Annotated in this window: 45 protein-coding genes and 1 tRNA gene (1 of these 46 running past the window's edge); 44 read left to right on the top strand and 2 right to left on the bottom strand. The window is 66.9% G+C overall.

Features of this window, described 5'->3' with window-relative positions; translation table 11 throughout:
- The 23 genes from AC56LU_RS15725 to AC56LU_RS15615 all read left to right on the top strand — a co-directional run.
- A protein-coding gene (locus AC56LU_RS15725) for a patatin-like phospholipase family protein (protein ID WP_497176552.1) crosses the window boundary here: on the top strand, window positions 1–1047 show its 3' portion. 123 nt of this gene lie to the left of the window's left edge; 1047 of the gene's 1170 nt are visible here — the last part of the coding sequence; its start codon lies beyond the left edge, outside the window; it ends in the stop codon at window positions 1045–1047.
- On the top strand, window positions 1044–5324 hold the full coding sequence (locus AC56LU_RS15720) for a hybrid sensor histidine kinase/response regulator (protein WP_497176551.1): 4281 nt from the start codon (window positions 1044–1046) through the stop codon (window positions 5322–5324). Before AC56LU_RS15725 ends, AC56LU_RS15720 begins: the two co-directional genes overlap by 4 nt.
- Window positions 5325–5361: 37 nt before the next feature.
- Window positions 5362–6048, top strand: coding sequence for a response regulator (locus tag AC56LU_RS15715; protein WP_497176550.1), 687 nt, complete (start codon window positions 5362–5364; stop codon window positions 6046–6048).
- Window positions 6049–6128: 80 nt separating this feature from the next.
- On the top strand, window positions 6129–7760 hold the full coding sequence (locus tag AC56LU_RS15710) for an AMP-binding protein (protein WP_497176549.1): 1632 nt from the start codon (window positions 6129–6131) through the stop codon (window positions 7758–7760).
- 7 nt (window positions 7761–7767) lie between these two features.
- Window positions 7768–8274 carry a MarR family winged helix-turn-helix transcriptional regulator gene (locus AC56LU_RS15705; RefSeq protein WP_497176548.1) on the top strand — a complete coding sequence of 169 codons (507 nt, stop codon included), beginning with the start codon at window positions 7768–7770 and terminating at the stop codon, window positions 8272–8274.
- A gap of 94 nt (window positions 8275–8368) precedes the next feature.
- Window positions 8369–8443 (top strand) — tRNA-Arg (locus tag AC56LU_RS15700).
- 78 nt (window positions 8444–8521) lie between these two features.
- On the top strand, window positions 8522–10918 hold the full coding sequence (locus tag AC56LU_RS15695) for a hybrid sensor histidine kinase/response regulator (protein WP_497176547.1): 2397 nt from the start codon (window positions 8522–8524) through the stop codon (window positions 10916–10918).
- 123 nt (window positions 10919–11041) lie between these two features.
- The gene (locus AC56LU_RS15690; protein ID WP_497176546.1) at window positions 11042–12967 is read left to right on the top strand and encodes an ATP-binding cassette domain-containing protein; all 1926 of its coding nucleotides are present in this window, start codon (window positions 11042–11044) and stop codon (window positions 12965–12967) included.
- Window positions 12968–13021: 54 nt separating this feature from the next.
- The gene (locus tag AC56LU_RS15685; protein WP_497176545.1) at window positions 13022–13762 is read left to right on the top strand and encodes a CAAX prenyl protease-related protein; all 741 of its coding nucleotides are present in this window, start codon (window positions 13022–13024) and stop codon (window positions 13760–13762) included.
- A gap of 55 nt (window positions 13763–13817) precedes the next feature.
- Window positions 13818–15053, top strand: a complete 1236-nt coding sequence (gene epsL, locus AC56LU_RS15680; RefSeq protein WP_497176544.1) for an XrtB/PEP-CTERM-associated polysaccharide biosynthesis outer membrane protein EpsL — start codon at window positions 13818–13820, stop codon at window positions 15051–15053.
- Between the two features lie 26 nt (window positions 15054–15079).
- Entirely contained in the window at window positions 15080–16462 is a 1383-nt protein-coding gene (locus tag AC56LU_RS15675) for an undecaprenyl-phosphate glucose phosphotransferase (RefSeq protein ID WP_497176543.1), read from the top strand.
- Between the two features lie 277 nt (window positions 16463–16739).
- Window positions 16740–17855: a GDP-mannose 4,6-dehydratase gene (gene gmd, locus AC56LU_RS15670; protein WP_497176542.1), complete on the top strand. Its 1116-nt coding sequence runs from the start codon at window positions 16740–16742 to the stop codon at window positions 17853–17855.
- Window positions 17856–18893: a GDP-L-fucose synthase gene (gene fcl / locus AC56LU_RS15665; RefSeq protein ID WP_497176541.1), complete on the top strand. Its 1038-nt coding sequence runs from the start codon at window positions 17856–17858 to the stop codon at window positions 18891–18893.
- Between the two features lie 169 nt (window positions 18894–19062).
- Window positions 19063–20148 (top strand): EpsD family peptidyl-prolyl cis-trans isomerase, encoded by a 1086-nt coding sequence (locus AC56LU_RS15660; RefSeq protein ID WP_497176540.1) that lies wholly within the window; start codon window positions 19063–19065, stop codon window positions 20146–20148.
- Window positions 20149–20193: 45 nt separating this feature from the next.
- The gene (gene epsE, locus AC56LU_RS15655; RefSeq protein WP_497176539.1) at window positions 20194–20982 is read left to right on the top strand and encodes a polysaccharide export protein EpsE; all 789 of its coding nucleotides are present in this window, start codon (window positions 20194–20196) and stop codon (window positions 20980–20982) included.
- Window positions 20983–21213: 231 nt separating this feature from the next.
- Window positions 21214–22620 (top strand): chain length determinant protein EpsF, encoded by a 1407-nt coding sequence (gene epsF, locus AC56LU_RS15650; protein ID WP_497176538.1) that lies wholly within the window; start codon window positions 21214–21216, stop codon window positions 22618–22620.
- A 165-nt stretch (window positions 22621–22785) separates the two neighbouring features.
- The gene (gene epsG, locus AC56LU_RS15645) at window positions 22786–23601 is read left to right on the top strand and encodes a chain length determinant protein tyrosine kinase EpsG (RefSeq protein WP_497176537.1); all 816 of its coding nucleotides are present in this window, start codon (window positions 22786–22788) and stop codon (window positions 23599–23601) included.
- Between the two features lie 49 nt (window positions 23602–23650).
- The gene (gene xrtB / locus AC56LU_RS15640) at window positions 23651–24610 is read left to right on the top strand and encodes an exosortase B (protein ID WP_497176536.1); all 960 of its coding nucleotides are present in this window, start codon (window positions 23651–23653) and stop codon (window positions 24608–24610) included.
- Entirely contained in the window at window positions 24607–25371 is a 765-nt protein-coding gene (epsI, locus tag AC56LU_RS15635) for an exosortase-associated protein EpsI, B-type (protein ID WP_497176535.1), read from the top strand. The genes xrtB and epsI overlap by 4 nt, the downstream gene beginning before the upstream one ends.
- 38 nt (window positions 25372–25409) lie before the next feature.
- Entirely contained in the window at window positions 25410–26885 is a 1476-nt protein-coding gene (locus AC56LU_RS15630) for an O-antigen ligase family protein (protein WP_497176534.1), read from the top strand.
- Window positions 26885–28408 (top strand): oligosaccharide flippase family protein, encoded by a 1524-nt coding sequence (locus AC56LU_RS15625; protein ID WP_497176533.1) that lies wholly within the window; start codon window positions 26885–26887, stop codon window positions 28406–28408. Before AC56LU_RS15630 ends, AC56LU_RS15625 begins: the two co-directional genes overlap by 1 nt.
- A 15-nt stretch (window positions 28409–28423) precedes the next feature.
- Window positions 28424–29632: a glycosyltransferase family 4 protein gene (locus tag AC56LU_RS15620; RefSeq protein ID WP_497176532.1), complete on the top strand. Its 1209-nt coding sequence runs from the start codon at window positions 28424–28426 to the stop codon at window positions 29630–29632.
- Window positions 29622–30452 carry a glycosyltransferase family 2 protein gene (locus tag AC56LU_RS15615; RefSeq protein ID WP_497176531.1) on the top strand — a complete coding sequence of 277 codons (831 nt, stop codon included), beginning with the start codon at window positions 29622–29624 and terminating at the stop codon, window positions 30450–30452. Before AC56LU_RS15620 ends, AC56LU_RS15615 begins: the two co-directional genes overlap by 11 nt.
- 106 nt (window positions 30453–30558) lie before the next feature.
- On the opposite strand, the gene AC56LU_RS15610 is transcribed toward AC56LU_RS15615, so the two are convergent.
- A complete protein-coding gene (locus AC56LU_RS15610; RefSeq protein ID WP_497176530.1) occupies window positions 30559–30858 on the bottom strand; it encodes a hypothetical protein in 300 nt (99 codons plus the stop codon).
- Here AC56LU_RS15610 and AC56LU_RS15605 point away from each other — a divergent pair.
- From AC56LU_RS15605 to AC56LU_RS15550, 12 genes are all read left to right on the top strand, one after another.
- Entirely contained in the window at window positions 30857–33091 is a 2235-nt protein-coding gene (locus AC56LU_RS15605; RefSeq protein WP_497176529.1) for a DUF4962 domain-containing protein, read from the top strand. The two genes, AC56LU_RS15610 and AC56LU_RS15605, sit on opposite strands and share 2 nt — an antisense overlap.
- Window positions 33092–33225: 134 nt before the next feature.
- Complete coding sequence (locus AC56LU_RS15600; RefSeq protein WP_497176528.1) at window positions 33226–34083, top strand: beta-1,6-N-acetylglucosaminyltransferase; 858 nt, start codon at window positions 33226–33228, stop codon at window positions 34081–34083.
- Between the two features lie 125 nt (window positions 34084–34208).
- A complete protein-coding gene (locus AC56LU_RS15595; RefSeq protein ID WP_497176527.1) occupies window positions 34209–35432 on the top strand; it encodes a glycosyltransferase in 1224 nt (407 codons plus the stop codon).
- 174 nt (window positions 35433–35606) lie between these two features.
- On the top strand, window positions 35607–36659 hold the full coding sequence (locus AC56LU_RS15590) for a glycosyltransferase (RefSeq protein WP_497176526.1): 1053 nt from the start codon (window positions 35607–35609) through the stop codon (window positions 36657–36659).
- A 75-nt stretch (window positions 36660–36734) separates the two neighbouring features.
- Entirely contained in the window at window positions 36735–38681 is a 1947-nt protein-coding gene (locus AC56LU_RS15585; protein WP_497176525.1) for a heparinase II/III family protein, read from the top strand.
- A gap of 80 nt (window positions 38682–38761) precedes the next feature.
- On the top strand, window positions 38762–39520 hold the full coding sequence (locus tag AC56LU_RS15580) for a WecB/TagA/CpsF family glycosyltransferase (RefSeq protein WP_497176524.1): 759 nt from the start codon (window positions 38762–38764) through the stop codon (window positions 39518–39520).
- A 173-nt stretch (window positions 39521–39693) separates the two neighbouring features.
- Complete coding sequence (gene galE, locus AC56LU_RS15575; RefSeq protein ID WP_497176523.1) at window positions 39694–40692, top strand: UDP-glucose 4-epimerase GalE; 999 nt, start codon at window positions 39694–39696, stop codon at window positions 40690–40692.
- Window positions 40693–40713: 21 nt separating this feature from the next.
- Complete coding sequence (locus AC56LU_RS15570) at window positions 40714–41904, top strand: nucleotidyltransferase family protein (RefSeq protein ID WP_497176522.1); 1191 nt, start codon at window positions 40714–40716, stop codon at window positions 41902–41904.
- A complete protein-coding gene (locus tag AC56LU_RS15565) occupies window positions 41901–43319 on the top strand; it encodes a mannose-1-phosphate guanylyltransferase/mannose-6-phosphate isomerase (protein WP_497176521.1) in 1419 nt (472 codons plus the stop codon). Before AC56LU_RS15570 ends, AC56LU_RS15565 begins: the two co-directional genes overlap by 4 nt.
- A gap of 130 nt (window positions 43320–43449) precedes the next feature.
- Window positions 43450–44181 (top strand): PEP_CTERM-anchored TLD domain-containing protein, encoded by a 732-nt coding sequence (locus AC56LU_RS15560; protein ID WP_497176520.1) that lies wholly within the window; start codon window positions 43450–43452, stop codon window positions 44179–44181.
- 92 nt (window positions 44182–44273) lie between these two features.
- Window positions 44274–45335, top strand: a complete 1062-nt coding sequence (locus tag AC56LU_RS15555; RefSeq protein WP_497176519.1) for a TIGR03790 family protein — start codon at window positions 44274–44276, stop codon at window positions 45333–45335.
- A gap of 217 nt (window positions 45336–45552) precedes the next feature.
- Entirely contained in the window at window positions 45553–48540 is a 2988-nt protein-coding gene (locus tag AC56LU_RS15550; RefSeq protein ID WP_497176518.1) for an ExeM/NucH family extracellular endonuclease, read from the top strand.
- A 114-nt stretch (window positions 48541–48654) separates the two neighbouring features.
- On the opposite strand, the gene AC56LU_RS15545 is transcribed toward AC56LU_RS15550, so the two are convergent.
- Complete coding sequence (locus AC56LU_RS15545; protein ID WP_497176517.1) at window positions 48655–48996, bottom strand: hypothetical protein; 342 nt, start codon at window positions 48994–48996, stop codon at window positions 48655–48657.
- 320 nt (window positions 48997–49316) lie between these two features.
- Between AC56LU_RS15545 and AC56LU_RS15540 the strand changes: the two genes are divergently transcribed.
- The 9 genes from AC56LU_RS15540 to AC56LU_RS15500 all read left to right on the top strand — a co-directional run.
- Complete coding sequence (locus AC56LU_RS15540) at window positions 49317–49754, top strand: hypothetical protein (RefSeq protein WP_497176516.1); 438 nt, start codon at window positions 49317–49319, stop codon at window positions 49752–49754.
- Between the two features lie 190 nt (window positions 49755–49944).
- Window positions 49945–50409, top strand: coding sequence for a type II secretion system major pseudopilin GspG (gene gspG, locus AC56LU_RS15535; RefSeq protein ID WP_497176515.1), 465 nt, complete (start codon window positions 49945–49947; stop codon window positions 50407–50409).
- Between the two features lie 72 nt (window positions 50410–50481).
- Entirely contained in the window at window positions 50482–51678 is a 1197-nt protein-coding gene (locus AC56LU_RS15530; RefSeq protein WP_497176514.1) for a type II secretion system F family protein, read from the top strand.
- Window positions 51675–53369: a GspE/PulE family protein gene (locus AC56LU_RS15525; protein ID WP_497176513.1), complete on the top strand. Its 1695-nt coding sequence runs from the start codon at window positions 51675–51677 to the stop codon at window positions 53367–53369. Before AC56LU_RS15530 ends, AC56LU_RS15525 begins: the two co-directional genes overlap by 4 nt.
- On the top strand, window positions 53362–54192 hold the full coding sequence (locus AC56LU_RS15520) for a hypothetical protein (protein WP_497176512.1): 831 nt from the start codon (window positions 53362–53364) through the stop codon (window positions 54190–54192). The genes AC56LU_RS15525 and AC56LU_RS15520 overlap by 8 nt, the downstream gene beginning before the upstream one ends.
- Window positions 54189–54737: a PilN domain-containing protein gene (locus tag AC56LU_RS15515; protein ID WP_497176511.1), complete on the top strand. Its 549-nt coding sequence runs from the start codon at window positions 54189–54191 to the stop codon at window positions 54735–54737. The genes AC56LU_RS15520 and AC56LU_RS15515 overlap by 4 nt, the downstream gene beginning before the upstream one ends.
- Entirely contained in the window at window positions 54734–55309 is a 576-nt protein-coding gene (locus AC56LU_RS15510; RefSeq protein ID WP_497176510.1) for a hypothetical protein, read from the top strand. The genes AC56LU_RS15515 and AC56LU_RS15510 overlap by 4 nt, the downstream gene beginning before the upstream one ends.
- A complete protein-coding gene (locus tag AC56LU_RS15505) occupies window positions 55306–55851 on the top strand; it encodes a hypothetical protein (protein WP_497176509.1) in 546 nt (181 codons plus the stop codon). The genes AC56LU_RS15510 and AC56LU_RS15505 overlap by 4 nt, the downstream gene beginning before the upstream one ends.
- A partial coding sequence (locus tag AC56LU_RS15500) for a secretin GspD/PilQ domain-containing protein (RefSeq protein WP_497176508.1) occupies window positions 55851–57671 on the top strand: 1821 nt, incomplete at its 3' end. The genes AC56LU_RS15505 and AC56LU_RS15500, both read left to right, overlap by 1 nt.

The raw sequence follows: 57671 nt of genomic DNA, 5'->3' as shown, positions 1-57671 counted from the left end.
TCTCCCTTCGACATTATCTGCGGCACCTCGGCCGGCGCCCTGAACGCCACCGCGCTGGCCTGCCGTGCCGACGACTTCACGAGCGCCGTGCGCGGCCTGCTGGGCGTGTGGGAAGGCGTGGCGGCGCACCAGGTCTACCGCGCCGATTCGCTGGCCGTGCTGCGCTCGGGCGCGCGCTGGCTGTCGCTGCTCTCGTTCGGTTGGCTGCTGCGCAAATGGCACGCGGCGCCGCCCCAGTCCCTGCTCGACAATACCCCGCTGGCCGGCCTGCTGCACCGCGCGCTCGACCTGCCGCGCCTGGACGCGGCGCTGGCCGACGGCGTGCTGCATGCGCTGGCCGTCACCGCTTCTTCCTACAGCAGCGGGCACCACATCACGTTCTACCAGGCGGCGCGCGAAATCGCCCCCTGGCTGCGGCACCAGCGCCTGGCGCTGTCGACCCAGATCAGCGTCGAGCACCTGCTGGCATCGAGCGCGATCCCCTTCATCTTTCCGGCGGTGCCGCTGTACCTGGGCGGACGGCGCGAGTACTGCGGCGACGGCTCGATGCGCCAGCTGGCGCCGATCGCGCCGGCGATCCACCTGGGCGCCACGCGCGTGCTGGTGGTGGGGGCGGGGCGCATGTCCGAGCCGGCGGTCGACCCCACTCCACATAGCGGCTACCCGAGCCTGGCGCAGGTCGCCGGCCACGCAATGTCCTCGATCTTCCTCGACAGCCTGGCCGCCGACATCGAACGCCTGCAACGGGTCAACCAGACCCTCGAGCGCGTGCCGCCCGCGGCGCGCGCGGCGCTGCCGCTGCGGCGCGTCGAACTGCTGGTGATCGCGCCGTCCGAACGGCTCGACGAGATCGCGCAGCGCCACGTCCACACCCTGCCGGCGCCGGTGCGCACGCTGCTGGGGGGGATCGGCGCGCTCGAGACCCGCGGCGCGGCGCTGGCGTCCTACCTGCTGTTCGAAGGCGGCTACACGCGCGAGCTGATCCGGCTCGGCGAACACGACACCCTGGCCCGGCGCGAGGACGTGCTGGGCTTTTTCCCCGAATGAGCGCGTTGCGTCAGGTGTTGCGGCTGTTGGCGGGCGCGCTGCTGTGGGCCCTGTGCGCGATGGCGCAGGCCGGCGCGCCGCTGCCGACCCTGCGTTTCGAGCACCTGTCGGTGGCCGAAGGCCTGGCCCAGGAGACCGTGCTGGCGGTGGCGCAGGATCGCGACGGCTTCATGTGGTTCGGCACCCAGAGCGGCCTATCGCGCTTCGACGGCTACCGCGTCATCAACTACCGCAGCGTGCCGGGCAAGCCGAACACGCTGTCGAACAACTGGGTGCGCGTGCTGCACCTCGACCGCCATGGCAGGCTGTGGCTGGGCACCGACGGGGGCCTCAACCTGTACGATCCGGTCACCCGGTCGTTCACCCTGTTCGTGCCGGACGAAACCGCCCGGCGCGGCAACGGCAACCGCCACATCAACGCGATCGTCGGCGACGGCCGCGACGGATTGTGGATCGGCACCAACGACGGCCTGCAGCACTTCGACACCACCCTGCGCCGCTTCACCACCTGGCACCACGAACGCGGCAACGACGCGAGCCTGAGCGACGACAACGTCAACGCGCTGGCGCTGGACGCCGGCGGGCGCCTGTGGATCGGCACCGGCGGGGGGCTCGACAGCCTGGCGTCGCAGCCCGGCCCCGGTTCGCGCGCGCGGCGCGAACGCATCGAACGCCATCCGTCCGGCCTCGGGCCGCGCGCCAATCCGGTGCATGCGCTGATGGTGGACGGCGACCAGCGCCTGTGGGTCGGGCGCATGGGCGGGCTGGAACGGCGCGTGCTCACCGGGCCGGACGCGGGAAGTGTGCGCCGCTTCGGCCCGGCGGACGGCGTCGGTCCCTGGTGGATCACGGCCCTGTACCGCGACGCCGGCAACGAGATCTGGATCGGCACCCACGACGACGGCCTGCTGCGCTGGCGCGGGCGCGAGGACAAGTTCGAGAACCACCGCCATGCCGTCACCGACCGCCACAGCCTGGGCGACAACCAGGTGGCCTCGCTGTACCGCGATCGTCTCGGCACCTTCTGGGTCGGCACCTGGTATGCAGGCGTCTCGCGCGTGGACCTGGGCAGCGGCGGCTTCTCCCGCATCGTGCGCCGTGGCGACGTGCCGGATACGCTGGCCGACAACAAGGCGCGCGCCCTGCTGGCGGAGCCGGCGGGCGCTGGCGAGCGGCTGTGGGTCGGCACCGCCACCGCGCTCAACCACATCGACCCGGCCTCGGGCGCGACCAGCGTCTATCGTCCCGATCCACACAACCCGAACAGCCTGGCCGATCTGCCGGCATCGGCACTGGCGCGCGACAAGGCGGGCAGGCTGTGGATCGGCAGCCGCACCGGCCTCACCTCGTTCGACCCGGCGACGCGCCGCTTCGCGCGCCTGGCGCTGCCGGGCGACGCCGACGCCAACAACGTGCGCGCCCTGTACGCCACGCCGGATGGCGGCATCTGGGTCGCCACCCGTGGCGGCCTGCACCGGCTCGACCCGGGCACCCGGGGAGTCGAAAGCTGGCGCCACGACCCGTTCAAGTCGACCAGCCTGGCGGACGATATCGTGCGCCCGATGCTGCAGGACCGGCGCGGGCGCATGTGGATCGGCACTTTCGACGGCCTCGACCTGATGGACCGCGCCAGCGGGCGCTTCCGCCACTTCCGCCACGATCCCTACGACGCCGCCAGCCTGAGCCACGACGAAGTACACGCGCTGTTCGAGGACAGCCGCGGCGACGTCTGGGTCGGCACTGCGGTCGGCCTGAACCGCATGGTCACGGCCGGCGACGGTTCGGTGAGCTTCGTGCGCTACACCACCCGCGAAGGGCTGCTGGACGACGCCGTGGCGGCGATCCTGGAAGACGACGACGGCCGCCTGTGGGTCAGCACCACCAGCGGCATCTCGCGTTTCGACCCGGCGACCAGCCGCTGGCGCAACTACACCGCCGCCGACGGGCTCACCGAGGGCGCCTTCTTTGATTCGTCGGCGGTGCGCGGACGCGACGGCATCCTGTACTTCGGCGGCTTCAACGGCATCACCGCCTTCGATCCGCGTGCGATCCGCGACAACCGGGTGCCGCCGCGCCCGGTCATCACCGGCTTGAGCATTTTCAACAAGCCGGTCGACGAGGCGCTCCCTGGCCTGCTCAAGGGCCCGGTCGAGCATGCCGAGGCGGTGACGCTGCCGGCCGGCGCCTCGGTGTTCTCGCTCGAGTTCTCGGCGCTGCACTTCGCGGCGCCGGAACGCAACCGCTTCGCCTACCGCCTCGACGGCTTCGACCGCGACTGGGTGCAGGGCGACGCCGGCAAGCGCTTCGCCACCTACACCAACCTCGACCCCGGCACCTACGTGTTCCGGCTGCGCGCCGCCAACAAGGACGGCGTCTGGAGCGAGCAGGTGGCGGCGCTGGCAATCACGATCGAGCCGCCACCCTGGGGCACGCCATGGTTCCGCGCCATTGCGGTGCTGGTGGTGCTGACGCTGGGTTTTGCCACGATTCGCATGCGCATGTCGGGCCTGCAGCGCCAGAAGGAACAACTGGCGCGCCAGGTCGGTGCGCGCACCGAGCAGGTCGAGCAACAGAACCGCATGCTGGAACGCCAGACCGATGAGCTGCGCGACCAGGAGCAGCGCGTGCGCCAGCAGTCCAACGAGCTGGCGCGCGCCTACCGCGCGCTGCAGGACAACGAGGAGTTCCTGCGCCATGCCAAGCAGCGCGCCGAAGACGCGACCCGGCAGAAATCCGAATTCCTGGCCAACATGAGCCACGAGATGCGCACCCCCCTGGCCGGCGTGATCGGCATGCTCGGTTTCGCGCTGCGTGACCAGGCCTTGCGCGACGGTACCCGCGAGCAGATCCAGCGCGGCCAAGGCAATGCGCAATCCCTGCTGGCGATCATCAACGACCTGCTCGACTTCTCCAAGATCGAGGCGGGCAAGCTGAGCATCGAGAACATCGACTTCGACCTGCACGCCAAGGTCGGCAGCGTCGCCAGCCTGTTCGAGGAGCAGGCCGCGGGAAACAGCGTCGGCTTCGACGTGGTCATCGACCCGGCGCTGCCGCGCTTCGTGGTGGGCGACCCGACCCGCCTGCGCCAGGTGCTGGTCAACCTGGTCGGCAACGCCTTCAAGTTCACCAGGTCGGGCAGCGTCAGGCTCGAGGTCGAGCTGCGCCCGGACGAGCAGGTGCGCGGGGACGGCTGGAACATGGTGCGCTTCACGGTGCGCGACACCGGCATCGGCATCCCGGCCGATGCGCTGCCGCGCCTGTTCCAGAAGTTCGAACAGGCCGACACCACCACCACGCGCCGCTACGGCGGCACCGGCCTGGGACTGGCGATCTGCCGCCAGCTGGTGGCCCTGATGGGCGGCTCGATTGCCGTCAACAGCATCGAGGGCAAGGGCAGCACCTTCAGCGTGCTGCTGCCGCTGGCCGACGGCGTCGAGCCGCCGCACGCGGAGCTGGCGCTGCGCGCGCCGCACACCCACCGCCTGCGGGTGCTGTGCGCCGAGGACTTCCCGACCAACCAGATCATCGCCCGCACCCTGGTCGAGGACATGGGGCACCTGATCGACATCGCCGACAACGGCGCCCAGGCGGTGGATGCCTGCACCCGCGCACGCTACGACCTGATCCTGATGGACGGCCGCATGCCCGAGATGGACGGCGCCACCGCGACCCACATCATCCGCGCCGGCGGCACCCAGGATGCCCGCGTGCTCGACCCGCACCTGATGATCGTGGCCCTGACCGCCAACGCCAGCGGCGAAGACCGGGCGCGCTACCTGGCCTGCGGCATGGACGCCTTCCTGACCAAGCCGATCGACGAGGACGCGCTGCACCAGCAGATCTCGCGCGCCATCGAGCGCCAACTGGCGCGCGGCGTCGACCTGCCGCCGATGCCGCAGGCGCCCGCGCCGCTGGCCGCGCTGGATGCGATGTTCGGCGTCGATCCGGCAACGGCACCGGCTGCGCCGCAGGGCGGGGCGGCCGCGCCCGACCCGGGAGCCCCCGGTGGCGCGCTGGCCGCGCGCCTGCGCGCCGCCTTCGCCGCCGACCTGCCGCGCCGCCGCGCCGAGCTGGCGGCGGCGCTCGACACCGGCGACCTGGAAACCGCGGGCCGGGTGCTGCATGGCCTGCGCGGCAGCGCGGCCTACCTGGGCGAGGACGCGCTCGGCCAGCTGTGCGGCGAACTGGAAGCCGCCGCCGACGCGGGCGAGCGCGCGCGCCTGGAGGCCGGGGTAGCGCAGCTGGGCGTGCAACTGGCCGCGTTCGAGCCTTCCTGAGCCTGGATTTACCTATAATGAGGAATCGACAGGTCGAATGGGGGCGCGCGGCGACATGAAAGTGCTGGCGGTGGATGACGACGTGGTGGCGCGCATGATGCTGATGCATCTGATCGACAGCTGCGGACAATACGAGATCGTGGAGGCCGAAGACGGCGAGGACGCATGGCGCCAGCTGGAGGCCGGGCTGCGTCCCGGCATCCTGTTCTGCGACCTGCGCATGCCGCACCTGGACGGCATGGGCCTGCTGGCGCGGGTACGCGCCGACGCGCACTTGAACACCCTGCCTTTCGTGCTGGTGTCGGCGGCGTCCGATGCCGAGACCCTGGCCGAGGCCGGGCGCCGTGGCGCCGACGGCTACATCGTGAAACCGTTCGCCGCAGGGCAGGTGCGGGCCCAGCTCGCGCGCCTGGCGCCCCAGGGCGACACGCCGGCGGCAGTGGCGCAGCGCCTCGGCATCGGGCCCGAGCGGCTGCTGGCCTACCTCGGCGGCCTGCGGCGCCAGCTGGAGGAAGCCGGCCCGGCATTGGCGGCCGCGCCACCGGCCGCGGACCGGGCTCTGCGCTTGCAGCGCCTGGCCGAAGGCTGCGCGACGCTCGGCCTGGCGGACAGCGCGGCGCAGCTGCGCGCCGCGGCGGCCCAGGACGACGCCACGGCCGTGGCGGCGGCGCTGACCCATGCGCTGGCAGCCGTGGGGCGGCAGCAGGGGCGTGCGCAAGGCTGAGGTCAATAGCACTTGCCGCACAATTACTTTAGATTTAAAGTAAGCTGCGATTGCTGCAATGTTGCCTACAAGGACCCGACATGACCGACGCCTCCGCAGCACTTGCGCCGTCCGGCTACGCCGACGGCTTCGCCCGCGCCCAGCTGCCGCCCTATGAAGAATGGCCCGAATTCCGTTTCGACCTGCCCGAGCTGCGTTACCCGGCGCGCCTGAACAGCGTGGCCAAACTGTTCGACGCCGCCGCGCTGCGCGGCTGGGATGAACGGACGGCCCTGGTCGGCAGCCGCGAGCGCCTCAGCTATGCCGAATTGCGGGCGCGGGTCGACCGCATCGCCCATGTGCTGCATCGGGATCTCAAGCTCGTGACCGGCAGCCGGGTGCTGCTGCGCGGCGCCAACTGCCCGATGATGGCGGCCTGCATCCTGGCGGTGATCAAGGCCGGCTGCATCGCGGTGCCCACCATGCCGCTGCTGCGCGCGCGCGAACTGGGCACGGTCGCCGGCCGCGCGCGCGTCGATGCGGTGCTGTGCGCGGCCTCGCTGCGCGCCGAGGTCGATGCAATGGAGCCGGGGGGGCTGCCCGTGCTGCTGTTCGACGCCGCCGACGTGGCAGACTCGCTGGAAGCGCGCATGGCGGCCCATGACGATCCCTTTACCGCGCCCGACACGGCGGCCGACGACGTCTGCCTGATCAGCTTTACTTCCGGCACCACCGGCGTGCCGAAGGGGACCATGCACTTCCACCGCGACCTGCTGGCGATCTGCGACTGCTTCCCGCGCCATACCCTGCGCTCGCACATGGACGACGTCTTCATCGGCACGCCGCCGCTGGCCTTCACCTTCGGCCTGGGCGGGCTGCTGCTGTTTCCGCTGCGCGTGGGGGCCAGCGCCGTGCTGATCGAACGCCTGAGCCCCGAAAGCCTGCTGGGGGCGATTCAGGAACACCGCGCCACGGTGTGCTTCACCGCGCCCACCTTCTACCGCCAGATGGCCCAGCTCGCACCTCGCTTCGACTTGCGCAGCCTGAGCCGCAGCGTCTCGGCCGGCGAGGCGCTGCCGACCGCCACGCGCGAGGCCTGGAAGGCGGCGACCGGCCTGGACATGATCGACGGGATCGGCGCCACCGAGATGCTGCACATCTTCATCTCCGCGGCCGGCAGCGAGGTGCGGCCGGGCGCGACCGGCAAGCCGGTGCCGGGCTACCAGGCCTGCATCCTCGACGAACACGGCTTGCCGGCGGGGCCGGGGGTGATCGGGCGGCTGGCCGTGAAAGGCCCGACCGGCTGCCGCTATCTCGACGACCCGCGCCAGCGCAACTACGTGATTGATGGCTGGAACATCACCGGCGACGCCTACGAGATGGACGCAGACGGCTATTTCTATTACCGCTCGCGGCTGGACGATATGATCATCTCGGCCGGCTACAACATCGCCGGCGCCGAGGTCGAGGAAGCGCTGCTGCATCACCCGGCGGTGGCCGAATGCGGCGTCGTGGGACTGCCGGACGAAGAACGCGGGCAGGTGGTCGAGGCCCATGTCGTGCTCAAGGCGGGCGTGGAACCCAGCAGCGCGACCGCCCTGGCGCTGCAGGAATTCGTCAAGGGGCAGATTGCGCCCTACAAGTATCCGCGCGTGGTGCGCTTTCGCGAACAGCTGCCGCGCACCGAAACCGGTAAGCTGCAACGGTTCAAGCTACGCATGGATGCGGTCTAAGGTAACTATGTCCGATTTCGAGGAAGCGGGGCAGGAGCTCGACCTGGCAAGCCGCCTGACGCAAGATCACCACCAGTCGCTCAAGCTGTGGCTGCGCATGCTGTCGTGTACCGTGCGCATCGAGAACGAGATCCGCACCCGCCTGCGCGCGGCGTTCGGCATCACGCTGCCGCGCTTCGACCTGATGGCCCAGCTCGAGCGCCATCCGGAAGGACTGCGCATGGGCGAACTGTCCCGGCGCATGATGGTCACCGGCGGCAACATCACCGGCATCACCGACCAGCTCGAGCGCGAGGGACTGGTGCAGCGGGTGCCCGATCCGCAAGACCGGCGCGCCTCCGCGGTGCGCCTGACCCCGGCCGGGCGCAGCGCCTTCGCCGGGATGGCGGCGGTGCACGAGCGCTGGATCGACGAGATGCTGGCCGACATTCCATCCGAGGACAAGGCCAGCCTGATCGCGCTGCTGGCCTCGATGAAGGAAGGGCTCAGGCTCGGCGGCGCGCGTCCCGGTTAGCCGGCTGCGGCGGCCGCCGCTCGCCATCCTTGTTCGCGACTGTTTTGCTTTGGCAAGCCGGCTGGTACAATAGGCGACTACGCGTCTGCGTTGTGTCGCCATAGTACAATGGATAGTACAAGGTCCTCCTAAGACTTAGATGCAGGTTCGATTCCTGCTGGCGACACCATCTTTTACCTGCAGTAAATACCGTAGACGTATCTCGGCTATACTGCCCGGCCCTGCGCCCTCTCTACCTGCTTGTACCATGTTTCTCACCGACCCCGGCGCTGCCGGATCGCCCGGCGCCGTCGAAGCGCTGATGGCCCGCCATGCCTGGCAAGAGACCCCCTGCGGCGCGCCCGCATCCTGGGAAGCGTGTCTGCAGCATGCGCTGCGGCAGATGCTGGACTCGGCGACCCCGATGTTCATCGTCTGGGGCAGCGGCGAAACCTTCTTCTACAACGATGCCTACGTCACGATCCTGGGCCGGCGCCATCCCGAGGCGCTGGGCCGGTCCTTCAGCGAGGTCTGGCCGGACGCCTATCCGCTGGTGGCGCCGGCGGTGGCGCAGGCGATGTCCGGCCACCCGGCCAGCTTCGTGGACGTACCGTTCACGCTCACCCGTAACGGCGCCGAAGAACAGGCCTGGTTTTCCTTCACCTACTCGCCGCTGCGGCGGCTCGATGGCCGCGTGCGCGGCTTCGCCTGCGTCGTGGCGGAGACCACCGGCATGCATGCATGGAAGCGCAGCGACGCCGCGCTCCAGGATGCCCGATTGCGGCTCGAAGCCGCACTGGAGGCGGCGCAGGTCGGGATCTGGAACTGGAACATCGGCGAGAACCGGGTGTACGCCGATGCCAACCTGGCGCGGCTGTTCGGCATTTCGGAGCGGGAGGCGGACGGCGGCCCGGTCGAGGCCTTCCTGGCGGCGATCCATCCGGACGACGCGGCCAGGGTGCGCACGCGCATCGAACGCGCCCTTGTCACCGGCGAACCCTTCAGCGAAAACTACCGGGTGCGGCGCGGCGACGGCGGCTACTGCCATGTCGAGGCACGCGGCAAGGTGCGCTTCGGCGCGGACGGACAGCCCGCATGGCTGCCCGGCATTGCACTCGACGTGAGCGCCCAGAAGGAAGCCGAGGCGGAGCTGCTGCGCAGCGAACGCGCACTCATGGAAAGCGAAGCGCGCTTCCGGGTCATTGCCAACGCCATGCCGCAGGCGGTCTGGTCGACTCGCGCGGACGGTTTCCACGACTACTATAACGAGCAGTGGTATGCCTTTACCGGCATGCCGCAGGGGTCGACCGACGGTGACGGCTGGAACGCCATCTTCCATCCCGACGACCAGCCGGCGGCCTGGGAAAAATGGCGCCACTCGCTGCGTACCGGCGAACCCTACGAGATCGAGTACCGGTTGCGCCACCACACGGGCCAGTACCGCTGGGTCCTCGGGCGCGCGCTGCCGGTACGTAGCGAAAGCGGCGAGATCGTCCGGTGGATGGGAACCTGCACCGACATCCATGAGCAGAAGCTGGCGCACGACATGTTGCAGGAGGCGGACCGCCGCAAGGACGAATTCCTGGCCATGCTGGCACACGAACTGCGCAACCCGCTGGCGCCGATCGCCACCGCCGCCTCGCTGCTGGCGCTGGCCGCGCAGGATCCGGCGCGCGTGCGCCAGGTCGGCGCCGTCATCTCGCGCCAGACCGCGCACATGACAGGCCTGATCGACGACCTGATGGATGTTTCGCGCGTCACCCGCGGCCTGATCAAGCTGGACCTGCAATCCGCTCCCTTGTCGCAAGTGATCGACGATGCCGTGGAACAGGTGCGTCCCCTGATCGACAGCAGGGGACACCGCCTCGAGCTGCATCTGGCGACCGGGGCGGCGGCAATCCATGGCGACCGCAAACGCCTGGTTCAGGTACTGGCCAATATTCTCGGCAATGCCGCCCGCTATACGCCGGCGGGTGGACATATCGTGCTGGCGGCGCGCATCGAGCAGGACCGCGCCGTGCTCGAGGTGCGCGATAACGGGATCGGCATGGCGCCAGGACTGGTCGCCAATGCCTTCGAGTTATTTCATCAGGGGACGCGCAGCGCCGACCGCAACCAGGGCGGGCTGGGCATCGGACTGGCGCTGGTACGCAGCCTGGTGGAGCTGCATGGCGGCACGGTAGGCGCGATGAGCGACGGAGAAGGGCGCGGCAGCACCTTCACGGTCACGCTGCCGCTGCCGGACGGGGGGCGGGCCGCGCCCGAGCATGCGGAGCACGATGTGCCGCATGCTGCTGCCGACCGCTTGCGCGTGCTGGTGGTAGACGACAATACCGATGCCGCCGAACTGCTGGCGATGTTCCTGGGGCTGCTCGGCTACGAAGTCAGTGTGGAGTTCGGTGCAGCCGCCGGGCTGGAGCGGGCGCGTCAACTGATGCCGCATGTATGTCTGCTCGACATTGGACTGCCTGTGATGGACGGCAAGGAACTGGCGCGCCGCCTGCGCCGGCTGCCGGGACTGGAGCGGGTCAGGCTGGCAGCCATGACCGGCTATGGCCAGCCGCACGACAAGCGCGAGACGGATGCGGCCGGATTCGACGCCCACTTCGTCAAGCCGGTCGAGCCCGACCTGCTCGCCGCCTGGCTGGCGGCGGTGGATCGGTAACAAGAACGCCGCAGTGCGCCAGGCCGTGGAAACCGCGGCCACGGTCGCCAGTCGGTACAATGGACACTTCTTTCAACATTTTGCGCTCGCGCCATGATTCGGTGGCGGGCGGGTTATCGGATCATGGCTGTCATTTCTCTCTCTTCCGCGCAACTGGCCTTCGGCCACGTTCCGCTGCTCGACCACGCTGACTTTTCCCTGGAGACCGGCGAGCGCGTCGGCCTGATCGGCCGCAACGGCACCGGCAAATCCTCGCTGCTGAAAGTGATTTCCGGCCGCTCGAAGCTCGACGACGGCCTGCTCGTGATGCAGCAGGGCGTCAAGATCGCCTATGTCGAACAGGAGCCGGTCTTCGATCCGGAATCAAGCGTGTTCGACGCGGTGGCGGCCGGCATGGGCGCCCAGCAGGCGATGCTGGCCGAGTACGAGTCACTCACCGGACAGTTCGGCGGCGACGACGACGAGGCGCTGATGGAGCGCATGCACGAGCTCCAGCTCAAGCTCGACGCGGTCGACGGCTGGAACCTGGCGCACAAGGTCGACACCACGCTCGACCGCCTGGGCCTGAACCGCGACGCGAAGATGGGCACGCTGTCGGGCGGGATGCAAAAGCGCGTGGCGCTGGCCGTGGCGCTGGTATCGGCGCCCGACGTGCTGCTGCTGGACGAGCCGACCAACCACCTCGACTTCACCTCCATCAAGTGGCTGGAGGGCTTGCTGCGCGCCTATACCGGCTCGGTGCTGTTCATCACCCACGACCGCAGCTTCCTCGACAACGTCGCCACCCGGATCATCGAGCTCGACCGTGGTCGCCTGCTTTCATTCCCGGGCAATTTCTCGACCTACCAGGAACGCAAGCGCGAACTGCTCGCCAACGAGGAAGTCGAGAACGCCAAGTTCGACAAGTTCCTGGCCCAGGAAGAAGTCTGGATCCGCAAGGGCGTGCAGGCACGCCGTACCCGTGACGAAGGCCGGGTGCGCCGCCTGGAAGCGCTGCGCCTGCAGCGCTCGGCACGCCGCGAGCAGCAGGGCACGGTGCGCCTCGACGTCGGCACGGGCGAACGCTCGGGCAAAATCGTTGCCGACATGGAAAATATCTCGAAGGCTTACGGTGAGAAAATCATCGTCAGCAACTTCACCGGCACCATCCTGCGTGGCGACAAGGTCGGCCTGATCGGTGCGAACGGCGCCGGCAAGACCACCTTGCTCAAAATAATCCTCGGCGAGGAAACGGCGGACAGCGGTACGGTCAAGCTCGGCACAAAGCTGAACGTTGCCTATTTCGACCAGATGCGCGCCCAGCTCAATGAAGAGGCCAGCCTGGCCGACACCATTGCGCCGGGCAGCGACTGGGTCGAGGTCAACGGCCAGAAGAAGCACGTGATGACTTACCTGAACGACTTCCTGTTCGCGCCGGAACGCGCGCGCTCGCCGGTGAAATCGCTCTCCGGCGGCGAGCGCAACCGCCTGCTGCTGGCGCGCCTGTTCGCCAAGCCCGCCAACTGCCTGGTGCTGGACGAGCCCACCAATGACCTCGACATTGAAACCCTCGAGCTGCTTGAGGAATTGCTTGAGGAATACACGGGCACGGTATTCCTGGTCAGCCACGACCGCACCTTCCTCGACAACGTCGTGACCCAGGTGGTCGTTGCCGAAGGGAATGGCCTGTGGCGCGAATACGTCGGCGGCTACAGCGACTGGGAGCGCGTGCGCGCTACCACGCCCGCAGCCGCACCGAAGCCTGCCGCCGCCCCGGCCTCCGACTCGGCCAAAGCTGGTGAAATGTCATCTACCGCACAGAGCGGGTCTGGTAAAAAGGTAAAGTTGAGCTACAAGGAACAGCGTGAGCTGGAGGAACTTCCCCAGCTGATCGCCACTCTTGAAGATGAGCAGTCGGCGATCGCAGCCCAGATGAATTCGCCCGACTACTACAAGCAGAATCCCGGCGATGCGCGGCGCCTGAGCGAGCGCCACGCCGAGATCGACGACCTGCTGCTCGACGCCCTCGATCGCTGGGAGCGCATCGAAGCCCGCTCGCGGGGCGAGTAGCCTAACGAACGGGGCAGGCCAGGCGCCTGCGAAGGAAAGGAGCAAGACCTGGACATGACCGAGCACAACGACTCTAGCCTTGCTCAAGCTTCCACCCCACCTCCGAGCCCTGCGTCATCGGTCGACGCACCCCTCATCAGCCGCGCCGCCTGGGCGCGGATCCTGCCTTTCGGCGCCTACATCTTCTTCATCATCCTCGGCGACATGTTCGAGCGTGCCGGAATGGCCCGCGCCGACCTGCGCTGGCTATACCCGGTGCAGATCGGCGCCGTCGCGCTGTTGCTGGCCGTCTCCTGGCGCCGCTACCACGAGCTGCGCGCGCCGCTCCCCGGTCCGCTGCAGCTGCTGGTGTCGGTCGCGGTCGGCGTGCTGGTGCTCATTCTCTGGATTAATCTCGACGCGCCCTGGATGACGGTGGGGTCGAGCCCCGGCTACGATCCACGCAGCAATGGCGAGCTCGACTGGATGCTGATCGCCATCCGCATCGCCGGCGCCGCCCTGGTCGTGCCCGTCATGGAAGAACTGTTCTGGCGCTCCTTCGTGATGCGCTGGGTCGATTCCGCCGACTTCGAAGCCCTGGCCCCGGCGCGGGTCGGCATCAAGGGCTTCCTGGTATCGGTCGTCCTGTTCGGCTTTGAACACAACCTGTGGCTGGCCGGCATCGTCGCCGGTGTCGCCTACAGTCTCCTTTACATGCGTCACCGCAACCTGTGGTCGGCGGTGATCGCCCACGCTGTCACCAATGGCCTGCTCGGCGCCTGGGTGGTCGCGACCGGCAGCTGGGCGTTCTGGTAATCCTGGGCGCAACAGATTCAACCCAAGCGCAATGACTTCAGAGAAGACGAACAACATGATGCATTTTCGCCCACTCAAGCTGCACCCCAAGCTGCTGCCCCTGGCAGCGATCTGTGGTGCACTGTCCATCCTCCCGGTCCACCAGGCCGCCGCCCAACAACAGCAGCAGCCGGAAGAAGGCCTGAAGCTGTACGGCGGCATCGGCTGGGGCTACGACGACAACCTGCTGCGCGTGCCCAAGGACCGCCCGGCCTTTGGCGGCAAGCGCAGCGACCGCTGGCGCCAGGCCGAGGCCGGGGTCGTGTACAACAAGCGCATCAGCCGCCAGCGCGTAGCGCTGGTGGCCAAGGTCTCGAAGGTCGAGTTCGACCACTTCAAGCAGCTCGACTACGACGGACGGGATCTGCAGGCAACCTGGCTATGGGAGCTGGGCAACAAGTTCGAAGGGCAGGCCGGCGCCATGTACGAGCGCACGCTGGCGCCCTATACCGACTTCTTCAGCGACGAGCGCAATCTGCGCGAGCGGCGCCGCGAGTGGTTCGACGCCGGCTGGAAGATGCACCCGAGCTGGAAGCTGCGGGCCGGCGTCAACCGCGACCGCTACGAGTACGAGCTGGAGCGCCAACGCTTCAACAACCGCACCGAAAAAGCCTACGAGACGGAGTTGCTGTACACCCCCAAGAGCGGCAGTTCGGTCGGCCTGGTGGCGCGCCGGGTCGAGGGCGATTACCCGGTCCGGCGTCCGCGCCCCGGGGCGCCCTCCGACGACTTCACCCAGGACGAACTGAAGGTGCGTGTCAACTGGTACGCCACCGGCACCACCACGCTGCAGGCGCTGGGCGGCTACGTGCGGCGCGAGCAACCGTCCTTCGGCGACGGCAAGACCAGCGGCTTCAACGGGCGGCTGAACGCCTATTACAAGCCGCGCGGCAAACTGAGCTACAACGCCTCGCTTTGGCGCGAGTTCGCCCCGATCGAGAGTACGATCGTCAGCTATACCCTGAACAAGGGCGCCAGCGCGGGCGCCACCTGGGCCGCGACCGGCAAGATCAAGGTCGACGCCAATGTCGCCTACGAGAAGCGCGCCTATAACCCGCGCGCCGTCCTCGAAGGCCCGAGCGAGCTGGAAGACTCGCTGCGCACCGCCACCCTGCGCGCAACCTGGCAGGTCAGGCGCAAGGTGACGGTCTCCAGCGCCTGGATCAACCAGAAGCGCAGCGGCGCCAGGTCGCTGAACCTGGTCGGTTTCGACGCCAACACCGTGATGGTGAACGCGAACGTGCTGTTCTGAAGCACTGCAGGCTTGCGAAGTAACTTATGACGGTCAACGACATCCCGATCATCTCGTTTTTCCAGCGCGTGCTCGATCCCCTGATCATCATGGGGACCCTGTACCTGGCCACGCTGTATTACCAGGAGCCGTTCTCGGGCTACTCGCTGGTGCTGATGATCCTGGCGTTCTTCATTTCGTCCTCGGTCTACCAGCACGTCGATCCCTACCGCACCTGGCGCAGCGGCCGCATGCTGGCCTACGCGCGCGACACGGTGTTCGGCTGGTGCCTGACCATCGCCGTGCTGTATTTCCTGGGCTCGGCCAGCGGCCTGAAATACTTCTACGACGAGCGGGTGCTGCTGGCCTGGTTCATCGCCACCCCGATCACCATCCTGGTCAGCCACCTGGCGGTGCGCGCGGCCACCGGCAGCCGCGACCGTTCGCGCGAGGTGCGCTCGATCGTGGTGGTCGGCATCAACGACGTCGGCATCAAGTTCGCCAAGGTGTGCGAACGCCACCCCAACCTGTTCATGGAAGTGTGCGGCTTCTTCGAAGACCGCAACGACGAGCGCAGGCCGAGCGAAGTCGGCCATCCGGTGCTCGGCGGCATGGCCGATGTCTGCCACTACGTTCGCCAGCACAACATCAAGATGATCTTCATCAGCCAGCCGATCTCGGCCCAGCCGCGCATCCGCAAGCTGATCGACGAACTGAAGGACACCACGGCCTCGGTGTATTTCCTGCCCGACGTCTACGTGTTCGACCTGATGCAGGCGCGCTTCGACACGGTCGGCGGCATGCCGGTGATCGCGATCAGCGAAACCCCGTTCATGGGCTGGAACAGCGTGATCAAGCGCGGCAGCGATATCGTGATCGGCAGCCTCATCCTGTTGCTGCTGGCGCCGCTGATGCTGGTGATCGCCATCGCGGTCAAGCTTACTTCGAAGGGGCCGGCAATCTTCCGCCAGCGCCGCTACGGCCTGTACGGTGAAGAGATCTATGTCTACAAGTTCCGTTCGATGACGGTCACCGAAGACGGCGCCACCGTGGTGCAGGCGCAAAAGAACGACCAGCGCGTGACTCCGATCGGCGGCTTCCTGCGCCGCACCTCGCTCGACGAGTTGCCGCAATTCATTAACGTGCTGCAAGGACGCATGAGCCTGGTCGGGCCGCGACCGCATGCGGTCGCCCACAACGAGCAGTACCGCAAGCTGATCAAGGGCTACATGCTGCGCCACAAGGTGCGCCCGGGGATCACCGGTTGGGCCCAGGTCAACGGCCTGCGCGGCGAAACCTCGACGCTCGACAAGATGGAAGCGCGCATCCAGCACGACCTCGATTACCTGCGCAACTGGTCGCTGTGGCTGGATCTTTGGATCATCGTGAAGACGGTCAAGGTGGTGTTGACGCGCGAGAACGCGCACTAGCCCGCAGAAGCATTGAACCCGGCATTGCGTCCGGCATCGAACAGCAGCATGATGGTGTATCCGGCGCATGCAAAATGACATTAACTGCTCGCAACATGCAGTTATTTACCAGCGAAAACACTTTAAATACAAGTTGGAAATTTTTCGCTTAAGGTCGACTTAAAAGTCATGCGCACGGTTGGTTTATTGCTTGCATGACCACACGAGCTGCGTAGAATCGTTGATGAGTTTGCAACTGTCGGGACCGGCGATGTTCTGGTTCCGCAAGGAAAACAATATGAAGAAAGCACTGATTACCGGCGTGACCGGCCAGGATGGCTCTTACCTGGCAGAGCTGCTGCTCGAGAAGGGCTATGAGGTCCACGGCATCAAGCGCCGCGCCTCGCTGTTCAATACCGGGCGCATCGACCACATCTACCAGGACCCGCACGCCGACAATCCGCGCCTCTTCCTCCACTACGGCGACCTCAGCGACACTTCCAACCTGACCCGCATCCTGCAGCAGGTGCAGCCCGACGAAGTCTATAACCTGGGCGCCATGAGCCATGTCGCGGTGTCCTTCGAGTCGCCCGAATACACCGCCGACGTCGACGGCATCGGCACCCTGCGCCTGCTGGAGGCGATCCGCCTGCTGGGGCTGGAAAAGAAGACCCGTTTTTACCAGGCCTCGACGTCCGAGCTGTACGGCCTGGTGCAGGAAACCCCGCAGCGCGAGACCACGCCGTTCTATCCGCGCAGTCCGTACGCGGTGGCCAAGCTGTATGCCTACTGGATCACCGTGAACTACCGCGAGGCCTACGGCATGTACGCCTGCAACGGTATCCTGTTCAACCACGAGTCCCCGCGCCGTGGCGAGACCTTTGTCACGCGCAAGATCACGCGCGCACTTGCAAACATCGCCCAGGGCCTCGAGCCCCAGCTTTTCCTCGGCAACCTCGATGCCTTGCGCGACTGGGGCCATGCCCGCGACTACGTCCACATGCAGTGGCTGATGCTGCAGCAGGACAAGCCGGAAGACTTCGTGATCGCGACCGGGCGCCAGTACTCGGTGCGCCAGTTCGTCGAGGTCGCCGCACGCGAGCTCGGTATCGAGATCGCATGGCAGGGGCAGGGCGTCGAGGAGCGCGGCCTGGTGGCCGCCGTAAGCGGCGAGCATGCGCCCGGCGTCGTGGTGGGCCAGCCGATCGTGGCGATCGATCCGCAATATTTCCGTCCGACCGAGGTCGAGACCCTGCTGGGCGACCCGGGCCGTGCGCGCGAGCGCCTCGGCTGGGAACCGACAACCAGTTTCGAAGCGATGGTGCAGGAGATGGTGGCGCATGACCTCGACACGGCGCGCCGCCACAAGCTGCTCGCATCGCATGGCTACAACGTCGCACTTTCACTGGAGTAAATGTTGAATAATCAGCCTCGTATCTATGTCGCCGGCCATCGTGGCCTGGTCGGTTCCGCCATCGTGCGTGTCCTGCGCGCCCAGGGCTACACCAACATCGTTACCCGTACCCATGCCGAACTCGAACTCACCGACCAGGCCCAGGTGCGCGAGTTCTTCCGCCTCGAGGCGATCGACCAGGTCTACCTGGCCGCCGCCAGGGTGGGCGGCATCCACGCCAACAACACCTACCCGGCCGAGTTCATCTACGACAACATGATGGTGCAGGCCAACGTGGTGCACGAAGCCTGGCGCGCCGGCGTGAACAAGCTCCTGTTCCTCGGCTCCTCCTGCATCTATCCGCGCCTGGCGGCGCAGCCGATCCGCGAGGAATACCTGATGAACGGCATCCTCGAGCCGACCAACGAACCGTATGCGATGGCCAAGATCGCCGGCATCAAGCTGTGCGAGAGCTACAACCGCCAGTACGGCACCGACTACCGCAGCGTGATGCCGACCAACCTGTACGGCCCAGGCGACAACTATCACCCGGAAAACAGCCACGTGATCCCGGCCCTGCTGCGCCGCTTCCACGAAGCGCGCGAGAACGATGCGCCGGAAGTGGTGATCTGGGGCAGCGGCAAGCCGATGCGTGAATTCCTGTACGTGGACGACATGGCGGCCGCCAGCGTGTACGTGATGAACCTGCCGCTCGATGTGTACGCGGCGAATACCGATCCGATGCATTCGCACATCAACGTCGGCACCGGCCAGGACGTCACGATCGCCGACCTGGCGCGGCTGGTGGGCGAGACCGTCGGCTACCGCGGCCGCATCGTGTTCGATGCCGGCAAGCCTGACGGCACGCCGCGCAAGCTGCTCGACGTGTCCAAGCTCGCCGCGCTCGGCTGGCGCGCCAGCACGCCGCTGCAGGATGGCCTGCGCCGCGCCTACGAAGCTTTCGTCGCCCAGCAGGAAGCGGAAGAGGCCGGCCCGCAGGACGTGCCGCCGGAATTGCTGGGACGCCCGCCTGGAAGCGCGCCGCGGGCGGTTGCATGAACCGCAGGACAAGTCACGGTGTCAGTTTGTTAATTGACGAACAGAGGGCGAATCGTGCGGAACCCAGAATGGATGAGTCCTGAATTTGCTTCGCAATCCGGGGCAGATCACGAATAACAAAAGGAACACGCGGCGGGCTCGCCCGCTAACCAACGTCGAGGAAATCATCTTGAAAACCTTCCATTTGGCAGCCAACCAAACCTCCTTTCCAACCCCGAGGCGCCTGCTGTCCGCAGCGGCGCTGGTGCTGTGCGCGGCAACCCTGGCCGGCTGCAGCAAGGATGAAGCACCCAAGGAGTCGAAGCCGGGCCAGGCCCTGGCCAGCGTCAACGGCGAAGAAATTACCGTGCTGCAGCTGAACGAAGAACTGCAACGCCTGGGTGTCGGGGCGCAGCAGCAGCAGGTGGCCGGCAAGCAGGTGCTGCAGGCCCTGATCGACCGTGAGTTGCTGGAAAGCGAGGCTGCCAAGGAAAAACTCGACCGTGATCCGAAGGTGATGCAGGCCATCGAGCGTGCGCGCTCGCTGATCATCGCCCAGGCCTACATGCAGAAGCGCATCGGCGAGCCGGTGCGCCCGACGCCGGCCGAAGTGGAAGACTATTTCAACAAGAATCCGCAGTTCTTCTCGAACCGCAAGCAGTTCGCCATGAACGAACTGATCATCGCGGCCAACGACCTGACCCCGGAAGTGCGCGCCGCCGCCGACAGCGCCAAGTCGCTGGAAGAAGTGGCCGTGTTCCTCGACGCCCGCAATATCAAGTACGGCCGCGCCCAGGTCACCCGCAGCACCGCCGACCTGAAGCCGGAGCTGTCGAGCAAGCTGCTGTCGATGCCGAAGGGGCAGCTGTTCGCGGTCAAGGAAGGCGACCGCGCGATGCTGATCTCGATTGCCGAAGTGCGCGACGCGCCGGTCACCCTGGCCATCGCCGGTCCGCAGATCGGCCAGTACCTGATGAACAAGAAGAACAAGGAGCTGGCCGCCGCCGAGATCCAGCGCCTGCGCGGCACTGCCAAGATTGCTTACCTGAATAAGGAATACGAGCCGGGCGTCGCCACGCCTAATCCGAACGCCCCGGCAGCTGCGCCGGCCTCGGGCGCGCCTGCCGGCGCGGCCGCGGTTGCAGCCGACCCGGCCGCGGTGGCAGGTGGCGCGGCCGGCGCGCCTGCCGGCGCCGCCTCGGTGGCGCCGCCTGCCGAGACCGGCGCCGCCACCGACAAGTCCGCGCTCGAACGCGGCGTTGCCGGCCTGAAGTGATCGCCTCATCGACGCTAACCAATAACAGGAATTGAAGGAGAAATCATGAAACGATTCGTCAAGTGGATGATGGCCGCCGCGCTCGTGCTGACCATGGGCGTCGCCGGCGCCGCCGAAACCGTGCTGGGAGCCGGCGACGTGGTCAAGCTGTCCGTCTACGGCAGTCCCGATCTCTCGCTCGAGACCCGGGTCAGCGACAGCGGCAACATCACCTTCCCGCTGCTGGGGCAGGTTGCAGTGGGCGGCCTGTCGGTGGCCGCGGCCGAGAAGAAGATCGGCGACCTGCTGGAGAAGGGCGGCTATCTCAAGAAAGCCCAGGTCAACATGCTGGTCACCACGCTGGCCAGCCAGCAGGTGTCGGTGCTGGGCTATGTGAACCGTCCGGGCCGCTATGCCGTGGAGGGGCGCCGCAAGGTGCTCGACCTGCTGGCGATGGCGGGCGGCATCCATGGCGAGGGCGGCGACATCATCAACCTGGTGCGCACCCGCGACGGCAACACCACGCGCGAGACCATCGACGTGGTCGCGATGGTCCGCAATGGCGAGCTGAACAAGGATTATGAAGTGGCCGGCGGCGACATCATCTATGTCGAGCGCGCCCCCCGTGCCTACGTGACCGGCGAAGTGCAACGCCCGGGTCCGTTCCGCCTCGAACGCGGCATGACCGTGCAGCAGGCCGTGTCGGCCGGCGGCGGCCTGAACATGCGTGGCAGCAATAAGGGCATGAAAGTGACCCGTAAGGACGCCAGCGGCAATCCGGTGACGATTGAGGTCAAGGCGCACGATCCGGTCCAAGTGGACGATGTCATTACCGTCAAGGAGTCGTGGTTCTAACGGTCTCGGCTTGTACGTAGGGTGGGCGGGTTCTCCCGCCCACGCGGTGATAGTTAGATGAAGAATAGCTCCGCAGGTTGCAGTACCGTGATTTGAACGCGTGGGCGTCTGTAATTCCGGGCACTGCCCGAAATTACCCCGCCCACGCTACGGAATCTCTTGTAGAGCGTTTTATAGACTCACCCGTTTTGTCCACCCGCTGTCAAAGGCATCTGATGCAAAGGTAAGGCCATGAACGTTCATCAATTCCTGCTCATCCTTCTTGCCAGGAAGAAGATCATCCTGGGAACCCTGCTGGTCACGGTCCTGCTCGCGCTGGGCTGGAGCCTAATGCAGCAGAAGACCTACAAGGCCACCGCATCCGTGCTCCTGAACTACAAGGGGGTGGACCCGGTGAGCGGGCTGACCATGCCGGGCAACCTGATGCCGGGCTATATGGCGACCCAGATGGACATCATCACCAGCAAGAACGTGGCGCTGCGGGTGGTTGACTCGCTGCGCCTCGCATCGAGCCCGGCCGTGCAGAACCAGTGGCGCGAGGCCAGCGAGGGCAAGGGCACGGCGCGCGACTGGCTGGCCGACCTGCTGCTCAAGAAGCTCGAAATCATGCCCTCGCGCGAATCGAGCGTGGTCGAGATCAGCTTCAAGGGCGCCGACCCGGCCTTTGCCGCCGCGGTCGCCAACGCCTTCGCCGACGAATACCAGAAGATCAGCGTCCAGCTCAAGACCGAGCCGGCCAAGAAAGCGTCGTCCTATTTCAACGAACAGACCAAGCAGCTGCGCGACAACCTGGAAGCCGCGCAGGCGCGCCTGTCCAAGTACCAGCAGGAAAAGGGCATCGTCAGCCTCGACAACAACCGGGTCGACATCGAACTGTCGCGCCTGAACGACCTGTCGGCCCAGCTGGTCGCGGCCCAGACCCAGGCCATGGAAGCCAGCTCGCGCGAACGCATGGCCACCGGCGTGGGTTCGCCCGACGTCGCCAACAACGCCCTGGTGCAAAGCCTGCGCGTGAGCCTGGCCAGCGGTGAAGCCAAGCTGGCCGAGGCCTCCTCGCGCTACGGCCGCAATCACCCGATCTACCAGTCCGCCGCCGCCGAGGTGGGCAAGATGCGTGCAGAACTGAACGCCGCCCTGGGCAGCGTGTCGAAGAGCGTGGGCGCCAACGCCCAGGTCTACCGCCAGCGCGAAGCCGAGCTGCGCGCGGCCCTGGCCGCGCAGAAGACCCGTGTGCTCGAACTGAACCGTACCCGTGACGAGCTCGGCGTGATGCTGAAAGACCTCGACAGCGCCCAGCGCGCTTTCGATGCCGCCAGCGGCCGCTTCTCGCAGACCCGCATCGAGGCCCAGTCCGAACAGTCCGACATTTCGATCCTGAACCCGGCGGTGCCGCCGACCGATCCTGCGGGCCCGCGCGTGCTGCTCAATACCCTGGTCTCGATCCTGCTGGGCACCATCCTCGGCGTCGGCCTGGCCCTGCTGCTCGAACTGATCAACCGTCCGGTGCGTTCGACCGGCGACGTCAAGGACATGCTGGGCATTCCGGTGCTCGGCACCATCGAGTGGCGCATGAAGCGCTCGCGCACCGCCGGCATCCGTGCGCTGATGACACCGCGCCGCCTGCTGCGGCTGAACTGAAGCAGCCATGCGCGCCCATGAGGCGCGCATGGCGCCAGCGCAATTCTAAAAAAATAGGACACGACCATGAATTCATCCGTGCTATCCGCATTGCCTACCGGCGCACCACACGACGGCGCATACCATAGTGGCGCCTTACATACTGGTCCTAACGCCGATTCGAGCATGGGCGCCTTGCTGCTCGATGCCGGCAAGCTCACGCCCGAGAATGCCGAGCGGGTGCTGCGCATGCAGAAAGACCTCGGGATCCGTTTCGGCGAAGCTGCCGTGCGCCTGGGGCTGGTCAGCGAGGACGACATCCAGCAGGTGTTGGCGCGCCAGTTCTCCTATCCGTATCTACAGAAAGGCCAGGCCAACCTGTCGCCCAAGCTGGTGGCCGCCTACGATCCGTTCTCGCCCCAGGTCGAGGCGCTGCGGGCGATCCGCAGCCAGCTGATGCTGCGCTGGTTCGCCCGCGGCCGGCGCGCGCTGGCGATCGCCGGCGTCACCCCGGAAGACGGCTCCAGCCTGTTCGCGGCCAACCTGGCGGTGGTGTTCTCCCAGCTGGGCGAGCAGACCCTGCTGGTGGATGCCAATTTGCGCAGCCCGCGCCAGCAAGAAATGTTCGGCGTCAAGCCGCGCCAGGGCCTGTCCGACCTGCTGGCAGGCCGTGCCGACCTCGACGTCATTACCCGGGTTCCGGCATTTGTCGACCTGTCCCTGATGCCGGCCGGCACCCTGCCGCCCAACCCGCAGGAGCTGCTGGCGCGCGAAGGTTTCCGCAATCTGAATACCCAGCTGGAGAGCCGCTACGACGTGGTGCTGTACGACCTGCCGCCGTTTGCCAGCGGGGCCGACGCGCTGGCGGTGGCCGGCCGGGCCGGCGGCGTGCTGCTGGTGGCCTGCAAGCACCGCACCCGCATCGCCAGCATCAGCCGCATGGCCGAGCAGATGGCCGAATCCGGCGCCGAAGTGGTCGGCTCGGTGGTGGTGGAGTTCTGAGATGGCGACGGCGGCACGAGATCACGCAACGGCGCAGACGGCGGCAGGCATGCCGCCCGAAGCACCCCCGGCCCCGACCATCGCAGGCACGCTAGCCGCGCTACGCGCTTCGCTGCCTGAATGGTGGCCGGTCTATGCCGGCCTGGCGATCCTGTTCGGCCCCAGTTTCTACAGCCTGTTCACCGGCGCCTGGATCGGCGAAGAGCAGGGACACGGACCGATCATCTTCTTCCTGGCCTTGTGGCTGATCTGGCGCAAGTGGCCTGAGGTGACGGCCGCAGTCGGCCCGACGCCAATCGGCAGCTGGACCGGCTGGCCGGTGCTGGCCGCCGGCCTGCTGTTCCACCTGCTGGGGCGCTCGCAAAAGATCCTGATGTTCGAAGTCGCCTCGATCGTGGTGGTGATGGCGGCGCTGGTGCTGCTCAAGTTCGGCAGCCGCGCACTGCGCGTGCTGTGGTTCCCGTTCTTCTTCATGCTGTTCCTGATCCCGCTGCCGAGCGAGCTGGTGGCAGCGGTGACGATGCCGATGAAGATGGCGGTGTCCTGGGTGACCGAGCACATCCTGTTCGCGCTCGGCTATCCGATCTCGCGCTCGGGCGTGGTGCTGCAGATGGGCCAGTACCAGCTGCTGGTGGCCGATGCCTGCGCCGGCCTGCAGACCCTGCTGACCCTGGAAGCGCTCGGCCTGTTCTACCTGAACCTGATGCGCCACCCCTCGGCCTTCCGCAACATCACGCTGGCGATCCTGATCATCCCGATCTCGTTCACCGCCAACGTGATCCGCGTGATCGCGCTCACCCTCATCACCTATTACTTCGGCGATGCCGCCGGCCAGGGTTTCCTGCACGGCTTCGCCGGCATGGTGCTGTTCGTTACCGCGCTGCTGCTGATCCTGGCGGTCGACAACGGCCTGCAATGGTGGATCAAGCGTGGCCAGGGCGGCAGCAGCGGCCCCGGTCCCGGCGCCGGCGGCGGCCGCATGCCACGATCCCTGAAGGAGGCAACATGAACCGACGTCTCGCCGTCAGCCTGGCGCTGGGCCTGGCCATGGCCGGCACCTCGGCACTGACCGGGGCGCTCACGCCCAAGCCGCGGGTGCTGCAGGCCCACGAACAGTTCAGCCTGGACCAGATGATCCCGCAGCGCTTCGGCGACTGGCGCATCGATCCCTCGGTGGTGCCGCTCGCCCCCGACCCCGAGCAGCAGAGCGTGCTGGAAAAGATCTACGACCAGACCCTGTCGCGCACCTACATCAATGGGGCGGGGGAGCGCGTGATGCTGTCGATCGCCTACGGCGGCGACCAGAGCAAGGCGCTGCAGCTGCACCTGCCCGAGGTCTGCTACGTGGCGCAGGGCTTCCAGATGGTGAAGGACGACGAGGGTGCGCTGCCGACCCGCTTCGGCGAACTGCCGGTCAAGCGCCTGGTGGCGCGCCTGCACGAGCGCAACGAGCCGATCACCTACTGGATCACGATCGGCGAACACGCCTCGCGGGCCGGCATCCAGCAGAAGCTGCGCCGCCTGGCGTATGGCCTGTCGGGCGAGATCCCGGACGGCATGCTGGTGCGCGTCTCGACCATCGGGGCCAACGATGCCCAGGCTTACCGGACGCAGGACCGATTCGTCGTCGACATGCTGGGCGTAATGGCGCCGCGCGACCGCGCCCGCCTGCTGGGCGCCGGACTGGCGCCCGCGCCGCAGGCCGCTGCCGCTTCCACGACCGCTGCGGCAGGGACGGCGACGGCAGCGCCGGGCCGCGCCAACGGTTGAGACGGGGACAACCTAACGTGAAGAGCTGACAGCTGCCGATGAACTCGATTCTCCCGTACATTTATTACTCGCTGCCGTGGGCCTTCATCATCGGCCTGTCGATCGCGGCCGTCGCGGGGATCGGCATCGGCCTGGTATGGCCGCGCTTCCTGGTCTATCCCTACCTGGCGGTGTATTTCTGCATGAACTCCACCAGCTACGGCAGCATGGCGATCTTCGCCAGCCGCAGCATCTACAGCCGCGGTTCCGGCCTGCTGCTGTTCGGCCTGGTGCTGTGGTACGTACTGGGCGCCTGGGCCGTCGCCCGCGTGGCGGCGACCTTCCAGCGCTTCCCGACGCCTGCCTGCAACCTGCGCCCCTGGTTCTGGGCCTGGTTCGTGCTGCTGGTCGGCCACCTGGCCGTCGGCCTGATGAACGGCGTTACCGTGGCCGAGTCGCTGACGCCGCAGGGCTTCTCCAACATCGTCTGGATGGCGCCCTTGATCTCGCTGATGCTGCTGTCCTTCCGCACCCGCGAGCACGTGCTCGAGCTGACCCATTTCATCCTGATCGTGGGCCTGTGCCGCTCGCTGTTCGGGCTGGTGCGCTGGGCCGCCTTCGGGGGTGATCCGAACAATGTGTACGCCAACCTGAACGCGATCAAGATCCGCCTGACCTTCTTCGACATCAACGACAGCCTGGTGTGCACCATCGCGTTCGCGATCGCCGCCGTCCACCTGTTCCAGGCCGTCAAGACTGACCGCCCGAAATTCTGGCGCACCATCGAGTGGGTGACCCTGGTCTCCACCGCGCTGTGCATCCTGCTGTCCTACCGCCGCAGCGCCTGGATCGGCTTCATGCTGGCCTTCGTGGTGATCATGATGCGCTTCCCGCTCAAGCGCCGCATGAAGCTGATGACGGCCGGGCTGCCGGTGGTGGGGGCCGCGCTCGCCTATGTCGCCGTGCAGCGCCTGTCCCAGACCAAGGGAGCCGGCAGCGGCCTGTCGAGCCTGGTCTACGACATGCAGTCCAAGCGCTTCGGGCCCGAGAGCGAGCGGGTGCTGGAACTGAAGTTCGCGCTGGGCGACTTCCTGGCCAACCCGATCACCGGCATCGGCACCTGGGGCAGGTACACCGGCTACCAGTACATCTCGTGGCAGCAAAACCCGGACGGCGGCCTGTTCCTGCACAGCGGCGTGCTGCACATCGCGCTCAAGAGCGGCCTGGTGGGCACCGTCCTGATGTTCGGCACCCTGGCCGCGTTCATCCTGTTCGCGCGCCGTGCGCTCAAGTCCTTGCCGCCGGAACTGCTCGGACTGGCCACGGCCGGAGTGGCCGGGCTGGCCTTCATGATTCCCGACTTCCTGATCGGCACCCCGTTCCCGCAGGTGCGCACCAGCCAGATGCTGGCCATCTGCCTGGCCCTGCCTTACCTGGCGGTCGCGGTCGCGAAAGCGGCGCCGGCAGCGCAGCGCGGACTGCATCCGGCGGTGAAACCCTTCACCCCGCCGCGTCGTTACCTGGTGCCCGCGTGATGAACCTGCGGCTCGTGCGCAACGCCTGGTCGAACCTGCTCGGCGCGGCCATCCCCGCGCTGGTCATGCTCGGCACCGTGCCGTTGGTGGTCAAGGGGCTGGGCGAGGCCGGCTACGGCCTGTACTCGCTGGTCACCGCCATCGTCGGCTATTTTGCGGTGATCGACATCAACGTCACGGCTGGCTCGGTCAAGTACATCGCCGAGCACAATGCACGCAAGGACGACGAGCGCATCCACGAGACGGTGTCGTTCGGCCTGGCCACCTACACCGGCATCGGCCTGCTGGGCGCGCTCGGCCTGTTCTTCAGCGCCGCCTGGCTGGTAAGCGACGTGTTCGCGGTGCCGCAACGGCTGGTGCCGGAAGCCATCGCCACGCTGCAGCTGGCCTCGCTCGGCTTCCTGGCCGGGCAGCTGCAAAGCTACCTGAACAGCGTGCCGCAGTCGCTGATGCGCTACGACATCTCGGCGCGCCTGGAAATGGTGTTCGGCACCATCGTGCCCTTGAGTACCGTTGGGGTGCTGCTGCTCGGCCATGGCCTGTTCGAAGTGATCCTGCTGCGGGTGGTGGCCTCCACCATCCACTGCGCGATCCTGTGGGGCGCGATCCGGCGCCTGCTGCCCGGCATGCGCTGGCGCTGGCCGGGAGCACAGTTCCGCAATGCGCTGCTCGGCTTCTCGGCCTATTCCTTCCTGTCGCGCTTTGCCACCTTGTCGTATGCCCATGCCGACAAGCTGATCATCGGCGCCCTGGTCGGCGTCACCGGGCTGGCCTATTTCACGGTGGCGGCGACGCTCGCCAACCGCGTGCTGAGCCTGACCTTTCGTCTCTCTGGCGTGTTCTTCCCGGCCGCCAGCGCGCTGGCGGCGAGCGGCGAGTACGCGCGCCTCGACCGCGTCTACCTGAAGGCGACCCGCTACGTGGTGTTCCTGAATGCGGCCATCCTGGTGCTGGTGGCGGTATTCGCTCACCAGATCCTCGGCTACTGGATGAACGATGCCTTTGCGCGCAACGGGGCGCTGGTGCTGGCCGTGATGGCGCTGTCGCAGTTCGTCGATTCGCTGACCAGCCTGCCGTCGCTGGTGAACGACGGCATGGGCCACCCGCGCGTGTCCGGGCTGTTCGCCGTCACCCGCGCCCTGGCCGGCCTGGCCATCGTGTACGCCGGCGTGGCGGGGTGGGGCATCGAGGGCGCGGCCTGGGGCCACCTGGTGGCGTCGCTGGTGTTCACGGGCGTGTTCCTGGTCTACGTCCATGGACGTACGGTGCCGACCACGCTCGCCGACCTGCTGGGCCAGGGCTATGCGCCGGGCTTGGTCGGGGTGGCGCTGGTGGCGGTGGCGGCGACCGCGGCCGAACAGCTGTTCGACCGCGGCGCCTGGGATTTCCTGTTCATTCTGGGCGTGACCGTGCTGCTGCTGGGCGTGCACGGCGCGCTGTTCGTCGTCGAACGCGACGACCGGCTGCTGGCGTGGTCGCGCCTGAAGGCTGGCTGGTCGCGCTTGCAGGCGAAGGGAGCGTAGATTTTGCGGATACTGATGGTGTCGGAAGATTTGCCGGGCGCCCAGCTCGGCGGCCTGGCCAAGCATGTCGTCACGCTGTCGAATGCCCTGCTCGAAGAGGGACACGACGTGGACATCATGGGCCGTTCGGACCGGGCCCATGCCCGCAGCGCCGAGGAGATCGGTTTCCAGGGGCGCTTCATCCCCGGCTTCGATTTCCGCCGGGTCGGCTGGAAGGAAGCCCAGCTCGGCTTCTTCAACCCGGCCAAGCGGCCCTGGTTCGCCGCCCGGGTGGCGCGCGCCCTGTCGGAGCATGCGCGCACGGCCGGCAACTACGACGTGGTGCACTACCACGGGCACCTGCCGATGACCGGGCTGTACGTCGACCCCGCGCTGAACTTCGTCCAGACCCGCCACGACCAGGGCAGCGAGTGCGTGACCCACCTGCGCTTCAAGGGCAATGCCGTGTGCACCGAGACCTCCAGCCGCGCCTGCGCCGGCTGCGCGCATGGGGCGCCAGGCCCGGTGCGCACCCTGCTGTCGGGGCACGCGGTGGCGCGCTACCGCAGCGAGACCGAGCGTGCGTTCGCGCGCCACAAGACCATCTTCGTGTCGGACTTCCTGCGCCGCCAGTTCCTGCGTACCCTGCCGGAGGCCGACCTGTCGCGCTCGCGCGTGATCCATAACTTCATCAACTACCGCAAGCTGGCGCGCCAGGCCGCCGCCAGCGCCGCCCCGCAGCCGGGCCAGGTGCTGCTGGCCGGGCGCATCGATACCGGCAAGGGCTTCGCCGAATTCCTGGCCGCCGCGCGCGGGCGCCTGCCGGCGCAAGCGCAGCTGCTGGTGGTCGGCGACGGTCCGCTGCGCGCAGGACTCGAAGCGGAACATGCCAACGAGGGTGTGCGCTTCCTCGGCTGGCAGCCGAACCCGGACGTGGTGGCCCTGACCGCCACCAGCCATGTGTGCGTGGTGCCGTCGGTGTGGGAAGAACCCTGCGGCACCACCATTCTCGAAGCGCTGGCGCTGGGCCGACCCTGCCTGGCGCTGGCGCGCGGCGGCAATCCCGAACTCGCCGTATACGAGTCCTATCCCGGCCAGCTGCGCCTGGCGACGACGATGGAGGAGCTGGTCACGCTCCTGCTCGACGAACTGGGGCGGCCGGCGCGGGCACGGCCCTTGCCGTCCAGCGCCGGGATGGACGTTTTCCAGGCCCTCCCCAAGATCGTGGACTTCTATGCAAAATAACTCGCCGAACCAATCCGCCCAGCGGTCGTCTAACAAGCCGACCTTTACCATTGTCACCTGCACCTGGAACAGCGCCGCGACGCTGGGCGACACCCTGGCCTCGGTCCAGGCCCAGACCTGCCAGGACTACGAACACATCTTCGTGGATGGTGGTTCCACCGACGGAACCCTCGACATGATCGCGGCCTACCTGAGCGACAGGCCGGGCAACAAGCGGGTGCTGCGCGATGTCGGCGGCGGCATCAGCCGCGCCATGAACCAGGGCATCGACGCGGCCAGCGGCGAGATCGTCGCCCACCTCCATTCGGACGACTACTACAACGGGCCGGACGTGCTCGCCACCGTGAAGCGCGCCTTCGACACTGCGCAGGCGGCGGGGCAGCCGGTGGATTGGGTCTATGGCAATATCCAGATCCTGAAGGATGGCAAGATGGTGCCGCCTTACGCGATGCCGGCATTCTCTTATCGCTCGTTCGTGGCCGGCCGCAGCTCGATTCCGCATCCGGCGGTGTTCATCCGCAAGACGGCCTTCGAGCGCGTCGGCGCCTTCGACGAAAAGCTCAAGTACGCGATGGACATCGACCTGTGGCTGCGCCTGGGGGCGGAAGCGCGCCCGGCGATGATCGACCAGCCCCTGACCGTGTTCCGCGACCATGCGGGCAGCGTGTCCTCGGCCAACCGGCTCAAGGCACGCCAGGAAGAATTCAATGTGCGGCGCCGCCACATGGACAAGGCGCCGCTGGCTTTCGGTATTTACTGCCTGCGTTACTTGAAACGGGTGCGCGAATTGCAGGCCGAGGCACGCGCAGTGGCCGTGTAGAGCGTCTAACAATTCCCCCGATGGCTGCGTTGCATCGTCTTGCCGTACTAGCGTACTGTCTTCGTGGTCCGCCACGGCGGCGATGCGCCTTGCCCTCGGGGTTCTGCTAGACGCTGTTAATTGATAGCTTTCTGACAGCTTTGCCGATTTGTCTTTTCAGGCCACTTACGACCGTTAAAAGCCTGCAAATATTGTTCGGTAATTGTTGAAATTCTGTCGTGGTATTTCCGCAAAGCAAGCAAAAAATTCGTGATTCTTTGGGGAATTTGCCTGTGCTCAACTTACTTTGGGGTAGCATAACTCCTGCCAAGTAAGCCGCTTCTCGATAGCGCAGCAAAGTTCCCGAGCCGCCGGCCACGCCGGTTTGGCGCATGGATATCAAGATTTTTTCTCGGAGCATCCACATGCAATTTCAACGGAAGAGCCTGGTCCTCGCGGCCGCTTTCGCCTCGCTGTTCGCGAGCGTTTCGGCGCGCGCCGACTGGGTTCAGTCAACCGATCCCCTGGTCGTGCAGGCCAAGCCTGAAATGAACCAGGTGCAGGCGCAGAACCCGCCCGGCTTCACCTGGGCCCGCCACGCTACCGGTCCGGCCAGCTACGAAGTCGAGATCACCCCGGTGGGCGGCACGCCGACCCGCGCCGTGGTCGAGCGCAACTGGTACCTGCCGACCAAGGCTTTCGCACTCGGCAACTACACCTGGCGCGTGCGCCCGGTGGGCAGCAACGACTGGTCGAGCCCGCGTACCTTCTCGATCACCAGCAAGGCGACCAAGTTCGAGGTGCCGGACAACGCCACCCTGCGCAACCGCATCCTGTCGAAGGCCCGGCCGCGTTCGCTGCCCGGCTCGGTCACCCCGTTCTCGACCTGGAACTATGCCAAGCGCACCACGCTCGAGCCCTACCTGAGCCGCCTCGGCAACGAAGTCAAGGCGCAAGTGACCGCGGTGCCGGCGCTGTCGGATTCGCGCTGGTCGATCGTCATCACTTCGCCGCTGACCGCCGCCATGGCCAGCCAGCAAACCGACGTGCGCCAGCGCATCAACGAAGCGACCCGCCAGATGGAAGCCGCGGCCTTGATGTACAAGCTCAAGGGTGAGACCCTGTACCTGACCGAAGCCCTGAAGCGCGGCGACGAACTGGCCGCGCTCAACCCGAGCGGCCCGACCAGCTACACCAACCAGGACCAGGCCACCCGCCAGATCGCCTGGGGCCTGGCCAAGGCCATCGACCTGCTGGGCAGCTCGCTCGATGCGACCCGCAAGGCGCGCTGGCTCGGTTCGATCAAGGTCCGCACCACCGAGATGTACAACAGCCTGGCCGGCGACAACGGCCGCCTCGACCAGTACCCGTTCGACTCGCACGGCAACACCAGTTTGATCTACATCGTGCTGATCTCGACCCTGACCCTTGGCGAGATCCCGGAGGCCGAGAAGTGGTTCGACTTCTCGTTCCGCGCCTATGCCCTGAGCCCGAACCCCTGGAGCGGCCCGGAAGGCGGCTATGCCAACGGCACCGCCTATGCGGAGTACGCGGCCGGCTACCTGCTGGCCCTGTGGGATCCGCTGACCCAGGCCAGCGGCGTGAACTTCTTCGGCAAGCCGTGGACGCTCGGCTTCCTCGACTTCGCGATGGAATTCACCCCACCCGGCGCGCGTACCCATGCCTTTGGCGACGCCTCCGAGACCAAGCCGGACGCACGCGTGTTCCGCGCCTTCGCCTCGCGCATGTGGTCGCCGCGCGCCGCCTGGTACGTGAAGAACACCACCGGCATGGAAGACGCGATGTCGCTGCTGCAGGCCGAGTACCCGCTGCCGGTGAGCTATACCACCTACCTGGAAGCACCGCAAAATTCGGCCTACTATCCGAGCATCGGCTGGGTCGCGATGCACAGCAACCTCGGTTCGACCTCGCGCACCTCGGCCTTCTTCAAGTCCAGCCCCTACGGCTCGTTCAACCACAGCCACGGCGACCAGAACGGCCTGCTGCTGTCGGCCGCCGGGCAGCCGCTCCTGATCAAGGCCGGCTGGTACGACTGGTATGGTTCGCCGTACTGGACCGACTGGTACCACCAGACCCGTTCGCAGAACGCGATCACCTTCGACGGCGGCAAGGGCCAGATGGTCACCGGCTACCGCGAGCAGCTGCAGCGCAACGGCAAGATCACCGCCTTCACCGCCCAGCCGAGCTACGACTATGCCGAAGGCGACGCCACCCCGGCGTATGGCGGCCAGCTAACCATGGCCAAGCGCCAGGTCTGGCACCTGCGTAACGCCGGCAACGCGATCCTGGTGCGCGACCGCCTGGCCAGCACCGTGGCCCGCACCTACGAGTGGAACATGCACACCCCGTCGATCATGACCGTCGAGAACGGCCAGAACGTCAAGGTGGTGGCGGGTACCCAGTCGCTGTGCGTGCGCTCGCTGAACACCAATGCCAGCTTCGCCAAGTGGATCGGCCCGGGCGCCAAGACCAACGTGGTGGAAGACCACGGCGCCTTCTACCTGAAGGCCGGTGCCAACGCCACCGCCGAGTACCTGGTGCTGCTCGACGTCGGCTGCAAGAAGCCGGCAGTGAACATCTCGACCTCGGGTTCCGTGCGCACCGTGACCGTTGGTGGCCAGACGGTGACGATCAACTAAGTATCAACCAAGCATCAACGAACAGGGCGCTGTCCCTCCCGCCTGCCGTGCTAGACTCGGCGCGCGGCACAAGTCCCCCGCGGCACGCGCCGCGGGGGATTTTTTTTATGGCAGCCGCCAGGGCGAGGAGGGTGATGAAACAGGTGTTCCTGATCTGCGCGCACAAGGACATCGACCAGCTCAATGCGTTGGTCGAGGCGCTGCGCGACCCCGATTTCACGGTCTACGTCCACCTCGACCGCAAGAGCGCGCTCGATCCCGCCGGCCTGCATCCCGCGGCCCGCCAGGTAGCGCCGCGCATCGACGTGCACTGGGGCGGCTTCTCGCAGGTCGAGGCCACACTCGGCTCGCTGCGCCAGATCCTGCGCGAGCAGCCCGACTTCGACAAGGTCGTCTTCCTGTCGGCCCAGGATTTTCCGCTGCTGCCGAATGCCCTGCTCAAGCGCGAGCTCAATCGTCTGGAAGATTATGAGCTGCTGGAGACGGCGCCGATCCGGCCCGACGGCTGGAGCGTGGAATACCGCTACCAGTTCTTCCATCGCGAAGGCGGCGGGCGCCTCGAGCGCCTGGCCTGCGGCCTGCTCAACCGTATGCTGCGCCTCGCCGGCCGGCGCCGGCGCATGCCGGACGGCTTCGTGCCGCACGGCGGCGCTTCATGGTGGGCGCTGTCGCGCGACTGTCTGGCCGAGGTGCTGCGCCTGTTCGATGCCCATCCGCGCCTGAAGCGCTTCATGCGCACCGTCCAGTGTCCGGATGAGATGCTGTTCCAGACCCTGGTGATGCATTCGCGCTTCGCCGGGCGCGTACTGTCCGATAATTACCGCTACGTGCAATGGCCGGAACAGGGCGCGCGCAACCCCAAGGTGCTCGACGCCGACGATTTCGAACGCATCCGCGCCTCGCATGCCCACTTCTGCAGAAAGCTCGACAGCCAGGCCAGCGCCGGGCTGCTGCCGCAACTGCAGCGGTGGAAGGACAGCCGGGCTGCCTGAATGTCCGGGTGAATCGCGGCGGCGTGTGCCGGATGTGTTCCAGCGCACACATGCACGGATTCCCGAAACGTGCGCCCGTGTTGCCGCGCTAGAATCGGCTGGTCCGACCCATCGATACCCACCGCATGCGCAAACCCCTGTCCATTGCCTTCATCGTCCGCGACCCCCTGCCGCCCATGCGGGCCGATGTGCTGACCCTGTTCGGCGCCGAGATGCCGCGCTACGGGGTGCACACCGACCTGGTGGGGCAGTCCGGCAGCGACGCAGCGGCCGGGGCGCCGTGGCCGGCAGGCGGCATGCATGCGGTCGGCAGCCTGAAGTCGCGTTTCGCCGCGATCATGTCGCCGGTCTGGGACCTGCGTGGCCTGTTGCGGGTGCGGCGCGGCAGGCGCCCGGACTGCATCCAGGTGCGCGACAAGATCGCCTCCGGCCTGCTGGGGCGCCTGGCCGCCTGGGTGCTGCGGGTTCCCTTCATCTACTGGATGTCGTTCCCGATCGTGGAGGGCTTCGAGGTGCGGCGCGACGAGATCGGCAGCCGCAAGAAAGACCTGAAGTGGCTGGCGCATGCCGTCAGGGCCGCCGCCTCGCGCTTCGTCATCTACCGCCTGGTACTGCCGGGCGCGCGCCACATCTTCGTGCAGAGCGAAGCCATGGCCGCCTGGCTGGCGGCGCAGGGCTTCGAGCGGTCGCGCATGACCGCAGTGCCGATGGGCGTCGACGCCGCGCTGTTCGACCGCAATAGGGTAGCGCCCGTCGACGACCCGCGCCTGGACGGCCGCCGCGTCATTCTCTACCTGGGGCGCATCGCCCAGGCGCGCCGCTCGGACTTCCTGCTCGATGTGGCCGAAGAACTCAAGAAAGACACTCCCGACCTGCTGCTGGTGATCGCCGGCGACGCCGCCTCGAACGACGAAATGGCCTGGATGCGCGCCGAGATCGCGCGCCGCGGGCTACAAGAACATGTGCTGCTGACCGGCTGGCTGCCCCAGCACACGGCGCTCGGCTACGCGGTGCGGGCCGAGGTCGGCCTGTCGCCGATCCCGCGCGGCACCCTGTTCGACGTGTCTTCGCCGACCAAGCTGGTCGAGTACCTGGCGCTGGGCATTCCCAGCGTCGCCAACGACATCCCGGACCAGCAGCTGGTCATCGACGAGAGCAAGGCAGGGCTGTGCGCACCGATGGAGGCGGCGCCGTTCGCGCAAGCCGTGCGGCGCCTGCTGCAGGACAAGGCGCTGGGCGCCGAGTTCGCGAAACGTGGCCCAGCGTACGTAAGCAGCCACCGTACCTATGCTATTCTGGGTCGAATAGTTGCAGAAACGTACACACAAATCCTGCCGCGACGGAGTTGAAACGACAAGTTTCGTGTCCGTCGTGCATCGTAGCGTGCGCTTCCCAAAGTAAATATCGATGTACCATCCAAAAAAATTTCTATTTTGCAAACATTTTGGAGAAGGGCGAATGGCATGAACCGGGCATCGGCTCCAGCAGCGCCAGCGGCGGCCCATGTGTCACCGCGTGTGCTCATGCTGGGAACCGAGCCTGGCGGACGCGGCGGTGTCGCCACCGTGGTCTCGCTGCTGCAGCAAAACGGCTTGTTCGAGCGCGAAGGCGTCTGCTATGTGCCGACGCATGCCGAGGGCAGCCGCATCGCCAAGGTCGGCGCCGCCCTCAAGGGCCTGCTGCGCACCCTGGCCTGCCTGGCGCGCCGTCCGGAGATCGTGCATGCGCACGCGGCCTCGAACGGCAGTTTCGTGCGCAAGTCGGTGCTGCTGGCCCTGGCCCGTGCCAGTGGCTGCAAGACCGTGTTCCACCTGCACGGCGCCTGTTTCGACAGTTTTATCGAACGCTCGAGCCCGGTCATGCGGCGCTGGATCCGCCACACGCTGGAATCGAGCTCCACGGTCATCGCGCTGTCCACCCGCTGGGCCGCTTACCTGAACGGGTTCGCGCCGCGCGCCCGGGTGGTGGTGATCCCGAACTCGGTGCCTTTGCCGCAGCTCGGCCCGGAGCGGGCCGAACCCGGCCGCATCCTGTTCCTCGGCCAGGTCGAGCCGCGCAAGGGTATCTATGAATTAGTGGAAGCGCTGGCCCTCTTGTCCTCGCGCTTCCCGCAGGCCCGCCTGGCGATCGGCGGGCAGGGCGAGCTGGCGGGGGTAATGCGCCGCGCCGAACAACTGGGCGTGGCCGACCGGCTGGAGGAGCTGGGCTGGGTCACCGCCGGGCGCAAGGGCGAAGAACTGGCGCGCGCCGCCATCTTCTGCCTGCCCTCGCATGCGGAAGGCTTGCCGATGGCGCTGCTGGAAGCGATGGCCGCCGGCAAGGCCGTGGTCAGCACCGGCGTCGGCGGCATCCCGGATGCGCTGCGCGACGGCGACAACGGCCTGATGGTCGAGCCCGGCAACGTGGAAGCCTTGGCGGGAGCGCTCGGCAAGCTGCTCGACGACGAGGACGAGCGCCGGCGACTGGGCGGGCGGGCGCGCGCCACCATCGAACAGGAATTCGAGTCCGGCGTCGTGATCGGACAAATATCAGCGGTGTACCAGCAACTGCGGCAACTGCGCGAATCACATCGCTGACCGCAGGCTGTAACAACATCGCGACCACCACAGCGGGGAAGAGAGATGAACGCAACAGTAAGGATAGGTTGGCTGGTGAATCGGCTGCGCTGCATGTCGGTCGCCGAGGTGGGTTACCGTGTCCGTCAGGCGGCCGCCACCCGGATGGCCCGGCGCATGGCCGGCCGCACCGCGCCCACACCGCTGCCGCGCGCCCGCACGCTGGCCGTGCACGGCGCCCCCGCGCTCGACGCCGCTGAAATCGAAGCGCTCCTGCTCGATGCCGACCGCATCTGCGCCGGTCATGTCGTGCTGTTCGCCGAACGCCGCTTCGACGTCGGCGTGCCCGCCGCCTGGAACCGCGACCCCGAAACCGGCGTCACCGGACCGTCCGTCTATGCCGGCGACATCGCCATCACCAACCGCGAGCTGGTCGGCGACATCAAGCACGTGTGGGAGCTGAACCGCCACCTGCATCTGGTGCGCCTGGCCCAGGCCTGGGTGCTGAGCCGCGAAGTGCGCTGGCTGCACGCGCTCGAACAGCAGTTGCGCAGCTGGCTCGCGCAGTGCCCGCCGCTGACCGGTCCCAACTGGACCAGCTCGCTGGAGCTGGGCATCCGCCTGATCAACTGGAGCCTGGTGTGGCAGCTGGTGGGCGGTGAGAAGAGCGAGCTGTTCGCCGGCGAATCCGGCCAGAAGCTGCGCGCCGACTGGCTGGGCAGCATCCATGCGCATTGCCGCACCATCGCGCGCCACCTGTCGCGCCATTCCTCGGCCAACAACCACCTGATCGGCGAACTGGCCGGCCTGTACGTGGGCGCCAGCACCTGGCCGTGCTGGAAAGAGTCGAGCGACTGGCTGCAACAGGCGCGCCGCGAACTCGAGCACGAAGCGGTGCTGCAATTCTCGCGCGACGGCGTCAACCGCGAACAGGCCTTCGCCTACCACATCTTCTCGAGTGAATTCCTGTTCGTCGCCGGCCTGGTGGGCCAGGCCTGCGGCCAGCCCTTCCCGCGCCCCTACTGGGCCTCGCTGCAGCGCGCCATGCGCTTCCTGCGCTCGGTGCGCGACGTTGGCGGCAATGTGCCGGCGGTGGGCGACGCCGATGACGGCTGCGTGTTCCGCCTCGATGCCTCGGGCATGGACCGCGCCGCCCAGCTGCTGGCGCTGGGCGACACAGTGTTCGGTGCGGCTGCGGGCAAATTCGACGACACCCATCCCGGCGTGCGCTGGCTGCTGCACGCGCTGCCCGGCTCGCGCCCGGACTGCGATCCGCACGAGGTCGATACCGGATGGGCCTTCCCGGACGGCGGCTACCTCCTGTTCGGCAACCATTTCGGCGAGCACCAGGAAATCAAGGGCATGCTCGACTGCGGTCCGCTCGGTTACCTCGGCATCGCCGCCCACGGCCATGCCGACGCGCTCGCCCTGTGCCTGTCGGTGGCGGGCGAGGAATGCCTGATCGATCCCGGCACCTACTCCTACTGGCAGGAGCAGAAGTGGCGCGACTATTTCCGCGGCACCTCGGCCCACAACACCGTGCGCATCGACGGACTCGATCAATCCGTCAGTGGCGGACGCTTCATGTGGCTGCGCAAGGCGCTGGCGCGCATCGAACGCATGCCCAGCAGTCCCAACGACTTCGACTTCCGCGGCTCGCACGACGGCTACACCCGCCTGTCCGACCCGGTGCGCCACATGCGCAGCGTGCGCTTCGACGGCGCCAGCAACACCCTGGTCGTGCGCGACGAAGTGTCGGCGCGCAAGCAGCACAAGGTCGAGCTGTTCTGGCACTTCGCGCCGGAGCTCGACGTACGCCTGACCAGCCATGGCTTGTCGGTGCGCGGCAAGCGTTTCGTGCTGCAGATGCAGGCCAGCGGCGCCGATCTGCAGCTCGAACTGGTACGCGGCGCCGAGAACCCGCCGCTGGGCTGGTGCTCGCGCACCTATGAAGCCAAGCGCCCCTGCGAGGTGCTTCGTATCACGACGGTATCGTCCGCCGTCCCTGTCGAATGCAGGTTTACAATAACGTTCCTGCATTGACAAAATGTTATCGATAGGAAAGTTCCAATGCTGACAGATCGCGTTGCTGGTGTCCACAACCCCGGCGCAAAGGAAGACGCATGAACGAACGGATCACCCTGATGGGCTGCCAGGTCGATAACCTGACGATGGAAGAAACGCTGGGAAAGGTCGAGGGCTTCATCCAGACCGGCTTGCCCCACCAGCACGTGGTGGTCAACGTGGACAAGCTGGTCAAGGCCAGCCGCGACCCGGAACTGCGGCAGATCATCAACGACTGCGCCCTGGTCAACGTCGACGGCATGCCGGTGGTGTGGGCCTCGCGCCTGCTCGGCAAGCCGCTCAAGGAACGCGTCGCCGGGGTCGACCTGTTCGAAGCGCTGATGCGGCGCGCCGGCGAGAAGGGCTGGCGCGTGTTCCTGCTCGGCGCGCGCGAAGAAGTCGTCAGCAAGGTGGCCGAGACCTATACCCGCAAGTACCCGGCGCTCAGCTTGGCCGGCTACCGCAACGGTTACTGGAAAGGCGAGGAGGAGGAGCGGGCTGTGGCCGAGCAGATCCGCGCGAGCCGGGCCGACCTGCTGTTCGTGGCGATCAGCTCGCCCAAGAAAGAACAGTTCCTCGGCAAATACCAGGCCCATATGCGGATCCCCTTCGCGATGGGTGTCGGCGGCACCTTCGATGTCGCGATCGGCAGGGTCAAACGGGCCCCGCTGTGGATGCAGCGCTCGGGACTCGAATGGTTTTACCGTTTCCTGCAAGAGCCACGCCGCATGTTCCGGCGCTATTTCATTGAAGACATGGCCTTTATCGGGCTGTTGTTCAAGGAGGCGCTGAAGGGCAGGCAGGCCGGGCAGGGCTGAGGGCGCTACAAGCGCCCCATAAGAATACACATGTGGAGACCGCACGCTTTCCATGCCCGTTCGCCCCTGGCGCGGGCGCGGATAGCGTGCGTGGTTACCGGCGTAGCGGTGATATGCTACACCATTGCTTGTTGCATTAATAATACATTCCACATATCACAGAGAGAGTCACAATGAAGATCCTGGTTACTGGCGGCATGGGCTATATCGGCTCGCATACCGTCGTCGAGCTGCAGAACGCGGGCCATGAAGTAGTCGTGGTGGACAACCTGTCCAACGCGGTCGCCTCGGTGCAGGACCGCGTGCAGCGCATCACGGACAAGACCTTCGTCTTCGAACAAGCCGACATCCGCGACCGCGCGGCCCTCGAGCGCATCTTCGGCGCGCACCAGGTCGACGCCGTGATCCATTTCGCCGGCCTGAAGGCGGTGGGCGAATCGGTGGCGCAGCCGCTGCGCTACTACGACAACAACGTCAACGGCAGCGTCATCCTGTTCGAGACGATGGCCAAGTTCGGCGTCAAATCCCTGGTGTTCTCGTCCTCGGCCACCGTGTACGGCGACCCGGCCTCGGTGCCGATCCGCGAAGATTTCCCCTTGCAGGCCACCAATCCCTACGGCCGCAGCAAGCTGATGATCGAAGACATCCTGCGCGACCTGGCCAAGGCCGAGCCGGACTGGCGCATCGCGCTGCTGCGCTACTTCAACCCGGTCGGCGCCCATGAGAGCGGCCTGATCGGCGAAGAGCCGAACGGCATCCCGAACAACCTCGTGCCCTACATCGCCCAGGTCGCCAATGGCCAGCGCGACAAGCTGTCGGTGTTCGGCGGCGACTACCCGACCCCGGACGGCACCGGCCTGCGCGACTACATCCACGTGGTCGACCTGTCGATCGGCCACGTGAAAACCCTGGATCGCCTGGCCAGGGAGCCAGGCCTCGTTACCTATAACCTCGGCACGGGCCGCGGCAACAGCGTGCTGGAAATGGTCCGCGCCTTCGAGGCAGCCTGCGGCCGCAAGATTGCATACCAGATCGTCGATCGCCGCCCCGGCGACGTGGCCCAGTGCTACGCCGATCCGGCCAAGGCGCGCGACGAACTGGGTTGGACTGCCGAGCGTGATGTCGCTCAAATGTGCGCCGACGTGTGGCGCTATCAAACCACTGCCAAATAATTTACTGTAAAGGACGGTCTGATGAAAGCCATGATCCTAGCTGCAGGCAAGGGCACGCGTGTGCGCCCGCTGACCTACGACCTGCCGAAACCCATGATTCCGCTGCTGGGCAAACCCGTAATGGCCTATCTTGTCGAACACCTGAAAAAGCATGGCGTGACCGAAATCATGGTCAACGTCAGCTGGCTGCATGAGAAAATCGAGGAATACTTCGGTGAAGGCGAGCAGTTCGGCGTCCAGATCGGCTACTCGTTCGAGGGCTACATCAACAACGAGGGTGAGATCGTGCCCGAACCGATCGGTTCGGCCGGCGGCATGAAGAAAATCCAGGAGTTCGGCGGCTTCTTCGACGACACCACCATCGTGCTGTGCGGCGACGCCCTGATCGACCTCGACCTCAAGGCCGCGCTGCTCGAGCACCGCCGCAAGGGCGCCATGGCCACCGTCATCACCAAGGAAGTCCCGTGGGACAAGGTTTCGTCCTATGGCGTGGTGGTTACCGACGCCAAGGGCCGCATCACCGAGTTCCAGGAAAAGCCTTCCGAGGCGGAAGCGAAATCCAACTTCATCTCGACCGGCATCTACATTTTCGAGCCGGAAGTCATCGACCTGATCCCGCCAAACGTGTCGTTCGACATCGGCTCGCAGCTGTTCCCGCTGCTGGCCGAGCGCGGCCTGCCGTTCTATGCCCAGGGCCGCCCGTTCAACTGGCTCGACATCGGCACCATGAGCGACTACTGGGAAGTGCTGCAGACCGTGCTGACCGGCGAGGTCAACCACATGGACGTGCCGGGCATCCAGATCGAGCCAGGCGTCTGGACCGGCCTGAACACCAGCATCGACTGGGAAGGCACCACCATTGAAGGCCCGGTCTACATCGGTTCCAACGTCAAGATCGAAGCGGGCGCCCGCATCGTCGGCCCGACCTGGATCGGCCACGGCAGCCACATCTGCGAAGGCGCGGAAATCGTGCGCAGCGTGTTGTTTGAATACACACGGGTGTTGCATGATGTAACATTGCATGAAATGATCGTTTTTAAAGATTACAGTGTCGACCGCAAGGGCGAGATGAAACACGCTTCCGAGTATTCTTCGCAGGAATGGCTGAACGCGCGCGATCGCCGCCGCTCGGTGCGCAAGGAAATCGATGGCGAGGCCCTGAACGCCGTCCAGAAAATCAGAGAGAAAATAACCGAGAAAGTAAGCGCATGAAAATTTACCCAGTCATCCTCTCCGGCGGCGCCGGTACCCGCCTGTGGCCGCTGTCGCGCGCCGTGCTGCCCAAGCAGCTGCTGCCCTTGGTGGCGGACAGGACCATGCTGCAGGAAACTGCACTGCGGGTGGCCGGCTGGCCGGGAGTGATGGCGCCGCTGGTCGTGTGCGGCAACGATCACCGCTTCATGGTGGCCGAACAGCTGCGCGAGATCGGTATGACCCCGCTCGGCATCCTGCTCGAGCCGGTCGGCCGCAACACCGCCCCGGCGGTGGCCGCAGCCGCGCACTACCTGAAAGCCATCGATCCGGAAGCCCTGATGCTGGTGCTGCCGGCCGACCACGTCATCGCAGACGGCGCCGCCTTCCGCGAGGCGGTCGAACGCGCCGTGACCCTGGTGGGCCAGGGCACCCTGGCCACCTTCGGCATCGTGCCGAAGACCCCGGAGACCGGCTACGGCTACATCCGCCGCGGCGAACAGGTGGCCGGTTGCGGCGACTGCTACCAGGTGGCGCGCTTCGTCGAAAAGCCGGACGCCGCCACCGCGCAAAGCTTCCTGGACGAAGGTGGTTACTACTGGAACAGCGGCATGTTCATGTTCCACGCCGAGCGCTTCCTCAAGGAACTGCAGGAGCATGCGCCGGCGATCGCCTTCGCTGCCGAACAGGCAGTGAGCACCGGCTACCGCGACCTCGACTTCTGCCGCCTGGAAGAAAAAGCCTTCTCGGACAGCCCGTCCGATTCGATCGACTATGCGGTGATGGAAAAGACCCGCGACGCCACCGTGGTGCCGGCCGATATCGGCTGGAACGACGTCGGCTCCTGGTCGGCGCTGTGGGAAGTCCAGCCGAAAGACGCCCAGGGCAATGCGCAACGCGGCGACGTCTACCTGGACGGCGTCACCAACTCGCTGGTGCGCGCGGAATCGCGCATCGTGGCCGTGGTCGGGGTGGATAACCTGGTCGTGGTCGAAACCGAGGACGCGGTGCTGGTCACCCACAAAGATCAAGTGCAGCGCGTCAAGCAGGTGGTCGACCACCTCAAGAGCAAGGCGCGCACCGAGCACCTGCACCACACGCGCGTGTACCGTCCTTGGGGCCACTACGAGGGCATCGACGCCGGCGACCGCTTCCAGGTCAAGCGCATCACGGTCAAGCCGGGCGAGAAGCTCTCGCTGCAGATGCACCATCACCGCGCCGAGCACTGGGTCGTGGTGTCGGGCACCGCACGCGTGACCTGCGGCGACAAGGTCAGCCTGCTGTCGGAAAACGAATCGACCTACATCCCGATCGGCATGAACCACCGCCTGGAAAACCCGGGCAAGCTGCCGCTGCACATCATCGAAGTGCAGTCGGGCAGCTACCTCGGCGAGGACGACATCGTCCGCTTCGAGGACATCTACCAGCGCGCCTGATGCCGGCCCTGCGGCTCGGCCATATGGTCGAGCCGCAGCGTTGAGCCCGCTTGCACAGCGGAACCGTGTGAACCTCTTGCGGAACGCGGGCATACAATTGCCCGCAACTGAACCGAGCGAGGGGGCATCCATGAAAACAATGCTTGCGGCGTCAAGCCTGGCGATCACCATGACTCTTGGCCTGGCTGCGCCCGCCGCGCATGCCCAGAACGGTGCGCCGCTGCTGGACCTGACCCTGTACGGCCAGCTCGAACGCTGGCTCGGCGCCGGGCCCCTCGACCTGCGCAACATCTATACGCGCGAGCAGGGCCACAATTCGCGCGATTTCCATGCAGCCGCCGACGGCGCCGGCATGAACTTCACCCTGCTCCAGGTGACCAACGATTTCGGCCAGAGCTGGCTCGTCGGCGGCTACAATCCGCAAAGCTGGTCATCCACCGACGGCTGGCACGAAACGCCGCAAGACTGGCAGCGCACCGCCTTCATTTTCAATTTCACCGATGCCAAGTTGTGGCGCCAGGTCCAGTCCGACGACATCCTGCCGAACCGCGGCCTGCGCCAGACCTTCAACGAGCCCAATCACGGCCCGACCTTCGGCGCCGGCCCCGACCTGTTCGTCAACGACCGCCTGGATGCCGCGATGTCCTGGCAGGTGAGCTATGGCGACGGGCTGTCCGAAGGCACCAGCATCATCGACGGCAGCACCGGCGGCCAGCTGTTCCGGGTCGACGCGCTCGAGGTGTACTCGATCTCGCTGGTGCCGGAACCCGCCAGCACGGCGATGTTCATCGGCGGCCTCGGTGTGCTGGGCTGGACCGCATGGCGCCGGCGCGCCCGTCCGGCCTCCCTGCGAAGGCATTGAAGCGCCGGGCAGGCGTGAGCTGACCCAGCAGCAAGCTGTGGCATGATGGCGGCGGAGTTCTGCTCCGCCCTCCGTTCACCTGCGACCGATCCATGCGACCGAATCTGCAAGCTTACCTGCGTGCCTGCTTCCTCTGCTGCCTGTTCCTGCTGTGTGCCGGCGCCTTCCAGGCGCCGCGCGCCCACGCCGCCAGCGCCTCCGCGCTCAAACCCGCGCAGCTGGCCCTCGTCATCAACGACGAGGATCCCCATAGCGTCGCCGTCGGCGCCTATTACCGCAAGCGGCGCGACATCCCGGCTGCGAACGTCGTCCATGTCCGCATCCCGCGCGTTGGCGACTCCTTGCCGCGCTCGATCAGCCCGGCCCAGTTCCGCCTGTTGAAGGAAGAGATCGACAGTAAGCTCGGTCCGCAAGTCCAGGCCGTGCTGATGGTCTGGACCGCGCCCTATGCCGTGGACTGCAATTCGATCACCGGCGCCTACACCCTTGGCTTCGACGGCAGCCAGTGCGCCAAAACCTGCGCCGCCGGCCAGCCCAGTCCTTATTTCAACAGCAAGTCGGCACGTCCCTTCACCGACCACGGAATGCGGCCCTCGATGCTGCTGCCGACCGAGTCCGTGCAAGGCGCGAAAGACGTGATCGACCGCGGCGTTGCAGCGGGCTTTCGCACGGTGCCCGCCACCGCCTACTACCTTGCCACCTCGGAAAAGGCGCGCAATACCCGCGTCGGCTTCTTCCCGCGCCCGGGGCGCATTCCGGGCCGCCGCCTCGCCACCCGTGTGATGCAGGCCGACGCGCTGGAAGGGGTGAAGGACGTGCTGGTCTACCAGACCGGCATGGCGCAGGTCCCCAAGCTCGATACCATCGGTTTCGTCCCCGGTGCCCTGGCCGATCACCTGACCTCGCTCGGTGGCGACCTGCTCGGCACCAGCCAGATGAGCAGCCTGCGTTGGCTGGAAGCGGGCGCCACCGCGAGCTACGGCACCGTGAGCGAACCATGCAACCACTGGCAGAAATTCCCCAATCCTTCCGTCCTGCTGCGCCATTACCTGAGCGGCAACAGCGCCATCGAAGCGTACTGGAAGAGCGTCGCCTGGCCTGCCCAGGGCCTGTTCATCGGCGAACCGCTGGCCGCGCCTTATCGGGGACGATAGTGTAGCCGCTGGGCAACTCTCTGCCTGAGGCGCGTTCTCGCCGAATAATGTTCGAAGAAATGCTTTCCTAGCAGAACACTCCTATTGTCGGAGTGCGCGAACACAACAGTGTCGTCAAGCTGCAAATTATTACATTTACTATGCATTTTTCTGATGATAAATTGCGTTTTGCTAAGTAGTGTTTCATAAACATTATCGTCTCCTTGAATAGGATCCCATGAATAAGTTTCTCGCTTCGATCCACTGTCCCGGACGGCCGACCGTACTGGCCGCGCTGCTGGCCAGCCTGTCCATTCCCGTGCTGGCCGCACCGTCGCCGAACGTCGTCATCAGCCAGGTGTACGGCGGCGGCGGTAACTCCGGGGCCGAGTACCGCCAGGACTTCATCGAGATCTTCAACCGCAGCGGCGCCGACGTCGCCATCGGCGGCTGGACCGTCCAGTACGCTTCCACCGCCGGCACCACCTGGGCCAAGACCGAGATCCCGGCCGGCACCACGCTCAAGGCCGGCCAGTACTACCTGATCCGCCAGGCCCAGGGCAATGGCGGCACCAAGGACGTGCCGAAGGATCACGAGGGCACGTTGGCGATGGCGGGCGGAGCAGGCAAGGTCGCCCTGGCCAACAACAACGCCACCCTGAGCGGCGCCAACCCGGCCAGCAGCGCCTTGGTCGACCTGGTCGGCTTCGGCAACAGCGCCGGTTTCGAGACCGCACCGACCAAGCCGCTGTCCAACACCACTTCCGCCTCGCGCAACAGCGACGGTTGCGACGACACCGATGTGAACGCGGACGACTTCACCGTCGGCGCCGTTGCACCGCGCACCAGCGCGAGCCCGTTCAAGGCCTGTGGTCCGACCGGCCCGTACGCCGAGCCGATCGTCGCCAGCTGCCCGGCCACCATGCTGCGTGCGCACGGCGACCTGGCCAGCGGCAGCCTGTCGGCCATCGACAAGGACAGCCGGGTCACCGGCGCCGCCATCACCTCGGCCGCCGTGGCCGGCATCCGCCTGGAAGAATTCGCTGGTTCAAGCGCAGTGAACACCGCTGCCGCGGTCAAGCTGGTCGTCGATGCTTCGGTCGCCCCGGGCAACTACCCGGTGACGATCAGCTTCACCAACGACGGCAGCCAGTCGGAGAGCTGCACGGTCACCGTACGCGCGGCCGACACCCACACCATCCCGGCGATCCAGGGCCCGGGCGCCGCGAGCCCGCACACCGGCACCGCCCAGACCACGGAAGGCGTGATCACCGCCAAGGTCGGCAGCGGCTACTTCATCCAGGACCCGGCCGGCGACGGCGATCCGACCACCTCGGACGGCATCTTCGTGTTCGGTCCGACCACGGGCGCGGTGGGCGAACGCGTGCAGGTCACCGGCACCGTCGCCGAATACCGTCCGTCGGGCGCGACCAGCACCTACACCGAACTGACCGACACCATCTCGCGCGTGCTGGGCGCCGGCCAGGCCATCGGCGCGACCAACATCACGCTGCCGGGTGTCGACCTGGAGGCCGTCGAGGGCATGCTGGTGCGTTTCACCAATCCGCTGACCGTCAACGAGAACAAGTACGTCGGCGCACGGGGCGAGCTGACCCTGTCCAGCGGCCGCCGCGAAATCCCGACCAACCGCTACCGCCCCGGCACCCCGGAAGCGCTGGCGCTGGCCGCCGAGAACGCCGCCAATGCCATCGTGCTCGACGATGGCCTGTTCGTTACGCCGACCGTGATCCCGTACATCGGCCCTGAGGCGACCGTGCGCACGGGCGACACCGTCACCGGCCTGGAAGGCGTGCTCGATTTCGGCGCGCTGGGCGGCGGCGGCGCCGGCTTCAAGCTGCAGCCGACCGTGGCGCCGCAGTTCTCGCGCACCAATCCGCGTACCGGCGCGCCGGCACTGCCCGCCGGCGTCAAGGTCGCCAGCGCCAACGTGCTGAACTTCTTCACCACCTTCACCAACGGCCGCAATGTCGAAGGCGCCAGCGGGCAGGGTTGCACGATCGGCTCGACCACCCGCGCCAGCAACTGCCGCGGCGCCGACAACATGGAAGAGTTCGTGCGCCAGCGCGACAAGATCGTCAAGTCGCTGATCGCGCTCGACGCCGATGTCGTCGGTCTGATGGAGATACAGAACAACGACGACGTCGCCGTGAACTACCTGGTTGGCGCGCTCAATGCCGCGCTCGGCGCGCAGGTGTATGCCGCGGTACCGAAGCCTGAGGCCACCGGCACCGACGCGATCCGCGTCGCGATGATCTACAAGCCGGCGAACGTGTCGCTGGTCGGCGCCGCGCTGTCGGATGGCGACGAGGTCAACAACCGTCCGCCGATGGCCCAGACCTTCCGCGCCAACAACGACGCCAAGTTCTCGGTGATCGTAAACCACCTCAAGGCCAAGGCGGGCTGCCCGTCGGGCAGCGGCGCGGACAGCGACCGCGGCGACGGCCAGGGCTGCTGGAACGCCACCCGCGTCGAGCAGGCCCAGCGCCTGGCAAACGTGTTCATCCCGCAGGTCGTGGCGAACGCAAACGATCCGGACGTGCTGGTGATCGGCGACATGAACGCCTACGGCTTCGAAGACCCGATCGCGACCCTGGTCGATACCGGCCTGGTCAACGAACTCGAGCGCTTCGTGCGTCCGCAAGGCATGGTGTACTCGTATGTGTTCGACGGTGAAAGCGGTTACCTCGACCATGCGCTCGCCAGTGCATCGCTGAGCAAGCAGGTGGCCGGCGCGGCCGAATGGCACAACAATGCCGATGAACCCGAGGTGATCGACTACAACCTGGGCGGCAAGCCGCAAGACCTGTTCGTCGACAACGCCTACCGCGCGTCGGACCACGATCCGGTGCTGGTCAGCCTGGCGCTGACGCCGCCTTACGTGGATGTGACCGCCTCGGTGCGCATTGTCCAGAGCGGCCTTGCGGTGAACTACGCCGCCTCGAAGTACAGCGGCAAGGTCATGTTCACCAATACGGGCAATGCTCCCCTGACCGGTCCGCTGCACTTCGTGCTGGCAGGCCTGACGCCGGGCGTGGTGCTCGACGGCGCGCACGGCAGCCACAAGGGATCGCCTTACCTGACCCTGCCGCAGACCACGATCGCCCCGGGCGAGAAGGTGACCGTGGAGTTCAGCTTCACCTACGGCGAGAAGAAGAAGGGGATCGACTACACGCCGAAGCTGTTCACGGGCGACCTGAAGCCCTGAGGGAAAGCTGGCGCGGCCGAGGCCGCGCCAGGCGCAAGATGAACACCTGCTTTCGGGCAGGTGTTTTTATTAGGAGGAGGGAATCTGGCGGAGCCGGTGCGGCGCCACCCGGGATCAGGACTGGGTCGGGCCGTCGCCGTCGGCTGCCGCGCGGCGCATGGCGTCGATGCGGTAGGCTTCGGCATTGCCGTCGATAATGCGCAGGCTGGCGCAGCCTTCGGCTGCGCAGTCGGGAGCAGGGTTGTGCGGGCCGGCTGCAGCAGCGACGGCCGGGCCGGTCGATGCGGCGACCGGCGCAGCGGCCGCGACGGTCGAGGTGGCGGAGGCGACGCTCAGGTCACTCTGCACTGCCGAGCCAAGCGTCATGGCTGCCTGGGTCTCCGGCTGGCCTGCGCCGCAAGCGGTCAGGAGAGTGGTCAGGGCGATGGCGGCGAAAGTACGGTAAGAGATGTTCATGGTCGGTCTGTTGAGCGAACTCGTCTGTAACGAAACCTATTGTAGTGAGTAAAGTTTTCCGGTGCTCAATTATTTTCGTTATTGAACAGCAAAGATTAAGGTTTAGAAACAGAATTGAGTGATGTTGGCCGATGTTCAGGTAAATTGTTGAATGTGTTTTTAATGGAATAATAAATTCTCTAAAGCAATTGATGTCGTGTGGCAACACTTGCTTGTGGCCGAGCAAGGCTGCGGCGCTGGGAGAATTCGGCTTTGGCAAGCCCTGCCGTGCATACCGGGTTTCGCTTGACCACATCTGGCCGAGCAGGGAAGATGGACATATGCGAAAACTCTTCCTTATCTTCCTGCTCGGATGCGCCGCCTGCACTACCCAAGCCCAGGATCCGGGCCGCCAGGATGCGCAGCGCGCCGCGGCCCCGGCCAGCGGCGGCGGCAGCGGCAGCGGCGACACCCTGGCCCGCATCCGCGCGCTGGCCGGGGAGGCGTCCTGCACCGAGTCCGGCCAGTGCCGGACCCTGCCGGTCGGCGCGCTCGCCTGCGGCGGTCCCGAGAGCTACCTGCCGTATTCAACGTCGCGTACCGACGAGAAAGCCCTGCGCGCGCTGGGCGAGCAGTACAAGGCCGAGCGCCAGGCCGCGAACAAGGCCGGCGGCATGATGTCGATCTGCCGCCACATCCCCGATCCGGGCGCCGTCTGTGTCAGCGGCAGCTGCCAGCTCGGCGGCTCGTCGCCTTCGCCGGCGCCGGTCGCCCGCTGAGTCGTGCCCGGACGGTGCTTTGCCGAGGCCGCATCCGTTGTGCGGCAGCGCAAGCATGGCCGGGCCGGGCCGCGTAGGATGCTGCTGAGATAGTGGCGATGGCAAAAAATAAAGAACTGTTGTCTTGGCATCGAGCGCCGTGGTAGCCTTCAACGCCAAGCTTTTCGTATGTGCAATTAGGAGTCGGTCGATGCATTCAGTACTGGAACGGCGCAGCAGCTCACGCCCCGCCATCCCCGCCTTCCGCGGCACCGGGGCAGGTTTCACCCTGCTCGAGCTGCTGGTCGTCATCGTGATCATCGGCCTGCTCGCAGCCTATGTCGGCCCCAAGTATTTCTCGCAGCTGGGCAAATCCGAAGTGACGGTGGCCAGGGCGCAGATCGACGCCTTCGACAAGTCGCTCGACACCTATCGCCTCGATGTCGGCCGCTACCCGAGCGCCGAGGAGGGCCTGAACGCCCTGATGACGGCGCCGCCGAGCGCCGGCGCCAAGTGGAATGGTCCCTATTTGAAGAAAGGGGTGCCGCAGGACCCCTGGGGTCATCCTTACCAGTACCGTTCGCCGGGCGCCAGGGGCGAATACGAGATCCTGTCTCTCGGCAAGGATGGCCAGCCGGGCGGCACCGCCGACAATGCCGACATTTCGTCGAACTGAAGGCGCCAGCCGGCGCCGCCGTTCCTGACCACCAGCCTTCAACCAGCCACCCTAGCAGCCGGGCCCGCCTACATGCAGTTCGCCGTTCGTACCCTTGCGCCCGACATGTCGATTTCGAACCTGGTCGTCGATGCCGCCGACGCGATCGACGCGCGCCGCCAGGTCGAGGCGCGCGGCCTGTTCGTCAGCGCCGTCGAGCCGGCCCGCGCCAATCCCTTTGCCGGGGTTGGCCGCAAGGGCGGCGCCAGGCTCTCCCTGGTGCTGTTCAGCCAGGAGCTGCTGGCCCTGCTCAACGCGGGCCTGGGCATCGTCGAAGGCCTGGAAGCGCTGCTCGAGAAGGAAGCCAATCCCGGCGCGCGCGGCGTGCTCGAGCGCCTGCTGGGCGGTCTGCGCGAGGGCAAGCGCTTCTCCAGCGTGCTGGCTGCCCAGCCCGATCTGTTCCCGCCGCTGTACGTCGGCATCGTGCGCGCCGCCGAAGGCACCAGCGACCTGCCGCGCGCGCTGTCGCGCTACATCGACTACCAGCAGCGTATCGATGCCGTGCGCGGCAAGATCGTCAGCGCCTCCATCTATCCGGTGATCCTGCTGCTGGTGGGCGGCGGCGTGAGCGCCTTCCTGATCGGCTATGTGGTGCCGAAGTTCGCCGAGGTTTACCAGGGGGCGGGGCGCTCGCTGCCCTGGATGTCGCAGCTGCTGCTCGACTGGGGGCAGTTTGCGTCGAGTCATGGCACGGCCATCGGCGTGGCTGCGCTGCTGGGCATTGCCGGTGCGCTGGCCGGCGTGCGGCGGCTGGCACGCAGCGGCGGCATCAACCGCCTGCTGGTGCGCCTGCCCGGCATCGGCGAGCGCGCCCGCATCTATGAACTGTCGCGCCTGTACATGACGCTGGGCATGCTGACCGAGGGCGGCATCACCATCGTCGGCGCCATCGAGACCGTCCAGCCGATGGTGTCCGGCACCGTGCGCAAGGGCCTGCTGCATGCGCGCGCCGCCGTCGAATCGGGGCAGCCGCTGTCGAATGCCTTCGAGGCCAACGGCCTGACCACCCCGATTTCGCTGCGCATGCTGCGGGTCGGCGAGCGCACCGGCGACATGGGGCCGATGCTGACCCAGTCGGCCGCCTTCTACGACGGAGAAATCACGCGCTGGATCGACCGCTTCACCCGCACGTTCGAGCCGCTGCTGATGGCCGCCATCGGCCTGGTGGTGGGCGCCATCGTGGTGTTGCTGTACATGCCGATCTTCGACCTTGCCGGAGATATGTCGTGAACGCGCCGCAGGAAAAATTGCTCGATCCGGCGCTGCTGACGCGTGCCCGTGCCCAGGCAGCCGTGTCGCGGCGCGGCCTGGTGGCCGAACTCGAAGGCCTGACCGGGCTCGAGCCGCGCCACATCGTGCGCGAACTGGCGGCGCCGTTCGCGCTGCCGGTGGTGGAAACCGCTGCCATGCTGGCGCAGTCGCCCGCTTTCGATCTGCTGCCGCTGGCACAGGCCATGTCGCGCCACTGCGTGCTGCTGCGCAGTGCGTCCGGCCACTTGACGGGCGTGCTGTCCGACCCCTTCGACCTCGACCTGCAGACCTGGCTGGGCGCGCAGGCGCGCGCCACCGCCAGGTCCCCGCTCGACCTGTGCCTGGCGCTGCAGTCCGACATCCAGGCCTATCTGTCCAAGCAGGAGGAATCCGCGCGCGCCGTCGACAGCCTGGTGGGCGCGGGCGCAGACGCCCGGCGCGACGGCAAGACCAACCAGGTGCTGTCCTTTGCCTCGGTATCGGAAAGCGGCAGCCCGGCCGTCAAGCTGGTCAATTCCACGCTCTACGATGCCCTGAAGGCCGGCGCCTCCGACATCCACCTCGAGAGCACGGCGGGCGGCCTGGCGGTGAAGTACCGGGTGGACGGGGTGCTCGACCATGCGACCACGGTCGGCGGCATCGAGCTGGCAGAGCACATCATCTCGCGCCTGAAGGTGCTGGCCGAACTCGATATCGCCGAACGCCGCATCCCGCAGGACGGCAGCTTCCGCGTGGAGTCGGGCGGGCGCGACATTGACCTGCGCGTGTCGATCATGCCCAGCATCCATGGCGAGGACGCGGTGATCCGCATCCTCGACAAGCGCGCCATGATCGAATCCTACGGCGCGCTCACGTTGGAAGCGCTGGGCTTCGACGCGCCTTCGCTGGCCACGCTGCGCACGCTGGCCCAGGAAGCGTATGGCATGCTGCTGGTGACCGGGCCGACCGGTTCCGGCAAGACCACCACGCTGTACGCGGCGCTCACCGAGATCCACAACGGCCGCGAGAAGATCATCACCATCGAAGACCCGGTCGAGTACCAGCTGCCGGGCATCCTGCAGATCCCGGTCAATGAAAAGAAAGGCCTGACCTTCGCCAAGGGCCTGCGCTCGATCCTGCGCCACGACCCGGACAAGATCATGGTCGGCGAGATCCGCGACCGCGAAACCGCCGAGATCGCGGTGCAGTCGGCGCTGACCGGCCACCTGGTCCTGACGACCGTCCACGCCAACAACGTGTTCGACGTGTTCGGGCGCTTCACGCACATGGGCATCGATCCGTATGCCTTCGTCTCGGCCCTGAACGGCATCTGGGCCCAGCGCCTGATCCGCATGAACTGTCCGCACTGCGCGGTGCGCTACGAGCCGGACGCGCTTGAACTCGCCTCGGTGCACCTGGCGCGCGAGGAGGCGCTGGACTATGTCTTCATGCGCGGCAAGGGCTGCGGCGATTGCCGCGGCACCGGCTACCGCGGTCGCCGCTCGATCGCCGAGATCCTGACCCTGAACGACGAGATCCGCGAACTGATCGTCGACAAGCAGCCGATCCGCCGCATCAAGGCCGCGGCCCATGCCAACGGCACCCGCAGCCTGCGCCTGGCCGCGCTCGACCTGGTCAGGCGCGGCGCCACCACGATCGACGAGATCAGGCGGGTGACCCTGCATGCTTAGTTTCCGCACCCTGCGATTCAACCGGTCCCTGCGCCTCGGGGTCGCCGCCGACGGCCTGGCCTTGCTGCGCGTGAGCGGCTGGCCGCGCGCCGGCGTCGACGTACTGGCACAGCAAGCGGTCGAGGCGGGCGCGCCGGACGCCCTGGCCGCCGCCCTGCGCGCGCTGCTGAAAGAGGCCGATCCGCGCGGCTGGCTGAAGGGGTGGCCGATGAGCGTGGTGCTGGCGGACGAGCTGGTGCGCATGTGGCAGGTGCCGCCGCCGCCCGGCGCGGCGCGCCTGGGCGACCTGCAGGCCGCTTGCGCCCTGCGTCACCAGCACCTGTTCGGCGCGCCGCTGCTCGAGTGGCGCGTCAGCGCCGACTGGGATGCGGCGCGCCCTTTCCTGGCTGCCGCGGCGCCCGAGGCGCTGCTCGCGCTGCTGGAAACCCTGGCGCGCGAACACCGCTTCCATTTGGTCGAGGTGGCGCCGCAGTTCGTGGCGGCGATGAATGCCTGGCGCCGCGAGCGCCGCCCCGGGAGCTGGTTCGGACTGGTGCACGGCGGCGTGCTGTCGGTCGCCGCCTACGAGGGCGCGGCGCTGGTAGCGGTGCGCACCGCCGTGATTCCCGGAGGTGCGGACCGCGACTGGCTGGAAGCCCACGTCGCGCGCGAGGCCTTGCGGGTCGGGGTAGGGCGACCCGAACGCCTGCAGCTGTGCGGGGCGGCGCCTGGCAGCTGGGCCAGCGCGGCGGGCCGCCTGAAATTCACCTGCACCCTGCTGGAAGACGGCAGCGCCGACTGGCCGCTGCACGTGCGCCTGGCGCGCACCGGAGTATCGGCATGAAGCGCACCCACATCGATTTCGCGCCGCGTTCGCTGCGCCGCACGCTATTCCGCATGCCGCCGCGCTTCGCCGGCCTGCTGTTCTGCACGGCCTGCCTGTGTTTCGTCATGCTGTCGGCGCTGCTCAAGTACCAGGAAGAGCGCGAGGGCCTGGAGGCGCTGCGGGCCGCCATCGCGGCGCGTTCGACCACCATGCGCCCGCGCTTGGTGGCGGCGCAGCCGGCATTCACCATCCCCCAGGCGCAGGCCCAGGCCGTCAATGACGCCGTCATGCAGCTCAACCTGCCGTGGCGCGACCTGGTCGAGGCGGTGCGCGCGGCCACCCCTGGCAACGTCGCCCTGCTGGCGCTGGAGCCGGATGCCAGGCGCCGCACGCTGCGCATCACCGCCGAGGCGCGCGACAGCGACGATATGCTGGCCTACATCGCGAAGATGGAAGAGCAGGGCTGGTTCCAGTCGGTCGCCCTGGTGCGCCACGAGATCGCGGAGCAGGAGCCGAACCGTCCCCTGCGCTTCCAGATCAGTGCCCAGTGGGGGGCGCAATGAAGGACGTGAATCTGTCCTCGCTGTGGCTGCGAGTCGTTCTTGCGCTGCGCCGCCTGAATCCGGTGCTTGCCGGCGCCGCCGCGCTGGCGCTGACCGCCGTCGTTGCGATCCCGGTGCTCCTGAAGATGCTGCTCGATCTTGAAACGGAATACGACGCCGCGCGCCGCCAGGCTGCGATGCCGCTCCCGGCGCCCACCGTGGCGCCCGCGCCGCCGCCGAGCGCCGACCAGAACCTGGCGCATTTCCATGCGTCGCTGGGCGAGCGCAGCAAGGTGGAGCGCCAGCTCAAGACCCTGTTCGCGCTGGCCGCGAAGAACGGCCTGGCGCTGCGCCAGGGCGAATACCGCAGCAGCCAGGACCGCGCCGGGCGCTTCCTCACCTACCAGATCACCTTGCCGGTCAGCGGCCGCTATGGCGCGATCTGGCAGTTCGCCTTCGATGCACTGCGCGCCTTGCCCCATGCTTCGCTCGACGACGTCGGTTTCCGGCGCGATGCGATCGGCAGCGACACCGTCGAGGCGCGCCTGCGCCTGACGCTCTATCTCGCCGCTACGCCGGGAGCGCCGCGATGAAGCCGCGCCATATCGCCATGGGCGTGGCCCTGGTGGCGGCTGCCGTCCTGGTGGTCTTTGGAGACAATACGCCGGAAGACGTGGTGGCCGAGCCGGTCGAACGCGCCCAGGCCCCGGCAGCGCCTGCTCCTGCGCCGCTGCCGGCAGCGGCCACGGAAAAGGAGGGGGCGCCCGCGATCCTGCGCCTGGTGTCGCGCGACGTACTGATCGGCGATGGCGAGGACCGTTTCAACCAGGGCCAGGGTGAAGGCGGCGGCGTGTTCGCACGCCAGGACTGGACCCCGCCGCCACGCCCGCCGGCGCCGGCGCCGCCAGCGCCGCCGCCGAGTGCGCCGCCGCTGCCCTTCACCTATATCGGCAAGTCGCTGCAGGACGGTGTCTGGGAGATCTACTTGGCACGCGGCGACCGTACCCACCTGGTGCGCGAGAACACGGTCATCGACGGCATGTACCGCGTCGATGCGATCAAGCCCCCGGTGCTGACCCTGACCTATCTGCCGCTGAACCAGGTCCAGCAGCTCAATATTGGAGTTTTCGACTGATGCTTCGCTTCGTTCTGTCAAGGACACACGTTCCGGCCCTTGCCCTGGCGGCCGTCCTGGTCGCCGGCTGCGCCGGCCAGCGCGCCTACCAGGAGGGCAATGCGCTGGTGGCGCAGGACCAGGTTGCGGCCGGGCTGTTGAAATACCAGGAGGCGGTCGCCGCCGACCCGGGCAACGCCGAGTACCGCGCCGCCTGGCTGCGCGCACGCGACAGCGCGGCCAGCCGCCTGCTGGGCCAGGCCGACGCAGCCTACGCCGACGGGCAAGCCGAGGCGGCGTTGCAGGACTACCGCCGCGTGCTGGCCTTCGACCCGGCCAACGAGCGGGCCCGTGCCGGCCTGCGCCAGGTCGAGGCCGACCGCCGCCACGCCGCCATGCTGCAGGAAGCGCGCGCCGCCTTCGACCGGGGCGAACTCGATACCGCCCGCCAGCGTCTCGGCGCGATCCTGACCGAACGGCCGGCGCACGAACCGGCGCGCCTGCTCATGCTGGAGGTCGACGAGAAGGCGGCCGTGCTGCCTTCCGGCGAAGCGGCGCTGGCGGCATCCTTCCGCAAGCCGATCAGCCTCGAATTCCGCGACGCCCCGCTGAAGCAGATCTTCGAAGTCATCGCGCGCCACTCCGGCCTGAACTTTGTCTTCGACAAGGACGTCAAGGCCGACCAGCGCAGCTCGATCTTCCTGAAGAACAGCACGGTCGAGGCGGCGGTGTACTACCTCTTGATGACCAACCAGCTCGAGCGCCAGGTCATGGACGGCAATACCATCCTGATCTACCCGAACGTGGCGGCCAAGCTGAAGGAATACCAGGAGATGACGGTCAAGACCTTCTTCCTGGCCAATGCCGACGCCAAGAACATCGCCAATACCTTCAAGACCATCCTCAAGTCGCGCGACGTGGTGGTCGACGAAAAGCTCAACCTGGTGATCCTGCGCGACAGCCCCGAAGCGGTGCGCGTGGCGACCCAGCTGGTGGCGCTGCAGGACGTGCCGGAGCCGGAAGTCATGCTGGAAGTCGAGGTGCTGGAGATCAAGCGCAGCCGCATGACCGACCTCGGCATCGCCTGGCCGGGCTCGGTGAGCTTCGCGCCGCTGGCCAACCTGGGCGGCGAACCGGTCAGCATCGACCAGCTGCGCGGCCTGAATCGCGGCAACGTCGGCGTCGTCAGCGAGCTGACCGCGACCGTCAGCGCCAACAAGACCGACGGCGATTCGAATACCCTGGCCAACCCGCGCATCCGCGTGCGCAACAAGGAAAAGGCCAAGGTCGTCATCGGCGACAAGATCCCGAATATCTCGACCACGATCTCCTCGGGCGTGGGCGGCTTCGCCTCCGAATCGGTGAACTACGTCGACGTCGGCCTGACCCTGAATGTCGAACCGACCATCTACCTGAACAACGAGGTCGGCATCCGCATCTCGCTCGAGGTCAGCACGCTGGGAGAATCGGTGACGACCAACTCCGGCACCGTGGCCTACCGCATCGGCACCCGCTCGGCGACCACCTTCCTGCAGCTGAAGGACGGCGAGAACCAGGTGCTGGCGGGCCTGATCAGCAACGAAGACCGCTCCAGCGGCAGCAAGGTGCCGGGCATCGGCGACCTGCCGATCATCGGGCGCCTGTTCGGCAGCACGCGCGACACCAATGACCGTACCGAGATCGTGCTGTCGATCACCCCGCGCCTGGTGCGCACGGTGCAGCGCCCGGCCGCTGCCGCTTCCGAATTCGGCGCGGGCACCGAGGCCAGCTTCCGCCGCCGTCCGGACAGCACGGCGCGCGCGCCGGTGCAGTTGCCGGCCGCCGTCAATGCGGCGGCCGCC

The sequence above is a fragment of the Telluria sp. PB2R4 genome (assembly GCF_059685695.1).
Note: the sequence above shows the minus strand (reverse complement) of the source record. Positions and strands in the feature narration are given on the sequence as shown.

Coding starts and splice junctions, on each gene's coding strand:
- AC56LU_RS15720 (WP_497176551.1), top strand. CDS start 1,044: ATGAGCGCGTTGCGTCAGGTGTTGCGGCTGTTGGCGGGCGCGCTGCTG.
- AC56LU_RS15715 (WP_497176550.1), top strand. CDS start 5,362: ATGGGGGCGCGCGGCGACATGAAAGTGCTGGCGGTGGATGACGACGTG.
- AC56LU_RS15710 (WP_497176549.1), top strand. CDS start 6,129: ATGACCGACGCCTCCGCAGCACTTGCGCCGTCCGGCTACGCCGACGGC.
- AC56LU_RS15705 (WP_497176548.1), top strand. CDS start 7,768: ATGTCCGATTTCGAGGAAGCGGGGCAGGAGCTCGACCTGGCAAGCCGC.
- AC56LU_RS15695 (WP_497176547.1), top strand. CDS start 8,522: ATGTTTCTCACCGACCCCGGCGCTGCCGGATCGCCCGGCGCCGTCGAA.
- AC56LU_RS15690 (WP_497176546.1), top strand. CDS start 11,042: ATGGCTGTCATTTCTCTCTCTTCCGCGCAACTGGCCTTCGGCCACGTT.
- AC56LU_RS15685 (WP_497176545.1), top strand. CDS start 13,022: ATGACCGAGCACAACGACTCTAGCCTTGCTCAAGCTTCCACCCCACCT.
- epsL (WP_497176544.1), top strand. CDS start 13,818: ATGATGCATTTTCGCCCACTCAAGCTGCACCCCAAGCTGCTGCCCCTG.
- AC56LU_RS15675 (WP_497176543.1), top strand. CDS start 15,080: ATGACGGTCAACGACATCCCGATCATCTCGTTTTTCCAGCGCGTGCTC.
- gmd (WP_497176542.1), top strand. CDS start 16,740: ATGAAGAAAGCACTGATTACCGGCGTGACCGGCCAGGATGGCTCTTAC.
- fcl (WP_497176541.1), top strand. CDS start 17,856: ATGTTGAATAATCAGCCTCGTATCTATGTCGCCGGCCATCGTGGCCTG.
- epsE (WP_497176539.1), top strand. CDS start 20,194: ATGAAACGATTCGTCAAGTGGATGATGGCCGCCGCGCTCGTGCTGACC.
- epsF (WP_497176538.1), top strand. CDS start 21,214: ATGAACGTTCATCAATTCCTGCTCATCCTTCTTGCCAGGAAGAAGATC.
- epsG (WP_497176537.1), top strand. CDS start 22,786: ATGGGCGCCTTGCTGCTCGATGCCGGCAAGCTCACGCCCGAGAATGCC.
- xrtB (WP_497176536.1), top strand. CDS start 23,651: ATGCCGCCCGAAGCACCCCCGGCCCCGACCATCGCAGGCACGCTAGCC.
- epsI (WP_497176535.1), top strand. CDS start 24,607: ATGAACCGACGTCTCGCCGTCAGCCTGGCGCTGGGCCTGGCCATGGCC.
- AC56LU_RS15630 (WP_497176534.1), top strand. CDS start 25,410: ATGAACTCGATTCTCCCGTACATTTATTACTCGCTGCCGTGGGCCTTC.
- AC56LU_RS15625 (WP_497176533.1), top strand. CDS start 26,885: ATGAACCTGCGGCTCGTGCGCAACGCCTGGTCGAACCTGCTCGGCGCG.
- AC56LU_RS15620 (WP_497176532.1), top strand. CDS start 28,424: ATGGTGTCGGAAGATTTGCCGGGCGCCCAGCTCGGCGGCCTGGCCAAG.
- AC56LU_RS15615 (WP_497176531.1), top strand. CDS start 29,622: ATGCAAAATAACTCGCCGAACCAATCCGCCCAGCGGTCGTCTAACAAG.
- AC56LU_RS15605 (WP_497176529.1), top strand. CDS start 30,857: ATGCAATTTCAACGGAAGAGCCTGGTCCTCGCGGCCGCTTTCGCCTCG.
- AC56LU_RS15610 (WP_497176530.1), bottom strand. CDS start 30,858: ATGTGGATGCTCCGAGAAAAAATCTTGATATCCATGCGCCAAACCGGC.
- AC56LU_RS15600 (WP_497176528.1), top strand. CDS start 33,226: ATGAAACAGGTGTTCCTGATCTGCGCGCACAAGGACATCGACCAGCTC.
- AC56LU_RS15595 (WP_497176527.1), top strand. CDS start 34,209: ATGCGCAAACCCCTGTCCATTGCCTTCATCGTCCGCGACCCCCTGCCG.
- AC56LU_RS15590 (WP_497176526.1), top strand. CDS start 35,607: ATGCTGGGAACCGAGCCTGGCGGACGCGGCGGTGTCGCCACCGTGGTC.
- AC56LU_RS15580 (WP_497176524.1), top strand. CDS start 38,762: ATGAACGAACGGATCACCCTGATGGGCTGCCAGGTCGATAACCTGACG.
- galE (WP_497176523.1), top strand. CDS start 39,694: ATGAAGATCCTGGTTACTGGCGGCATGGGCTATATCGGCTCGCATACC.
- AC56LU_RS15570 (WP_497176522.1), top strand. CDS start 40,714: ATGAAAGCCATGATCCTAGCTGCAGGCAAGGGCACGCGTGTGCGCCCG.
- AC56LU_RS15565 (WP_497176521.1), top strand. CDS start 41,901: ATGAAAATTTACCCAGTCATCCTCTCCGGCGGCGCCGGTACCCGCCTG.
- AC56LU_RS15560 (WP_497176520.1), top strand. CDS start 43,450: ATGAAAACAATGCTTGCGGCGTCAAGCCTGGCGATCACCATGACTCTT.
- AC56LU_RS15555 (WP_497176519.1), top strand. CDS start 44,274: ATGCGACCGAATCTGCAAGCTTACCTGCGTGCCTGCTTCCTCTGCTGC.
- AC56LU_RS15550 (WP_497176518.1), top strand. CDS start 45,553: ATGAATAAGTTTCTCGCTTCGATCCACTGTCCCGGACGGCCGACCGTA.
- AC56LU_RS15545 (WP_497176517.1), bottom strand. CDS start 48,996: ATGAACATCTCTTACCGTACTTTCGCCGCCATCGCCCTGACCACTCTC.
- AC56LU_RS15540 (WP_497176516.1), top strand. CDS start 49,317: ATGCGAAAACTCTTCCTTATCTTCCTGCTCGGATGCGCCGCCTGCACT.
- gspG (WP_497176515.1), top strand. CDS start 49,945: ATGCATTCAGTACTGGAACGGCGCAGCAGCTCACGCCCCGCCATCCCC.
- AC56LU_RS15530 (WP_497176514.1), top strand. CDS start 50,482: ATGCAGTTCGCCGTTCGTACCCTTGCGCCCGACATGTCGATTTCGAAC.
- AC56LU_RS15520 (WP_497176512.1), top strand. CDS start 53,362: ATGCTTAGTTTCCGCACCCTGCGATTCAACCGGTCCCTGCGCCTCGGG.
- AC56LU_RS15515 (WP_497176511.1), top strand. CDS start 54,189: ATGAAGCGCACCCACATCGATTTCGCGCCGCGTTCGCTGCGCCGCACG.
- AC56LU_RS15510 (WP_497176510.1), top strand. CDS start 54,734: ATGAAGGACGTGAATCTGTCCTCGCTGTGGCTGCGAGTCGTTCTTGCG.
- AC56LU_RS15505 (WP_497176509.1), top strand. CDS start 55,306: ATGAAGCCGCGCCATATCGCCATGGGCGTGGCCCTGGTGGCGGCTGCC.